53 protein-coding genes and 1 pseudogene are annotated in these 57,671 nt (G+C 38.5%); 22 read left to right on the forward strand and 32 right to left on the reverse strand.

The window, feature by feature from the left end; translation table 11 throughout:
- The 7 genes from B5D46_RS12120 to B5D46_RS04740 all read left to right on the forward strand — a co-directional run.
- Positions 1 to 244: hypothetical protein (locus tag B5D46_RS12120; RefSeq protein WP_159443007.1), on the forward strand; the 244-nt coding region annotated here is incomplete at its 5' end.
- A gap of 349 nt (positions 245 to 593) precedes the next feature.
- Entirely contained in the window at positions 594 to 1,487 is an 894-nt protein-coding gene (gene dapA, locus B5D46_RS04715) for a 4-hydroxy-tetrahydrodipicolinate synthase (protein ID WP_078928465.1), read from the forward strand.
- Positions 1,488 to 1,517: 30 nt separating this feature from the next.
- Positions 1,518 to 2,402: a 2-hydroxy-3-oxopropionate reductase gene (garR, locus tag B5D46_RS04720; protein ID WP_078928466.1), complete on the forward strand. Its 885-nt coding sequence runs from the start codon at positions 1,518 to 1,520 to the stop codon at positions 2,400 to 2,402.
- A gap of 104 nt (positions 2,403 to 2,506) precedes the next feature.
- A complete protein-coding gene (locus B5D46_RS04725) occupies positions 2,507 to 3,832 on the forward strand; it encodes a gluconate:H+ symporter (protein ID WP_078928467.1) in 1,326 nt (441 codons plus the stop codon).
- 50 nt (positions 3,833 to 3,882) lie between these two features.
- Positions 3,883 to 5,214, forward strand: coding sequence for an enolase C-terminal domain-like protein (locus B5D46_RS04730; protein WP_078928468.1), 1,332 nt, complete (start codon positions 3,883 to 3,885; stop codon positions 5,212 to 5,214).
- Positions 5,215 to 5,357: 143 nt separating this feature from the next.
- A complete protein-coding gene (locus B5D46_RS04735; protein ID WP_078928469.1) occupies positions 5,358 to 6,884 on the forward strand; it encodes a UxaA family hydrolase in 1,527 nt (508 codons plus the stop codon).
- A gap of 14 nt (positions 6,885 to 6,898) precedes the next feature.
- The gene (locus tag B5D46_RS04740) at positions 6,899 to 7,753 is read left to right on the forward strand and encodes an aldo/keto reductase (RefSeq protein ID WP_078928470.1); all 855 of its coding nucleotides are present in this window, start codon (positions 6,899 to 6,901) and stop codon (positions 7,751 to 7,753) included.
- Here the strand turns inward: B5D46_RS04740 and B5D46_RS04745 are convergent.
- Positions 7,750 to 8,211, reverse strand: a complete 462-nt coding sequence (locus tag B5D46_RS04745; protein WP_200805016.1) for a MarR family winged helix-turn-helix transcriptional regulator — start codon at positions 8,209 to 8,211, stop codon at positions 7,750 to 7,752. The genes B5D46_RS04740 and B5D46_RS04745 overlap by 4 nt on opposite strands.
- A 306-nt stretch (positions 8,212 to 8,517) precedes the next feature.
- Here B5D46_RS04745 and B5D46_RS04750 point away from each other — a divergent pair, with 306 nt between their 5' ends.
- On the forward strand, positions 8,518 to 8,835 hold the full coding sequence (locus B5D46_RS04750) for a thioredoxin family protein (RefSeq protein ID WP_159443021.1): 318 nt from the start codon (positions 8,518 to 8,520) through the stop codon (positions 8,833 to 8,835).
- 68 nt (positions 8,836 to 8,903) lie between these two features.
- Here B5D46_RS04750 and B5D46_RS04755 read toward each other — a convergent pair whose 3' ends face one another.
- The gene (locus tag B5D46_RS04755) at positions 8,904 to 9,467 is read right to left on the reverse strand and encodes an acyloxyacyl hydrolase (RefSeq protein WP_078928472.1); all 564 of its coding nucleotides are present in this window, start codon (positions 9,465 to 9,467) and stop codon (positions 8,904 to 8,906) included.
- Positions 9,468 to 10,083: 616 nt separating this feature from the next.
- Between B5D46_RS04755 and B5D46_RS04760 the strand changes: the two genes are divergently transcribed.
- Entirely contained in the window at positions 10,084 to 10,734 is a 651-nt protein-coding gene (locus tag B5D46_RS04760; RefSeq protein ID WP_078928473.1) for a hypothetical protein, read from the forward strand.
- A 79-nt stretch (positions 10,735 to 10,813) separates the two neighbouring features.
- Here B5D46_RS04760 and B5D46_RS04765 read toward each other — a convergent pair whose 3' ends face one another.
- Complete coding sequence (locus B5D46_RS04765) at positions 10,814 to 11,743, reverse strand: SufB/SufD family protein (RefSeq protein ID WP_078928474.1); 930 nt, start codon at positions 11,741 to 11,743, stop codon at positions 10,814 to 10,816.
- Positions 11,728 to 12,498, reverse strand: a complete 771-nt coding sequence (locus B5D46_RS04770; RefSeq protein ID WP_078928475.1) for an ABC transporter ATP-binding protein — start codon at positions 12,496 to 12,498, stop codon at positions 11,728 to 11,730. Before B5D46_RS04770 ends, B5D46_RS04765 begins: the two co-directional genes overlap by 16 nt.
- 90 nt (positions 12,499 to 12,588) lie before the next feature.
- On the opposite strand from B5D46_RS04770, the gene B5D46_RS04775 reads away from it, so the two are divergent.
- The gene (locus B5D46_RS04775; protein WP_078928476.1) at positions 12,589 to 13,245 is read left to right on the forward strand and encodes a Crp/Fnr family transcriptional regulator; all 657 of its coding nucleotides are present in this window, start codon (positions 12,589 to 12,591) and stop codon (positions 13,243 to 13,245) included.
- A 306-nt stretch (positions 13,246 to 13,551) separates the two neighbouring features.
- Here the strand turns inward: B5D46_RS04775 and B5D46_RS04780 are convergent, their stop codons facing one another.
- From B5D46_RS04780 to B5D46_RS04805, 6 genes are all read right to left on the reverse strand, one after another.
- On the reverse strand, positions 13,552 to 13,863 hold the full coding sequence (locus tag B5D46_RS04780) for a flagellar basal body protein (protein WP_031491722.1): 312 nt from the start codon (positions 13,861 to 13,863) through the stop codon (positions 13,552 to 13,554).
- 390 nt (positions 13,864 to 14,253) lie between these two features.
- The gene (locus B5D46_RS04785; protein WP_078928477.1) at positions 14,254 to 14,814 is read right to left on the reverse strand and encodes a flavodoxin; all 561 of its coding nucleotides are present in this window, start codon (positions 14,812 to 14,814) and stop codon (positions 14,254 to 14,256) included.
- Positions 14,815 to 14,956: 142 nt separating this feature from the next.
- Positions 14,957 to 16,540 (reverse strand): TraI domain-containing protein, encoded by a 1,584-nt coding sequence (locus B5D46_RS04790; RefSeq protein WP_078928478.1) that lies wholly within the window; start codon positions 16,538 to 16,540, stop codon positions 14,957 to 14,959.
- The gene (locus B5D46_RS04795; protein WP_078928479.1) at positions 16,527 to 18,530 is read right to left on the reverse strand and encodes a hypothetical protein; all 2,004 of its coding nucleotides are present in this window, start codon (positions 18,528 to 18,530) and stop codon (positions 16,527 to 16,529) included. The genes B5D46_RS04790 and B5D46_RS04795 overlap by 14 nt, the downstream gene beginning before the upstream one ends.
- Before the next feature lie 13 nt (positions 18,531 to 18,543).
- Positions 18,544 to 19,074 (reverse strand): hypothetical protein, encoded by a 531-nt coding sequence (locus B5D46_RS04800; protein WP_078928480.1) that lies wholly within the window; start codon positions 19,072 to 19,074, stop codon positions 18,544 to 18,546.
- A 9-nt stretch (positions 19,075 to 19,083) separates the two neighbouring features.
- The gene (locus B5D46_RS04805; RefSeq protein WP_078928481.1) at positions 19,084 to 21,093 is read right to left on the reverse strand and encodes a type IV secretion system DNA-binding domain-containing protein; all 2,010 of its coding nucleotides are present in this window, start codon (positions 21,091 to 21,093) and stop codon (positions 19,084 to 19,086) included.
- A 290-nt stretch (positions 21,094 to 21,383) separates the two neighbouring features.
- Here B5D46_RS04805 and pncB point away from each other — a divergent pair, with 290 nt between their 5' ends.
- Positions 21,384 to 22,601, forward strand: coding sequence for a nicotinate phosphoribosyltransferase (gene pncB / locus B5D46_RS04815; protein WP_078928483.1), 1,218 nt, complete (start codon positions 21,384 to 21,386; stop codon positions 22,599 to 22,601).
- A gap of 92 nt (positions 22,602 to 22,693) precedes the next feature.
- Here pncB and B5D46_RS04820 read toward each other — a convergent pair whose 3' ends face one another.
- The 5 genes from B5D46_RS04820 to pnuC are packed head-to-tail and all read right to left on the reverse strand — an operon-like array spanning position 22,694 to position 25,752.
- Positions 22,694 to 23,620 (reverse strand): metallophosphoesterase, encoded by a 927-nt coding sequence (locus tag B5D46_RS04820; RefSeq protein ID WP_078928484.1) that lies wholly within the window; start codon positions 23,618 to 23,620, stop codon positions 22,694 to 22,696.
- A 56-nt stretch (positions 23,621 to 23,676) separates the two neighbouring features.
- Positions 23,677 to 24,030: an arsenate reductase family protein gene (locus tag B5D46_RS04825; RefSeq protein ID WP_078928485.1), complete on the reverse strand. Its 354-nt coding sequence runs from the start codon at positions 24,028 to 24,030 to the stop codon at positions 23,677 to 23,679.
- A gap of 29 nt (positions 24,031 to 24,059) precedes the next feature.
- On the reverse strand, positions 24,060 to 24,545 hold the full coding sequence (locus tag B5D46_RS04830) for an NUDIX hydrolase (RefSeq protein WP_078928486.1): 486 nt from the start codon (positions 24,543 to 24,545) through the stop codon (positions 24,060 to 24,062).
- 2 nt (positions 24,546 to 24,547) lie between these two features.
- The gene (locus B5D46_RS04835; protein ID WP_078928487.1) at positions 24,548 to 25,204 is read right to left on the reverse strand and encodes a thiamine diphosphokinase; all 657 of its coding nucleotides are present in this window, start codon (positions 25,202 to 25,204) and stop codon (positions 24,548 to 24,550) included.
- Entirely contained in the window at positions 25,174 to 25,752 is a 579-nt protein-coding gene (gene pnuC / locus B5D46_RS04840; RefSeq protein ID WP_078928488.1) for a nicotinamide riboside transporter PnuC, read from the reverse strand. Before pnuC ends, B5D46_RS04835 begins: the two co-directional genes overlap by 31 nt.
- 243 nt (positions 25,753 to 25,995) lie before the next feature.
- Here pnuC and B5D46_RS04845 point away from each other — a divergent pair, with 243 nt between their 5' ends.
- Complete coding sequence (locus B5D46_RS04845) at positions 25,996 to 27,141, forward strand: acyltransferase family protein (RefSeq protein ID WP_078928489.1); 1,146 nt, start codon at positions 25,996 to 25,998, stop codon at positions 27,139 to 27,141.
- Between the two features lie 292 nt (positions 27,142 to 27,433).
- Complete coding sequence (locus B5D46_RS12270) at positions 27,434 to 27,604, forward strand: DUF7230 family protein (protein WP_200805018.1); 171 nt, start codon at positions 27,434 to 27,436, stop codon at positions 27,602 to 27,604.
- A gap of 20 nt (positions 27,605 to 27,624) precedes the next feature.
- On the opposite strand, the gene B5D46_RS04850 is transcribed toward B5D46_RS12270, so the two are convergent.
- The 4 genes from B5D46_RS04850 to B5D46_RS04865 form a co-directional block, all read right to left on the reverse strand.
- Positions 27,625 to 28,194 (reverse strand): hypothetical protein, encoded by a 570-nt coding sequence (locus B5D46_RS04850; protein ID WP_078928490.1) that lies wholly within the window; start codon positions 28,192 to 28,194, stop codon positions 27,625 to 27,627.
- An 85-nt stretch (positions 28,195 to 28,279) separates the two neighbouring features.
- Positions 28,280 to 28,822: a hypothetical protein gene (locus B5D46_RS04855; protein WP_078928491.1), complete on the reverse strand. Its 543-nt coding sequence runs from the start codon at positions 28,820 to 28,822 to the stop codon at positions 28,280 to 28,282.
- Positions 28,823 to 28,838: 16 nt separating this feature from the next.
- Positions 28,839 to 29,519 (reverse strand): DUF6678 family protein, encoded by a 681-nt coding sequence (locus tag B5D46_RS04860; RefSeq protein ID WP_078928492.1) that lies wholly within the window; start codon positions 29,517 to 29,519, stop codon positions 28,839 to 28,841.
- A gap of 19 nt (positions 29,520 to 29,538) precedes the next feature.
- Entirely contained in the window at positions 29,539 to 29,895 is a 357-nt protein-coding gene (locus B5D46_RS04865; RefSeq protein ID WP_078928493.1) for a VOC family protein, read from the reverse strand.
- A 473-nt stretch (positions 29,896 to 30,368) separates the two neighbouring features.
- Between B5D46_RS04865 and B5D46_RS04870 the strand changes: the two genes are divergently transcribed.
- Positions 30,369 to 30,851, forward strand: a complete 483-nt coding sequence (locus B5D46_RS04870; protein ID WP_159443022.1) for an SMI1/KNR4 family protein — start codon at positions 30,369 to 30,371, stop codon at positions 30,849 to 30,851.
- Between the two features lie 151 nt (positions 30,852 to 31,002).
- Here B5D46_RS04870 and B5D46_RS04875 read toward each other — a convergent pair whose 3' ends face one another.
- From B5D46_RS04875 to B5D46_RS04890, 4 genes are read right to left on the reverse strand one after another with little or no spacing between them, the layout of a single operon-like run.
- Positions 31,003 to 32,163: an aminotransferase class V-fold PLP-dependent enzyme gene (locus B5D46_RS04875; RefSeq protein ID WP_078928495.1), complete on the reverse strand. Its 1,161-nt coding sequence runs from the start codon at positions 32,161 to 32,163 to the stop codon at positions 31,003 to 31,005.
- Between the two features lie 9 nt (positions 32,164 to 32,172).
- Positions 32,173 to 35,823: a hypothetical protein gene (locus tag B5D46_RS04880; protein ID WP_078928496.1), complete on the reverse strand. Its 3,651-nt coding sequence runs from the start codon at positions 35,821 to 35,823 to the stop codon at positions 32,173 to 32,175.
- Positions 35,824 to 35,825: 2 nt separating this feature from the next.
- Positions 35,826 to 36,722, reverse strand: coding sequence for a DUF4007 family protein (locus tag B5D46_RS04885; protein WP_078928497.1), 897 nt, complete (start codon positions 36,720 to 36,722; stop codon positions 35,826 to 35,828).
- A gap of 4 nt (positions 36,723 to 36,726) precedes the next feature.
- Positions 36,727 to 38,466, reverse strand: a complete 1,740-nt coding sequence (locus B5D46_RS04890) for a phosphoadenosine phosphosulfate reductase domain-containing protein (protein ID WP_078928498.1) — start codon at positions 38,464 to 38,466, stop codon at positions 36,727 to 36,729.
- 761 nt (positions 38,467 to 39,227) lie between these two features.
- Here B5D46_RS04890 and B5D46_RS04895 point away from each other — a divergent pair.
- Positions 39,228 to 41,663 (forward strand): DUF262 domain-containing protein, encoded by a 2,436-nt coding sequence (locus B5D46_RS04895; RefSeq protein ID WP_078928499.1) that lies wholly within the window; start codon positions 39,228 to 39,230, stop codon positions 41,661 to 41,663.
- A 340-nt stretch (positions 41,664 to 42,003) separates the two neighbouring features.
- Here B5D46_RS04895 and B5D46_RS04900 read toward each other — a convergent pair whose 3' ends face one another.
- The 8 genes and pseudogenes from B5D46_RS04900 to B5D46_RS04930 all read right to left on the reverse strand — a co-directional run bounded on the left by B5D46_RS04900 (position 42,004) and on the right by B5D46_RS04930 (position 47,777).
- The gene (locus B5D46_RS04900; protein ID WP_078928500.1) at positions 42,004 to 42,456 is read right to left on the reverse strand and encodes an acid phosphatase; all 453 of its coding nucleotides are present in this window, start codon (positions 42,454 to 42,456) and stop codon (positions 42,004 to 42,006) included.
- Between the two features lie 101 nt (positions 42,457 to 42,557).
- Positions 42,558 to 43,637, reverse strand: coding sequence for an IS200/IS605 family element RNA-guided endonuclease TnpB (tnpB, locus tag B5D46_RS04905; RefSeq protein WP_078928501.1), 1,080 nt, complete (start codon positions 43,635 to 43,637; stop codon positions 42,558 to 42,560).
- 8 nt (positions 43,638 to 43,645) lie between these two features.
- Positions 43,646 to 43,732 (reverse strand): annotated as a pseudogene (locus B5D46_RS12465) (IS200/IS605 family transposase); the annotation flags it as partial.
- A 177-nt stretch (positions 43,733 to 43,909) separates the two neighbouring features.
- Positions 43,910 to 44,167 (reverse strand): hypothetical protein, encoded by a 258-nt coding sequence (locus tag B5D46_RS04910; protein WP_078928502.1) that lies wholly within the window; start codon positions 44,165 to 44,167, stop codon positions 43,910 to 43,912.
- Positions 44,168 to 44,509: 342 nt separating this feature from the next.
- On the reverse strand, positions 44,510 to 45,649 hold the full coding sequence (locus B5D46_RS04915; RefSeq protein WP_078928503.1) for a cation diffusion facilitator family transporter: 1,140 nt from the start codon (positions 45,647 to 45,649) through the stop codon (positions 44,510 to 44,512).
- A 100-nt stretch (positions 45,650 to 45,749) separates the two neighbouring features.
- Positions 45,750 to 46,433 (reverse strand): D-lyxose/D-mannose family sugar isomerase, encoded by a 684-nt coding sequence (locus tag B5D46_RS04920; RefSeq protein ID WP_078928504.1) that lies wholly within the window; start codon positions 46,431 to 46,433, stop codon positions 45,750 to 45,752.
- Between the two features lie 85 nt (positions 46,434 to 46,518).
- Positions 46,519 to 47,310: an acid phosphatase gene (locus tag B5D46_RS04925; protein ID WP_078928505.1), complete on the reverse strand. Its 792-nt coding sequence runs from the start codon at positions 47,308 to 47,310 to the stop codon at positions 46,519 to 46,521.
- A 161-nt stretch (positions 47,311 to 47,471) separates the two neighbouring features.
- On the reverse strand, positions 47,472 to 47,777 hold the full coding sequence (locus B5D46_RS04930; protein WP_031492598.1) for a TIGR04076 family protein: 306 nt from the start codon (positions 47,775 to 47,777) through the stop codon (positions 47,472 to 47,474).
- A gap of 346 nt (positions 47,778 to 48,123) precedes the next feature.
- Here B5D46_RS04930 and B5D46_RS04935 point away from each other — a divergent pair, with 346 nt between their 5' ends.
- The 4 genes from B5D46_RS04935 to B5D46_RS04950 all read left to right on the forward strand — a co-directional run bounded on the left by B5D46_RS04935 (position 48,124) and on the right by B5D46_RS04950 (position 52,088).
- Positions 48,124 to 49,149 (forward strand): chemotaxis protein, encoded by a 1,026-nt coding sequence (locus B5D46_RS04935; protein ID WP_078928506.1) that lies wholly within the window; start codon positions 48,124 to 48,126, stop codon positions 49,147 to 49,149.
- A 224-nt stretch (positions 49,150 to 49,373) separates the two neighbouring features.
- The gene (locus B5D46_RS04940) at positions 49,374 to 49,913 is read left to right on the forward strand and encodes a BUD32 family EKC/KEOPS complex subunit (RefSeq protein WP_200805019.1); all 540 of its coding nucleotides are present in this window, start codon (positions 49,374 to 49,376) and stop codon (positions 49,911 to 49,913) included.
- A gap of 126 nt (positions 49,914 to 50,039) precedes the next feature.
- Positions 50,040 to 51,119, forward strand: a complete 1,080-nt coding sequence (locus B5D46_RS04945) for an MmcQ/YjbR family DNA-binding protein (RefSeq protein WP_078928507.1) — start codon at positions 50,040 to 50,042, stop codon at positions 51,117 to 51,119.
- 48 nt (positions 51,120 to 51,167) lie between these two features.
- A complete protein-coding gene (locus B5D46_RS04950; protein ID WP_078928508.1) occupies positions 51,168 to 52,088 on the forward strand; it encodes a DMT family transporter in 921 nt (306 codons plus the stop codon).
- A 39-nt stretch (positions 52,089 to 52,127) separates the two neighbouring features.
- On the opposite strand, the gene B5D46_RS04955 is transcribed toward B5D46_RS04950, so the two are convergent.
- A complete protein-coding gene (locus tag B5D46_RS04955; protein ID WP_078928509.1) occupies positions 52,128 to 52,835 on the reverse strand; it encodes a vWA domain-containing protein in 708 nt (235 codons plus the stop codon).
- 266 nt (positions 52,836 to 53,101) lie between these two features.
- Here B5D46_RS04955 and B5D46_RS04960 point away from each other — a divergent pair, with 266 nt between their 5' ends.
- The 3 genes from B5D46_RS04960 to B5D46_RS04975 all read left to right on the forward strand — a co-directional run bounded on the left by B5D46_RS04960 (position 53,102) and on the right by B5D46_RS04975 (position 55,665).
- Complete coding sequence (locus B5D46_RS04960) at positions 53,102 to 53,737, forward strand: IS607 family transposase (RefSeq protein ID WP_078928510.1); 636 nt, start codon at positions 53,102 to 53,104, stop codon at positions 53,735 to 53,737.
- A 9-nt stretch (positions 53,738 to 53,746) separates the two neighbouring features.
- Positions 53,747 to 55,147, forward strand: coding sequence for an RNA-guided endonuclease InsQ/TnpB family protein (locus tag B5D46_RS04965; RefSeq protein ID WP_078928511.1), 1,401 nt, complete (start codon positions 53,747 to 53,749; stop codon positions 55,145 to 55,147).
- Between the two features lie 272 nt (positions 55,148 to 55,419).
- On the forward strand, positions 55,420 to 55,665 hold the full coding sequence (locus tag B5D46_RS04975; protein ID WP_078928513.1) for a hypothetical protein: 246 nt from the start codon (positions 55,420 to 55,422) through the stop codon (positions 55,663 to 55,665).
- Positions 55,666 to 57,671 lie beyond the last annotated feature (2,006 nt).

Genomic DNA, 57,671 nt, shown 5'->3' on the forward strand with positions numbered 1-57,671 from the left:
ACGTTCATTAGGTGCTCTATTCAGATTTACAAAAGAACAGATACAGGATATACCTTATCAGGCAGCAATAGATTCTCTAATGAGATGCTTCATTTATATTCCAAAGATTTTAGAAGAAGCAAGCCTGCTAAAGAAAGGTTGTCTTGTTAAAGCAGAGCAGATCATAAATGATCTGTTAGGCTCATGGTTTAACGGGATCTGTAACTTCCTTAAGCAGGTAATTCCATTGCCTCTAGCAAGATAATAAATCAATACAAGTTTTTAAAGAGCATCAATCCTAGAGTGGATCTGGATTTACTTAAATTTTTTATCTGGGAAACTCGAGTAACTGAATTTATGTCACAAAAGTATCTACTTTTAATCTAAATCTGAGAGGTGTGTTAAAAAGTGTTTCTTTTCTGTTCCTCTGCAACACTATACAACACTTTATGTTGCACAAAATGTTGCGTCATTTCACTATAGTTTTAATTTCTTATATTTTTATCCTATATATCAATAAGTTATTTATTCTGGCACACTCCTTGCTCTCCATATATACATACGTACCATCGTAGTAAACAAAACAATAAATAAACATTCTAAGGAGAATACATATGTTAGAAGTAAAAGGCGTGATACCTCCGCTAATCACACCTCTGACAAAAGACGAACACCTTGATGAGGAAGGATTAAAACGTCTTCTTAATTACGTTATCGACGGCGGAGTTCACGGTGTCTTCGTATTGGGAAGTACCGGTGAATTTTACGGACTTGAGTATTCAGAGAAACAGAAGATAGTAGAAAAGACCATCGACGAGGTTAATGGACGTGTTCCTGTATATGTAGGCGCCAGCGCCATCACCACATCAGAGGCGGTAAAGCTTGCAAGGATGGCAAAGTCATGCGGTGCTCAGGCACTGTCTGTTTTAACCCCAATGTTTGTAAGTCCAACAGAGGAAGAGCTATATCAGCATTTCAAAGCAGTTGCAGATGCAACAGATCTTCCAAATATTCTATACAACAATCCTGACAAGACAGGTATCAACATGTCACCTCGCCTGGTTAAGAGACTGGCTCAGATCGAGAACATAGTCGGTGTTAAGGATACCAGTGGTGATATCACTCTTACCTGCGAATACATCAGACAGAACAATACAGAGAACTCAGAGTTTGCGGTTGTGGCTGGCAAAGACACCATGATCTTCCCCGTTCTGATGTGCGGCGGAAAGGGATGTGTTGCAGGAACCGCAAATGTACTGCCAAAGCTTGTAGTTGATATCTACAACAAGTACATCGCTAAGGATTATGAAGGAGCTCTGAAGGCTCAGTATCGCCTTTCAGTATTCAGAAACGCCTATGCACTGGGAAGTTTCCCTGTGGTACCAAAGGATGCACTGAATATCCTAGGAATCAACGTCGGACACCCTATCAGACCTATTACACATATGACAGAGGAAGCACAGGTCAAGCTAAAAGCAATTTTAGATGAACTTAAAGACTACCTCTAATGACTTAAATATAAAAAGGAGATTATAACAATGAAGATCGGTTTTATTGGTTTGGGAATCATGGGTAAGCCTATGGCACGTAACCTGATGAAAAAGGGACACACCCTGGTTGTATCAGGCCATAACAAGGCTGTAGCAGCAGAGTTTCAAAAAGACGGTGCAGGCGTATTTGAGACACCAAGAGAAATTGCTGCAAACTCAGATATCGTCATAACCATGCTGCCAAATTCCCCTCAGGTGGAAGAAGTCGTCCTAGGTAAAGACGGTGTCATTGAAGGAGCAAAGAAGGGATCATGTGTTATCGACATGAGCTCTATTGCTCCTCTTTCCAGCCGCAAGATTGCAGCAGAACTTGAGAAAGTCGGTGTAGATATGCTTGATGCTCCTGTATCAGGCGGTGAACCAAAGGCTATCGACGGCACCATCTCTGTAATGGTTGGCGGTAAGCAGGAAGTCTTTGACAAGTACAAGGATGTAATCGGCTGTATGGCAGCATCTGTTGTAAGAACCGGTGACATCGGTGCAGGTAATGCCACCAAGCTTGCAAATCAGATTATTGTGGCAATCAATATTGCTGCTGTAAGTGAGGCTTTAACTCTTGCAGCCAAGGTTGGAGTCGAGCCAGAGCTTGTCTATAAGGCAATTCGTGGCGGTCTTGCAGGCAGTACAGTTCTTGATGCCAAGGCACCAATGATGATGGACAGAAACTTCAAGCCAGGCTTCAGAATCAATCTGCATATCAAGGATTTAAAGAATGTTCTGGATACCTCTCATGAGGTTGGTGTAACTCTGCCACTGACTGCAAGCGTAATGGAAATTATGCAGGCGCTGAAGGCTGACGGTCATGAGGCTGAAGATCACAGCAGCATCGTAAGATATTACGAAAAGCTGGATAACATCATCGTTAAACGCTAACTACATAAAAAACAAAACAAACATACAGAAACTAATAAGACTGGATTTACAAATCATAAAAAAAAACATAAATTCAGTCTTCAGAACATAACGGAGTGAGTATTATGAGTCTTGCTATAGTAGCCTTTGGCGTACTACTGCTACTGCTGTTCATGATCAAGTTTAAACTGGACGGCTTTATCTCTCTGATCCTGGTATCTCTGATTGTAGGTCTTCTTGAGGGAATGCCTATTGAAGATATCCCTGCAACCATCTACAAGGGTATTGGCGGTCAGCTAAAGAGTCTGGTTCTAATCTTAGGCTTCGGCGCAATGCTGGGTAAGCTTCTAGGAGATTCAGGCGCAGCACAGAGAATTGCAACCACACTGATTGACAGATTCGGTAAGAAGAATGTTCAGTGGGCTATGATTCTGACAGCACTGATTATCGGTATTACCATGTTCTTTGAGGCTGGTTTTATCGTTATGCTGCCTATCGTATTCGTGATTGTTGTTCAGACAGGCATGCCTCTTTTATATGTAGGTCTGCCAGCTGTTATCGGTCTTTCAACAACCCACAGCTTCCTGCCTCCACATCCTGGTCCAACCGCTGTATGCGGTATGTATGATGCCAGTGTTGGCGGAACCTTACTGTTAGGACTTATTATTGCAATCCCAGCTGCTATTCTGGTTGGAATCTACTACTCACGTTCAAAATGGGTTACAAGCTGTGAATCTTCAATTCCAAACGGTCTTACAACCTCAAAAGTTTTCACTGATGAGGAAATGCCTGGCTTTGGAGTAAGTCTGTTCTGTGCCCTGTTCCCAGTATTTCTGATTGCATCAGCAACACTGTGCGACATGTTCCTGCCAAAGGGAACTTTCGGACTCAAATTCATAGACTTTATCGGTGCAGCTCCACTTGCTCTGCTCTTCTCCGTACTTGTTGCAGTTTATCTTTTAGGTCTAAGACGCGGTTCAACCATGACCGAGCTTTCAGCCTCAATGAAGAATTCAATCAAGTCCATGGCCATGATTATCCTGGTTATCGGTGCCGGCGGTGCTTTCAAGCAGGTTATCGTTGATGCAGGTGTAGGCAGAGATATCGCTGAAATTGCAAAAGGTATCGATGTATCACCTATCATCATGGCATGGGCTGTTGCTGCAATCGTCCGTACAGCAGTAGGTTCAGCAACTGTTGCAATCACCACTGCCGCAGGTATTGTTCTGCCAATCGTTCAGCAGAGCGGAATCAGCCCAGAGCTTATGGTTCTTGCAACCTCATGCGGAAGTATCTTCGCTTCTCATGTTAACGATCCTGGTTTCTGGATGTTTAAGGAATATTTCAACATGCCGGTTTCACAGGCAATCAAGGTACGTACAACCTATACCTGTATCCTGTCAGTACTGGGACTAATCGGTGTACTGGCTATAAATGCGGTAATCGGTTAACAGATATAACAACATAGATTAAAAGAACACATATATAAGGAATAAATAAAATGGCTAAGACCCCTAAAATTACAAAAATGGAAGTGCTTCCTGTTGCAGGCCACGACTCAATGCTGTTAAACCTTTCAGGTGCACACAGCCCATATTTCACCCGTAATGTAGTAATTCTGACAGATGAGACCGGAAATGTCGGTTTGGGCGAGGTTCCTGGCGTAGGTAAGATCACTTCAGCTCTTGAAGACATCAAAAAGATTGTTATCGGTTCAGAGATCGGTGACTACAGAAGAGTATTAAATGAGATTGGCAACGCTCTTAACGCTGACAATGAGGAACGCGGCAATCAGACCTTCGATCTGCGTACCGGTATTCATGTAAAGACTGCTATTGAAGCACCAATGCTTGACCTGTTAGGTCAGTTCATGGGACTTCCTGTCTGCAATCTTTTAGGAGAAGGAAAACAGCGCGACAAGGTAAAAGTCTTAGGCTATCTGTTCTTTATCGGTGACAGAAAGAAGACCGATCTTGATTATCTTTCAAATCCTGACTCAGACTGTGACTGGTACCGTCTGCGCTGTGAAGAGGCTATGACACCAGAATCAATCGTAGCCCTGGCAAAGGCTGCTCACAAAAAGTACGGCTTCAATGACTTCAAGCTCAAGGGCGGTGTGCTGCCAGGTGCAGAGGAAATGAAGGCAATCCGCGCGTTAAAGGAGGCTTTCCCAGAGGCTCGTATTACTCTGGATCCAAACGGTGGCTGGCTGCTTGAGGATGCAGTAAAGCTTGTTGACGGCATGCAGGGTATTCTATCCTACTGCGAAGATCCATGCGGTGCAGAGAAAGGCATGTCAGGCCGAGAGGTTATGTCTGAGTTCCGCCGTCGTACCGGTTTCCCAACCGCAACCAACATGATCGCAACCGACTGGAGACAGATGGCAAACTCTCTAATGCTTCAGTCTGTTGATATTCCTCTGGCTGATCCTCACTTCTGGACCATGGAGGGAAGTGTTCGTGTAGGCCAGCTGTGCCAGGCATTCAACCTGACCTGGGGTTCTCATTCAAACAACCACTTTGATATTTCTCTTGCAATGTTTGTCCACACTGCAGCAGCAGTTCCTGGTCGTGTGACCGCTGTTGATACACACTGGATCTGGCAGGAGGGTACAGAGCATCTTACAAAGGCACCTCTACAGATCAAAGATGGCTTTATCGAGGTTCCAAACAAGCCTGGTCTTGGTATTGAGCCTGATATGGACAGCATCTACAAGGCAAATGAGCTCTTTAAGAAGAAGTGTCTTGGAAACCGTGATGATGCTATGGCAATGCAGTATCTTATCAAGGGCTGGAAGTTCGATCCAAAGAGACCATGTCTTGTAAGAGATTAGTGGTCATATGTGTGTGACGGTACTGAATTCGTCATCAATTTGGTACCGTATTTTTTCCGATGCAAGCAAGAAACATTTAGTTATTTAATCTGACAAAATGGATTAACGGTCTGAATTCAGGCCGTTTTTTTTAGGAAAATCCTATGGAAGAAAATATTAGATTTACAGTCAAAATAAACGATAGGGACAATGTCGCCATAGCTCTTTATGATCTGAAAAAAGGCCAGACTATCGAAGACGGTATTACCGTTCAGACAGATATTCCTCAGGCACACAAGGTTCTGCTCTGCGACCTTAAAAAGGATGATGCGGTAATCCGCTACGGAGTGATGCTCGGAACACTTAAGGAAGATATGAAGGCAGGAAGCTGGATAAACGAGTACTCCCTGAATCTGCCTTTAAGACCATCTCTTGAGAATCTTCCCTATGCCACACATCTTAAGGATGTAAATGAGCTTCCTATGCCAAAGAGAACAACCTGGTTTGGCTACAGAAACAAAACAGGTCCTGCCGGAACCAGAAATCTTCTGGGAATTGTAACAACAGTACAGTGTGCTGCAGGTGTCGTAAAGAAAGCTGTAGAAAGAATAAAAAGAGAGCTTCTGCCTTTATATCCAAACGTCGATGATGTTGTTGCGGTAACTCATCCATACGGATGCGGTGTTGCCATCAATGCTCCTGATGCTGTAATTCCAATCAGAGCCATCAGAAACCTGATAAAACAGCCTAATTTCGGAGGAGAAATTATGGTGGTAGGCTTAGGATGCGAAAAACTCACCTTTGACAGAGTGTTAGATGAGAAGGACAACACTCCTGAAAATACCCTGCTGCTTCAGAGTTTCCCTGGCTATAAGGCTATGATGGACGGTCTTATGGAAATGGCAAAAAAGAAGCTGGAGAAGCTCAATCAGAGAACCAGAGAAGAATTACCTCTCTCTGAACTCTTAATCGGCATGCAGTGTGGCGGTTCAGATGCCTTCAGCGGTGTAACAGCAAATCCGTCTGCAGGCTATGCTGCCGACATGCTGGTCAGAGGAGGAGGAACCGTCATGTTCAGTGAGGTTACAGAATTCCGAGATGGTGTACATATTCTGGCATCACGCTGTGTTGACAGAGAACAGCGCGATAAGCTGGTAGCTGAAGTCGGCTGGTACGATCGCTATCTTGAAATCGGCAGAGTCGACAGAGACGCCAATCCATCTCCTGGTAACAAGGCAGGAGGTTTATCCAATATCGTTGAAAAGGCAATGGGCTCCATTGCAAAATCTGGTACAGCATCCATCAGCGAAGTAATCGGTCCTGGAGAGAAACCTACAAAACACGGTCTAATCTGTGCATGCACACCTGCAAGTGATATTGTCTGTGGACCATCTCAGGTAGCATCAGGTATTGGTCTTCAGGTATTCATGACCGGAAGAGGAACACCTTATGGTCTCGAAATTGCACCAGTTTTAAAAGTGTGCAGTAGAAACGAGATGAAAAGTCACTGGTTTGATATGATAGACATATCGGCCGGAGATGTTGCAACAGGAAAGAAAACCATCAAAGAAGTTGGTGAGGAAATCTTTAACTTCATACTGGATGTTGCCTCCGGCATTAAACAGCCATACAGTGATCAGTATGGTTTCCACAACGATATGTGCATATTCAATCCTGCACCAATAACATAAGGCTCATTTTTTTTATGAAGGAATATGTAACCTTAAAGAATGGACTAAAAATGCCTCGTCTTGGCATGGGAATGTGGTATATCGGAGAAGAATCCACCAAGGCCCGTGGCGAGTATGAGGCTATACGCATGGGTATTGATGCTGGTTTAAAACTTATCGATACGGCAGAAATGTACGGCATGGGAAGATCTGAATCCTTTGTCGGAAGAGCTATCAAAAACTACGACAGAAGTTCTCTCTTTCTGGTATCTAAGGTTCTGCCATCCAACGCCGGACGAAACCACATCAGATCATCTCTTGAGCATTCTCTGAGAAGACTTGAGACTGACTATCTTGATCTGTACCTTTATCACTGGATTGGTGAAACGCCATTCCCTGAGGTTGTCGAAAGCATGGAACGCTTTGTTGAGGAAGGAATCATCAGATCCTGGGGCGTATCCAATTTTGACACAGAGGACATGATTGAACTTGTTGAACACAGCGGAGGCGAGAACTGCGTTGTAAATCAGGTTCTCTATCACCTAGGCTCCCGCGGTATTGAATATGATCTTCTGCCATATCTTAAGGATAAAAACATCTTTCCTATGAGCTACTGCCCTTTAGCTCAGGGCGGTTCTCTTTCTCGAGGAATTCTGCAGGATGAAACTGTTCAGAAGATTGCAAGAAACCATAACCTGAGCCCATCTCAGGTTCTACTGGCATTTGTGCTTGCGAATGAGGATATGATTGCGATCCCAAGAAGTTCAAGTGCCAAGCACATGCTTGAAAACGCAGCTGTCAGAAATACAGCCTTAAGCCAGGAAGAACTTGCTCTTTTAAATAAGGCTTTCCCGGCACCAGATCACAAGGTCCCTCTGGACATGTGCTAATCTACATTGCTTAGCAGCTTTAACAGTAATACCTTAAGCTGCTTTGCATCCTCCATGCTGAAGCCCTGCTTGTTCTCACTGATGCGACAGCAGATCTTCTGAGGAATATCTTTTACTTTTTCCTTAAGCTGACGTCCCTGTGGAGTTATCTCGACGATAACAACGCGTTCATCAGACTCATCACGATATTTTTTTATATGTCCCAGAGAACATAGTTTCTTTATAACAGGAGTGAGAGTACCAGAATCCAGGTATAGTTTTGCACCAAGATCCTTGACTGTAATTTTCTCATGTTCCCACATAACCATCATGGTTACATACTGAGTGTAGGTAAGACCTGAATCCTTAAGAAGTCCGGCATAGTTGTTAACAACCCTTCTGGCACAGGCATATAGAGGGAAACAGACCTGATTCTCAAGTAAAAGTGGGTCGTTTTTATCTTTTTTTTGCATATTCATTAAATGTTTTCCAAGGTGAAATGTTTTACTTTCAGGCAATCTGTCTTTTAAAGACAGAGTAAATTCACTCTTATGTAAGCTTTATTTTATCAGTTTTATTTAATTTTTTTCTATATTCATGCGCTTATGTGAATTCAGCATATTTTTATAAAATTTCCTTAAATTTAATTTGACACAATTAAATTTTACTATATAATGATAATAAATTAAACAAGCGGAGCTGATAAATATGATCATCTCCGATTTATGAAGAGATATCTAAATACCTTTAAAGCAAAAATTTTAAAAGCACCAGGAGAAAATATTATGTCAATGATGCCAGTAAATACTGATAGTTTTGAAAAGGAAGTTTTAGGTGATGACAGCTTCAAGATGATGTTTGTCGGCGCTGAGTGGTGTGGCCACTGCAAGGCAATGAGACCGGGAGTAATGGAGTTTTCAGCAGAAAATCCTGATATCAAGCTCTGTTACGCAGATGCAGATGAGTCAGCAGAGCTTGCTGAGAGATTCGGAATCACAAGTATACCTGTTACCCTTGTATTCAAGGATAAAAAAGAAGTTTTAAGAAAGGTCGGAGCTCTATCTAAGCAGGATTTAGGTGAGATTGTAAAAAATTACCGCTAAATAACAAGACGCTATATAACCAACAAAAAACTGTTGTTTAAGCCTGAAGATCCCTTCAGGCATTTTTTTTAGAACTTGTACTCTACATCTAGAGCCAGGCCCTTCATTTCGTAACCTGGGTTATGAGAGTTCATGCCGTTTGAGGCATGAGCATAGTAGGCACTTATACCCACAGCAGTATAGTTACCAAACTTGTAACTCAGACGTGGACCAACCTGCCATAGAAAATCATAGCATCTTCCTCCTGCAGGATGAGCCTTTGTGAAGAATCGCATTGAACCTGCAGCCTCAAGACCTGCATAGAAATTTCCAAACGGATTGAATTCAAGACGGGCCATAACTGAAGGACCAATACCTACGGCATCAGAATTGTTCCTCTCTTCCCTGTCCATATAGCCTTCAGCAATAGTGGCAATACCACCACCGTAAAGAGAAAGATAGTCATTGTTCCAGAGGTGGGTATAGACATGCAGATTGTAGTTATCAACGTGCTTGTCAGATTTATTATGTCTTAGATATTCTGTCTGAAAATCCCATCCTTCAACAGTTGAGGTCTGAGCCTGTACCAGACTGCAGGCACACATCATAGAAGCAAACACACATGCCTTTGTATATTTCTTTAGGTTAATCATTCTTGAGATCCTTAGTTTGTTATACTTTTTTGATAATTTTTCAGAAGGTTAGTTTCGATTCTATCAAAAATAATATTCACTATTAGTTTTAATAGGTCAAATAGTGACGAAGGCATAAGAAACATTTCAAAAATCTATATCACATAGATTTTTTAACTTTAATGAACAGACCAGGAAATAAAAAAAAATACTTAGGGAAATGAATTTTGTCGTGATAAAAGTCACAATGAAAACTTAGTTTTCTGAATTTTTTCTATATCAAAATTTATTTATTCAGGATTATATTCCCCACCATGATCCATGAAAAATACAGATAGAATCAGATAATGACACGAAAACTTAGCGTAAAATTATAAAAAAATACAGATCTTCATATAAAAGACTTAGATGAATTTTCTTTTTATAGGCAACTAAAATTACACTTTTTTTAGATCCTAAAACCAAAAATCCTTAAATTACCTCCTTGATAAACAACAGATTTTTTTATTTTTAGTAAAAAACCTAATTGTAAAATATAAAACAAAATGCTAGTATTAGGCACTTTTTTGATTTCCATATCAGAAAAGACTTAGATAAAAATTATAAAGAAAACGTTCGAACTTCAAGGAATCAGTCAATGTTCAAACTCATGATACCAATAGGAGTTGCTCTCGCGCTCATTGCAGGCTGCAAGAACACTTCCTCTCAGGACAACAACATCGACGCCGCACACATCAATAGTGTTCTGCAAAGAAACATAACCACTCTCAGCGACGCTACGCTCCTACTCGGCACTCCTGCCTTTATCTCTGTTACAGAAGACGGAAAGAAGATTGCAGGATTCAATCTTGTAAACAAAGCCTTTACAGATGATTTCAGCAATAACCTCATCAAGGGAACCATGTCTTTCGGCAGGAAGACATCTCTTATCCCTAAGGTTACCAAGAATGTCTTTTTAGAGCTTGATGAGAACAATGTCGTAACTGACTATAAGTTTGCCGGCACTGCATGGATTGAAAAGCAGAATTTCTTTGTAAGAAATGAGGCTAACATTACTCTTTCTCAGCAGGAAATCTTTGAAAAGCAGGACTTTACCGCTGAATACATCTACGGCAGATACCAGCAGGTACTATTACAGAACATACAAGACAACTATAAAATGCTGAGTGAAAACGACAGCTCTGACTGCGAATACAAATGCCAGCTATATAAGAATGCAAATGACCTTTATGGAACACTATACAAATTACAATCCGATAACTCAAAGAAGATCCCCGAACAAATCTGACAAAACAAAGGCACAGTATTTACAGAGCATCTGCCTATAAAAATACTGTGCCTTTTTCAACACACTGCAAATTAAATTCTCAACCTAAAAATCCGCTTATAATCTGATCTTCAGCCTCATGTTCATCAAGACCTAGGGTCATCAGCTTAATCAGCTGCTCACCTGCAATCTTTCCAATGGCAGCCTCATGTATCAGTGCCGCATCCACATGATTAGCCTCTAAAGAAGGCACCGCAAGAATAGTACCGTGATCCATGATGATAGAATCACACTCTGTATGGCCGTTACAGCGGGCATTACCGCTGATGCAGGCATCAAGCTTCTGATAGGAGTAATCTTTAGCAATAGATCGGGATACCACATCAGCACTTGAACCATCTCCGTCCAGTGAAATCTTATACACACTCAGAGCCTTCTGACGGTCGTGAGTTAAAAGACGTTCCTTAACCACAAACTTGGCATTGGCCTTAAGATTGGCAATGGTTCGTCTGTAGGTACTGTCAACGCCCCTTATCTGTACCATCTCCATTTCCATAACACTGTTTTCATCCTGAAAAACCTCAGTTACAGGATTCAGAATCTTCTCGCCGGTGCCCTCACCAGAGCCGAAGTGTTTCTCCACATAACGGACTTTTGAGTTCTTTCCCACATGAAAGGTATGGATACCATCGTGCTCTGTTTTCTGATCACCGCAGTTGTCTATGCCGCAGCCAGCCACAATCAGAACATCACAGTTCTCTCCGATATAGAAATCATTATGAACAACCTCCATATGACCGGTCTGAGTCAGTATCACCGGAATATGTACACTCTCGTTTTTTGTATTGTCCTTAATATGTATTTCAATACCGTTATTCTGACTGTTGGTCTTTATATCTATATTGGCAGTAGAACTTCTGGATAATACCTTGCCATCCGCCCTGAGATTATAGGCTCCGCTTGGAGTTCCATGCAGATCTGCAACCTCACCGAAGAGTTTCTGCTGTAAATCACTTAACGCATTTTCCATGATATTGCTCCAAGTTCACCTGACATGATTTCCTGATTTGGGCAGGCCTCAGCCTGTGAAGTTCCAATGATTCCAGGCAGAATCTCCTTTCTGCTGCCATAATTTTCAATAACACCGTTTGAAAGAATCGCAATGTTATCAGCGATATTCATGATGCGCTCCTGATGGGAGATAATCAGCATGGCTCCACCTTTAAGATTGTTTCTCATGGTGCTGAAAAGACCTGTAAGCTTCTGAAAGCTCCATAAATCTATACCGGCCTCAGGCTCATCAAACAGAGCAAGTTTAGGAGCCTTGGCAAGAATAGAGGCAATTTCTATACGCTTTAGTTCACCGCCTGAAAGAGATGAATCCAGTTCTCTGTCAAGATAGGAATCAACACAAAGACCTACCTCGCATAGGTATCCGCAGGCCTGTTCACGGGTAAGACCTTTTCTTCCGGCAGCAATATTAAGTAAACCGTATACAGTCATGCCTTTGATTTTCACAGGCTGCTGAAATGAAAAACCTATACCGAGTCTGGCACGTTCGGTAATACTCATAGAGGTTATATCCTGACCTTTATATATAATCTGTCCGCTGCATGGATTTTCTATTCCCATGATGATTTTGGCCAGAGTTGACTTACCGCTGCCGTTAGGTCCGGTAATAACTGTCAGTTTGTCAGGCTCCACTGTGAAATTGAGATTTCTGAGAATCTGCTTCTCTCCGTTCTCATCGTTTACCTTAAAGGATATATCCCTAAGTTCGAGCATTTATTTCTCCATAATTTCTTGATTCAGGCGTCACTTTAGTTTAGATTGGCAAGTAAGTATGTTGGAAAAACAACAAAATATGTAATTAAAATGAAAGATTATCTCGATAAAGTAAAATTCTCATTTCTCTTCAATGGCATCAGCTCACGCGAGCTTGAGCTGGCCTTGGACTGTCTTAGGGCAGAGGATATGCATTTTCCCAAAGGAATGGTCATAGTGAAGGAAGGTGAACTCTGTGAAAGATTCGGTCTTCTGATCTCTGGTCAGCTTCAGTCAACTCAGTATGACTATCAGGGAAACCGCTCGATTATCCAGACCATTGAACCGCTTCAGATCTTCAATGAGAACTACTGCTTTGTACATGAGAAATCACCTGTGAATATCGAGACAGTGGAAGACAGTCATGTACTGTTTCTAAAATCAGATATTCAGGGAAGCACCTTTCCTCCTGCCTGTTCCTTCCATAGAAGGCTCCTGAATAATCTATTTATAATTCAGACACATAAAAACGTTGAGCTGACTCAGAAACTTGAGTGCATGTCCAAAAGAACAACACGCGAAAAGCTTATGACGTTTCTGAAACTGGAAAGCTTAAAACAGGGTGCAAAAGAGTTTGATATCAGGCTGGACCGTCAGCAGCTTGCTGATTATCTGGGAATTGAAAGAAGCGCCATGTCGGCAGAACTCTCACGCATGGTAAAAGAAGGACTAATCCGTACGCGAAAGTTTCACTTTGAAATAATTTAACTTTAATCTAGCAAGAATACCCCCCCGCCTCTATGTGGTGGGAGCATGTCACGCAATTCTGAATTTCAACAGAAAGCAAAAATAAGGCAAAACCTTAATCTGCTATTTACGGTTGTGAGCGACAGCCTTCAAAGCAACAGGTGAGATGACGGTGAAAGATAAGGTGAATAATAACATTAAAGACATAAACAGCATTTCTATAAAGCCTCAAAAAGAACCTAAAAAATACGTGACCTAAAGTTTCCTCTAGGTCAAAGTATTATTTTTTTGCCATTGTTATTATTAGTTTTGGATAATAAGAATAGATTAGGCTACGGTATCCAGAAGAGAGCCCATAGTCTTGTTCTGAACCTGAACTGCTTTTGCATTTGCCTTGTAGACAACTTCATCTTTCTTCATATCGGTCAGTTCAGATGAAAGGTTAACGCCAGTCTGTGAAGATTTCTTAACTTCATTTACAGAAGTGCCGCTAGCTGTATTTTTTTCAGAAACACTTTCTGATGAAACTACCTGCTGTGAATGAAAATTCTCAGTATTTGCATTGGCAATATTGTGAGCAGTACTGTTCATTCTAAACTGATTAACATCAAGACCAGAAGTAGAAATTGCTAAACTCATATAATCTCCAGAAGGATTGAAAATAGACAAAGGTTCAAAACCTTTTGGAGCAATTATAAGTGATCTTTATCAAATTTTCCTGTTTAATATATTATAAAAATCAAAAAAAATCGGATATTGTTGAAATATAAAAATATATTCTTTGAAAAAAATTATTATCTGTCAGAACAGTATCAATAATTTCACCTCTCAACTTCAGGAATCAAGTACTCATCATTCAGAAAAATTTGACTAAACTTAAAATATGTCCTCTAAACAAGGAGCAAATATGCAGTTATCATCCTTAAAAAAAATATTCATCATGGTCATTACAGCAGCACTCATGACCTGCTCCTTATCCTGCTATGCACAGAAAACATGAATACAGCAGTTCAAACTTTTTCTATTTTTCTAAAGTGAATCGTACCAGCTCTTAAACTCATCAGCTGTTACGTGGCTACTGAATCGATTTCCATCCTTAAAGGAAGGCTTGCCTCTGATATTCTTTTTAATGTTCTCAATGCTTTTTTCAATACCACTACCGCCTGAGGTACATACAGGAACCACCGTTTTTCCTGAAAAATCATAGGATTCAACAAAAGTATCAATAATTCTTGGCTCCTCAGCCCACCACAGTGGATATGCCAGAATCACAGTCTTGTATCGAGTAAGATCAGCATCGAGAGCCTTAAGCTTAGGACGAAGTGCAGGATCCTTCTGTTCGGAATTGGCTCTGCAGGACTCGTTATGATAATTCAGATCCTCCTCCGAGTATGGTTCCAGAGGGACAATCTCATACCTGTCTGCACCGAGAGCAGAGGAAATGGTTGTGGCCATGGCTCGGGTGTTTCCTGTAGCAGAGAAATAGACCACAAGTGTATCGCTGGTGGCTGCACTTGCAACCGAAGAACCTGACATAATCAGGGAGAAGGCAAACATGGAAGAGAGCAGTCTGACAAAGAAATTACTCATAATTTGATCCTCACACTGTAGTATATACACACCAGTCTACAATACACTTTAAACCTGTTTTTTAAGCCAGAAATTTTTGTTTTTTTGATCATTACGTAAAAACAGAATTTCTATGTGTGAACTCTATAGTGTTATTGAATAGTTAATTTCTTATCCTCTCTGAAGATCTGATTTTTGAGTAAAAATTAAAGCCAAGAGAGCTTTTGTCTATGGCACTGTCAAGAAAGTCAGGATCATGCATATGCAGCAGTACTTTATTAAGATTAACCTCACTTTTAAATGAGAACGAGGTAATATTCTCCGCATCATCCACTCGTATACTCTTTTTTATAATTTTTATAAGCCTGTCATACTCCAGATCAACAATCCTGTAGCAGTCATCTCCATGATTTTCACCAGTATTGATACAAAAACCGTAGACATAGCGGAACTTCCCGCGGCGACGCACCTCATTCCAGTTAAAACAGGATATATAGCCCTTTTTAACCAGAAATCCTGATGAAGCCAGTCGTTTAAAGAAGGACTCTCTTTTAAAAAGCAGTACATCTGACGATATCTGAGTGTAGGCTTCATAATCACAGCCTAAAAGCTGCTTTTTATATGCAGGACTTATTTCATAGGCCTGCTGACGGTGATTTCTTAAGATATAAGGCTCATCTGATGGAATATGCTCCTCATATAATTCAAGAGAACTCTGACACTTCTGCTCAATCTCAGAGTACAGGTCAAGGGCCACCGCCAGTGCTCTGTAGGCAGGAGATCCATGCTCTACAAGATAGCCATTTTCAAGACGGTAAAAGCCTTCAAGCTCAGGGTCGATTCTTCCAGAATAAAATAGAGAGAGCAGATACTGCCCTGCCTCATACATGGAGGAAAACCTGCAGATACTGGCACAGCAGGCTCTTGAGTCAGCGGATTTTAATACATCAAAGTAAATTGAGTCTCTCCCAAAATCCACTAGCTCCCTATATAGATTCATGGAGGCTCCATCTTTTCTTTTTACACAGGAAAGATATGTGCGCAGGTCCGGATTCTGATTTAGATACTGCAGCATAATCCTTGAGAAAATACCGTCATGAACCTTGCTTCGGCTCTGATAAAAGAAATAACGAAGATAGGTAGCCTTATGTTTTTTTGCAAAATCCATAAGATTATCACTGAGGATATCATCTGTTTTAAAGACATACCTCCCTCCAGGAGTCGTAATCTTATAGTCAGAGACAATCTTGCCTACATCGTGCATCAGAGCTAGCACCAGAAAAAACACCTCAAGGCGTTCATAATCCTCAGCCATGATTTCATCGTAGCAGCCGAATTTACGTACTGAATCTAAAATCATTACTGCAGTTAAAAGAGAATGGGTTAACAGGCCGCCAGTGTCAGAATCATGCAGTACATGTGATGCAGGCGCATTGAATACGGTCTTTACAAGAGTAGAAATTACAGGTTTTACATAACGGCAGTAGATTCTCTCATCCAGAAGAGTTCTCTCGTGAAGAGAAGCGATAAGAGCCCTATTTAAGATAATAAGTCCATCTGTGGATTTCACTTCAAATAATTCACTGCCGTCACGCAACAGGAGTTTATAGTCAGATAAACGGTTATCCTCAGGTCCTTCCGTACAATGAGAGGAAGTTTTGAACAGCTCATCTCCTCGCTCACTATTCTTAAAAACAGAACTGCCAGCCTTAGAGAATCTTTTAAAAAATCCTTTAAGCATCAGCATCTATAGAGTTTTCCTGATTGAAGTTTGAGATTAGCGCCTTTTCAAGATCGCAAAGTTCCTCAGCAGAAAGATCAGATGAAGATGAAGTAACATCAGGATCTGGATCTTCAGATATGACCTCAGAATCTTCAGACTTACTGCAGTTAGAATCAGCAGCATCAATCAGAGCCTTAAAGGTATCAACCTCGGACACGCCTTCTTTCAGAGCTTTTTTTGAGGATTTAGATGCAGCACTCTTTCGTCTGGTATTTCTTTTAGAACTATCTGTTTTTGCAGACGTTGTATCAGCTAATTCCGTATTTAGTGAAGAATCATCATTTTCAGTAGTTTTGAGTGTTTTTCTGGTAGTTTTTGAAGTTTTTTCTGTGGTTTTAGTTGAATTTTCTCTATTTTCACTGTTTTTATCATCTGAATTATCCGGAACAGAATTCTCATCCAGCATAGATTCCGTAATTACGGTATTTTTCTCGTTTTCTACGTCATTTCTTATGTTTTTCTGCAGATTTTCATGTGGAATAACTCCAAAACGTATCTTATCAGCCTCAATCAAGGTATCCAGAGGCTCACCTAAAAAACAGTAATGAAGAGGCCCCTTTAATGGCTTAAACTCGATATAGGTCGGATCATATGGTCTTATGGTAATACAGCGGAGTGTTCTTAACATCGGCTCAGGATCGCTCATACTGCGAAGCTCAACCACATTATAAGGTTCTGCGGTTAACGCTCTGAAATTATGCGGAAAATAGATTTCAAAGCCTTTCACAAGATAGGTCTTACGGTTTTTTAGAAGAGAAATCCATCTGGATTTTCTTTTATAAAGACAGGAGAAAAGATACTCTGAATTTAACACCAGATTGTAAAAATCCTTCTTTCTTCCATCTGTATCATCCAGAGTAAAATCTGTCGTTTTCTGCTCAGAAAATTCAGTTTTAAGGTCAATTTTCTTTAAATTTTCATTAAAATCTACATAAAAGTTAAGATCAGTATAATAACGTTCGATTGCTCTGTAGATAAGATTATGAGCAATAGAACCTTCCTCTATGACAAAGCCGTTAGGAAGTATAAAGGCACCTTCGGTTTTCTCAGAGATGATTCCGCTTCCTAAAAAACGTCTCAGATATACTCCAAGATCAATAAGAAAACCGCCCTCATGAGTACACAGATAGGAGCTTATTTCATCTGCTTTGAGCATCATGTTCTTAAGATTATTCTCAAGTAAAAAGAAACTGTCTATCTCAGGCTTTTTCTCCAGGGAATTGAATCTCAGCTCTTCTTTAGTAAAGCCAAGCTCTAAAGTCAGATTTCTAAGCTTAAGGTACTGAGGACTCTTTCTTAGACACTCAAAAGACTGCGGACACTTTGAGATAAGATGCATAAAGCTCTCATCAAAGCTGATCTCTGTATTATCCTCTCGTTTAAGGAAGAACCTCAGATGTGTGGCTCTGTGGATTTTTATGAATTCCTCGAGATTGTCATGCTTTAAAAGCTTAAACTCATAGTTTCTGCCGGGAGTTGTGATTTTAAAGCGCTGATAGAACCTGTAGATACTCAGTGAGAGCATCAGATAGAAGCATTCAAAGAAGTTCTGAGGACCTGTGGCCTGAGCAAGTGATGATTTACTGTAAATCTCAGAGAACGTTATAATGCCCATCAGAGCCTGCTTTATAAGCTGGGTAGAGAAGACACTGCTTAAGGTATGATCTGCTGGAGATACACTAACAATACTGATAAAGCGTCTTAGTACCGGAAGAATCTCAACCTCATAATCAATAAAGCAGTCTGAGCTTAAAGCTCTGTTCTTTATAAGCTCAATTAAAAAGGAGTGTTCCTCCATAAGTTCATCAGTAGTTCTTACTCTTCTGACACAGTCCCCCTCCCCTGAATAAAAGACAGTATCAGAGCCAAAATCATTATCTTCAAGGGAAATCACCTGTCTTGAGATAAGTACACTCTCAGAACTGTCACCAAAGATATTTCTTAAAAAGCCCATATTAACCTTCCTTTTAGCCAACCAGAACAATTACCGCAAGACGGGTTCCCAGAAGAAACACACTTAAAAGCAGCATTACACATGTCAGATAAATCAGATCACAGAAAGACTGGAACATCAGAAAGATGGTCAGATAACGGAGCATGGTGGTAAATACTGATACCAGATTAAAGGAACTCTTAAAGGAGACCATGGATGATCTGAACATGCAGATAAAGACATAGCCAAAACAGAAACCAGCAGATAGGATCTGAAATAGCACACCGAAATGGCCGTAGATTAGAAAAAGAATACGGATTACAAAAAGACGCAGACTGTCATAGACAAAGGTGTTCTTAAGAAAGTCAAAGGATTCCATAATCCTGTGTACATACTTCAGTCGTTCAAAGAATGTCTCGGAAAAACAGTTAAACAGTGTATCCATCTCAGGATAGATAAAGGTCATGGATGCCGGCTCAGTAATATCCAATAGATACAGAATCACTGAGAACACAATCATTGCTGTCAAAAAGAGAAAGTATTTTTCAAGAAAATAAAAAAGCATGAGAACACCTTAATCAGTTAGAACCGGAATCACGCCCTTGATGAGTCTGCCGTCATTAAGCTTTGCAACATACTCAAAGTTAGGCAGCATCATTAGGGCTGAATCAGGGAACAGACACTCATCAGCACCTGCAAGTCCATAGTTGTAGGACTCGGAAACACCTCTGGTATAAACCTCGTATCTTGAGGCAATGGAGGTTGAACGGCGATAAATAGTGGTCTTTGCAAGAGTTGAGGTAAAGGCCTTGGCTGTATCGGCATCCTTGATACGCAGAGCAATCATGTTGTTGCAGTTACCTATAAACTGTGTTGCAGCATAGTCAGAGCCGAATTTCTTTTTAAAATCACTAAGTGTCTGAGTTGCAAGAGTAACCGAGGCCTTAGCACCACGGCCCTTGTTTAAAAGCTGAACCAGATACTCATTACAGACCTCGGCAGCCTCATCCACAAAGATGCTGATATGAGGACCACTGTAGTTTCTGGCATAGATATCTCCACAGAAGGAACACAGATCAGCAAGAATCAGTCTTCCCACATAGGAGCATAAAAGAGAGTTCTTAAGAGCATTTAAAGATACATACAGTACCGAACCGCTCATATAGATATCCCTGATGCTGATGGCTCCGCTGTCCTTTGAAAAATAGCGGCTAAGATCGGACATGGAGAGAGAACTCATAATCGGATTTACTGATGATGAAACCTTGATAAAGTAGGTATCATCCTTACAGCACATGGAGTAAAGATGCTCAAACTCCTCCTCGGCAGGAGTGCTGTCGCGATTAAGAGAGCGGATAAAAAGATAGATCTCATAAAGCACACGTGCCTTCTCCTTAAGGTTACGATAGGGATCGAAGGTCTTTGAGGAAGAGCTTTTCTTTTCCTTTGAAGTACTCTTTGAAGATCTGCTGCTCCTCTTTGTCCTTCTGCCAGATGCAGAATCCTCACTCTCTTTATCATCAGAGGTCTCTTCATCTGTAATACTTTCATCTGTCTTCGTCTTTACCTCAAAACCGCTTATTTCCATGTAGCCAGCCAGCTTAGGATAGCTCTCAATATCCAGACCGTTTTTTGTACAGAATGCCGCAATCTGATCGAGGGCTTCTTTAGAGCTGTTCTCAAAGGCATAGCTTATAAGACGGGTTAAGAAAGCCTTAAAGTAGAATTTAAGATTCATGGAATTCTTAATGGACGAGATGGTTATGGGGCGTCTTAAATAGTTAAGGGAAATCACTGCCGCACAGATAGCCTCTGAGGCATAGTTGGTAAAATCACTCTTACTCTCCAGCAGAGAGGTAAGTCTGTCTGCAATTTCTGTAGGTTTGTTGGAAGAGCCTAAAAGATTAAAAGCCGAGGTATTATTCTCAAGCTCATAGGTATCTAAAACCTCAAAGCGTTTATTACAGTTTTGAGCCATGACTCTGGCTTTTTCCTTAAGCTCACTGTCGCCTTTAGGGTCGATGACAACCACCACGTCATCTCTTGATATGGCCTGAGAAATCAGAAGATCAAAAAAACGGGTCTTGCCTGAACCTGGGGTTCCGAATATCAGAGTATGACCTTCAAGATCTTTGACATGAGTAAAGATATCTCTGCCTTTACCCAGATTCTGAATCTGAAAGCTGCCCTGATTAGGACCAGTAGCTCCTGAAAGACCGTTTTCAAGGAGAGCATGAAGTTCACGGCTGTGTTTCGGTTTAAACTCGTAACCTACCCCAAGATATACAGGTTTTGAGGTATATTTTCTGTTTTTTAGCGAATTCTGTTCATTTTTTAGCTTTTTCTGGAGTTTTTTAAGAGAAATTTCAAAAAATGAGGAAATATTCTTTGATGAATAATAATAGTCCTCATAACCGAGCATTGCGGCACAGACAATTATGGTGATACCTACAAAACAGGCATCTAAAAACACAAAAAAGCTGTCTGTATAGATACAGGATACAAGCAGCCAGGACAGATTCACTGCCAGCATTAACAGATAGATATTCTTTGAATCGGCTGTGGCTGAATTTTTCTGACGCATTTTTCTCCTCCGGAAGAGGAAAAGCTTAAAGCATGAAAAAATGACATGAAAAATAAAGCCCTATTTTTTGTGAAGAAACAAAATAACGAACTGAAATATAAGAAAAATGTAAGTTTTACTGAACAGAGTTTTTTTCAAAAGAAAATCAGATCTGAAAAAAAATTTCCTAACTGTGATTACAGGCGGATTTTAACGCAAAAAATTATCACAAAATCGCACTGCAAAGCCATTTTTGTATTAAGATGAGTAAACAAATTCACTTTCATATATAAAAAATATAATTAAGACTTATGCTAGAAAACAGACTTCCTCCAATTATTTCAAGCCTGCTTGAGAACGACATGTACAAGTTTTCAATGGGACAGGCTATCTACCACCAGTTCAGCGATTACAAGACCACCTGGACATTCAAATGCCGCAATAAGGAAGTTTTCTTCACACCGGAGATGGTTGAGGAAATCAAGGCCCAGATCATGCTGTACTGTTCTTTAAGATTTACAGAGGAGGAACTGGACTATCTGCATAAAATCCGCTGGATAAAAGGTTCATATGTAGATTTTCTACGTCTGTGGTCTCCTCGCTATGAGGACTTCACCATCACCAATGATGGCGACTGCGGACTTTCAATCGAGACCAAGGGAACCTGGCTTAACACCAGTATGTATGAGATCCCAACCCTTGCCATCATCAATGAGGTTTATTTCAGATATCAGTACGATTATGATGATCTGCTAAAGAGCTTTGAGGATAAGCTGGATGAAAAGATTGGCTGGCTTACAGGCGGAAAATACCAGATTTCAAGCTTCAGTGAATTCGGTCTGAGACGTCGTCTTTCTGCAGAAGCTCAGGCAATGGTGGTTAAGAAATTCAAAGAGGCAGATCTTAAGGACAGCTTCTTTGCAGGAACTTCAAACGTTTATCTGGCAAAACAGTTCAATGTAGCCCCTATCGGCACCATGGCCCATGAGTGGATTATGTGTGTAGGTCAGGGTAACCACAAGCACAATCCAGCCTACTCAAACTGGTTTGCACTTGAAGCATGGGTTAAGGAATACGGTGTTCTAAACGGAACCTGTCTGACCGATACCATTACAACAGACTGTTTCTTAAGAGATTTCCAGCTGACCTACGCTACCCTTTTCTCAGGAGCCCGTCATGATTCAGGTGATCCTTTCGTATGGGGAGACAAGATGCTTGCCCACTACAACAGACTGGGAATTGATGCTAGAAACAAGACGCTGCTCTTTAGTGACAACCTAGATTTCAAGAGAGCAAATGATCTGTATCATTACTTCAAGTCAAAGGCCAAGGTTGCATTTGGAATCGGCACCTACCTTTCAAACGATACCAAGGTGGAGCCTCTTAACATCGTTATGAAGACCACTGCCTGCAACGGTATGGATGTCGCCAAGATTTCCGATGTTAAAGGTAAGGAAATGTGCAAGAACCCTGACTACGTCAAGTATCTGCAGAGATGTATCGCCTGGCGTATGAATAACGATCGCTAGTTCTGTTTTTTTAGATAAGATAGATTTTTCTGAAAGATATTCAAAGGCTCTACTGACGGTTTCCACGTATTATCTGGGACTGAAATAGAGCCTTAAATGTTTTTTGAAGGCACACTTTCCACAGATATTCCTTTTACTGAATCATCGGCATTCAGATCAAATCTCACAGCCGCTAATCTTCCCTTTCTGACACATGAGAAATCAGTACAGAATACCTTATCAGAAAAGCTTACATCCTCAAGTGTGACCGTATCAGGAGAACGGCTGCGCAGCCAGTAATGTCCGACAACAATATTCTTTGGCGGCTCTTTTCCTATCCAGCCTTTAAGCTGCTCAAGCTTTCTGTCTGTGATTTTTGAATCACCCACACTTAAGGCCACATCACTGTATCGGGTATTCTCATCTACCTTCATCCACCACTTGTATCTAATCTCGGTACGGACCTTGCCGTCCTTATCCACAAAAAACTCTCCATAAGGCAGAGTTAATTCTGTACCTTTGAGAATGATTTCTGCCGCATCGGCAATTTTAGTAATACAGCCTGCGGCATCCTTACAGGAATCCTTGAAAAAGGAGTCATCCTTTATGCGGTGTTCAGAATCAAGGTATGGAGATAGAAGTCTCATCAGACGTGAATTCCAGCAGGCATGAACTACCCCCAGAGATGGAAAATCCAGCCAGAGAGGCAGAGTTTTCATCCATTCTATGGTATCAAAGTAAAAATCAGGATCAGATATGGCAAAATCGCAGAAAGCATCGCCGAAGAGGTCTTTCTTTAATCGAAGATTAAGGCTTTTGAGAATGGCGTTATATTCATGATTACCCATGACAGACAGAGCCTTACCGTTCTCAATCAGAGTTCTTACAAGAGCAATACACTCCTTCTGCTGAGAACCTCTGTCCACAAGATCGCCTACAAAGACAAGCCTGCGCTCTGAATCCTCACCGAGTTTATCCAGAAGCTCGCACAGCTCATCATAGCAGCCATGAACATCGCCGATAACATCAAAACCTTTCACCTATGACTCCACGACACATAACTTAAAGCTAAGATTAAGTATGTATTAACTTAATGTTATTTCGTAAGAATCTGCCATTCAGGCTCTTTAAAACCAACCAGCACAAAATCTTTGCCTACGACCAGAGGACGTTTCACCAGCATGCCATCTGATGCAAGCAGACTGTACTGCTCATCCTCAGGCATGGAAGGAAGCTTTTTAGAAAGCTCTAAAGACTTGTAGAGAAGACCGCTAGTATTGAAAAAGCGCTTTAGAGGTAGACCGCTTTTAGAGTGAAGCTCACGGATGGTCTTCTCATCAGGATGCTCAGATTTAATATCCAGAAGCTGATACTTAACTCCCTGATCATCTAGCCATTTTAGGGCTTTTTTGCAGGTTGTGCATCTTTCATAGCAGTAGACTTTTATCATCAAAAACTCCTTACCTGTATATGCAGTACTTAAAGCTCAAGCTTTTCTCCATCCAGAGCAGCGTATATGAGATTATCGCCTTCATAGCAGAGTTTTAGGGAGAAAAAAGGATGATTTTCAGACATAAGTCGTAAAAAAATCTTATCTCCCTCCCATATTGGCAGAGATGAAATCCTGTCTTTTCTAACCCACTCAAGATCGCCTTCAGAGCAGTCAGATAGAAGCTTTCCTCTGTACTCTCTGGCTGAATACAGAAACATATACTCCGTTCCGTATTTGTCTGAGACAAAGGTGATGATGCCATGAAGCTTAGGAGCTACCGGAGTAACACCGGTCTCCTCCTGCATCTCACGTACAAGACACTCCTCAGGAGACTCTCCCTCCTCAAGATGTCCGCCGATACCAATCCATTTGTCCTTGTTGATATCCTTTTCCTTCTTGGTGCGATGGAGCATCAGATAGCAGTCATCCTGCTCAAGATAACAAAGTGTTGTCAGATTGTTTCTGTAATCCATAATCAGTAGTTAATAAATACCAGATAGTAGCCTTCAGCCTTAATTGAGAAGGAATCAGAGGTTACCTCATTCAAGGTCCCCTGCCAGAGCTCATCAAAATCATAGATATCCCACTTAAGATTGGTACTCTTAAGATTACGGGCACCAAAATTAAAGATACTTACCTGAGTTCCCTTCTCTGCCTTAAACTCTGCATCCCCGCAGCATGGAATGAAGACACCATGATCGGTATAGGCTCTTACCTTTATTTTAAAGGTCTTAAGATACCAGATAAGCAGGGAGACATTTGCCATGGCATGATCATCCCTCTTGCCGCTGATTCCAAGATAGTTAATCTCGGTAAATCCCTTTTCAATACAGAATCTGGTAGCCTTGGTCAGATCGTTGAAATCCTGCTCCTCGTATTCAACATAGATATCACGATACTTTTCCTTAAGATCCTCTGAGAGTGAATCTCCATCGCCAACAATAGCAGAAGGTCTGATATCTTTTACTGTAATATCAGAGTGATGCTCCTTCTGAAAACGCAGAAGAGAATGGATTGAACCATCGGTACATACCAGAAAATCTGTATCCTTCAGAATCTTAAGAGGGATCTGATGTAAAGGAAAATCCCCGTTTGCCAGGATTACTGGAATGTTTTTGCCATTGATTTCCATTTACGATAACCTGCAACTGCAATTAGTACATACAAAGCATAAAGTCCTGCGCGGAATGGCAGTCCCTGCTGAATAAACATGATAACTGAAATAATATCCACAACTATCCAGACAATCCACTGCTCCACATATTTATAGGCAAGAGCAAATACACCCACAAATGAGGCTGCGGTTGTAAAGCTGTCCAATACGGGTATTTCACTGTCGGTAAAGGTTACCAGAATCTCGTAGGTGATACCGAAAATAATCAGCATAGCAATCATGTAGCGGCAGATCTTTTTAAAGGTCATACAGGTTATCTGTCGCTCGGTGTGATTCTTACCGCCGTATTTCCAGTTTAGGACACCATAGACGGCTACCAGTGCAAAGACCAGTGAAATAAACGCATAAGCATACATACCGTTGGTTGAGAACAGATAAATATCAATCAGAGGCATTAGAATGCCAAGCAGCCATACCCAGATTGACGCCCTGTATTCATAGTAGATATATAAAAGTCCCAGTATGGTAGTAAAAATATCCAGCCCGTGTTCAGTTAAAAATTCCATAAAAATATTCTGCAAAAAATGTACATATGTTATTTGAATTTTAAGAAAAATTACCGAAAGACATTGTAGCCCAATTAGAGAAAATATGGCTTTCCAGTCGTATTTTCAAATGAGCATTTTTTTCGTCTTCGTCTGAATGTGTGATCGTGATAACACTGAATGTAAACGCTTTCATATACAATTTTACAACTTTTTCTTAAAAAGAATTCTCAAAACAATAAACAAATAATAAGAGATAAAAAAATGCGAAAGTATAGTGAAAGAGGATTTAAGAACCTCGAATTCTTACGATTTCTTTTAATCTGGGCCGTGGTAGGTGTGCACATTGCATATCTGAATCTTTCAGGAGCTGAGCAGTTCTCATGGCTGGTAAAATGGACCTCAGGCTGGCAGGCTGTTGAGATGTTCTTCATCATGTCAGGCTTCTTCCTGTTCTACAAAATCAGAACAGAGGAGACCGTACTTCACTTTGCGTTAAGAAAGTGGTTAAGACTTGCTCCATTCATCATTGCCCTGACTCTTGTTGGCTATATCGCAGCTGGCTTTGATATCATGCAGTACCCACTGTCAGTTAACATTTTCAACTCTGTACTGCTTTTAGACTGGAACACTCATCACTTCGGTCCTGATGCAACCATTCTGTATGTAGCATGGTTTGCCAATGCCCTGTTCTTTGTGTCAGTTATTTATTTCTGTATTTTCAAGGCATTAGGTCATGAGAAGGCAACCTTACTGATTGGCGCAATCTCTTTCATCTGTTTCTACATGTACTCAAGACATGTGTATATCGTTGTACCATTCATCTTCCCTATGGTAAGAGGCTTTGCCTACATCGGATTCGGCTTCCTGCTATGCGAGGTATGGAAGTCATACACTGCAACAAGAAAGCAGGAGAATGACTCATCAGTTCATATCGGTGTAAGTATTCTTGAGGCAGTTCTGTTACTTGCTATCGTAATCAGTCTGTTTGGCGGTTCAACCGGTATCCCAACACCTGATGGACTTACCGTTCCACCTGATCAGATTGCAACACTGACTGCTCAGACCTGGTTTCCTGAGCTTACCCGCTGGGCACTTGACGGTGTATGGCTTCAGCTCTGCTTCGTAGCACTGTTCTGGCTGTTCCTGTGCAACAGAGGAATCATCTCAAGAGGACTTAACAATTCTGTTTCAGTAACTCTGGGCAAGTACTCATACGCAATCTTCCTGGTTCACACCATTGTGATCAGAGCATTAAGAGATTACGTAAATCTGCCTAAGCTAGAGTGGAGCTATGAGAATCCTGTACTTCTGATTTCACTTATCTGTATTGGTATTTTCGCAGCAGCAGTTGCCGCTCACCATCTTTTAGAGCAGCCGCTTACCAAGTGGGCTAACTCAAAACTATAAACATATCCTCTTGTATCGCTCACCGGTGAAAGCTGGTGGGCAACCTTCCATATCTATTCTTATTTAAATCTAATAAGCGCAGACAGACGTTTCCCTTTTTATAATTATGTGTAAAAAATCACACAATTATAGGGATGGATTGAAAATAGGACGATTCACACTCTTAAAAATATTATTCATAATCAAAATCTGGAACGATGCTGTACTATACTTAGTCCATCAAAGAGACGCTGTGATAGAATCTCCGTGCCATTAGGTAAACAGTTTTTAACACTTTTAACGAGGTAATAATATGACCAAAAAGAAAATTAAACAGAGGAATTTCGTGCAGATGCACGTTCAGGATTTCTGCGTACCAAAGGTCTTTGAGGACCGTAAGGTTAAGGCTAAAAAAGGCTATCTGAAACATAAGAAGAACTTTGCTCTGAGTGAGCAGGAATTTATGTTACCAATTGCAGCTTAAATTCCTGCTCTCTTGGAGAGTTATTCTTTATCCTTTCCAATCTCTGATTCTGCGCGTTCAGACCTTATCTTTCTGATATCAGCGCGAAATTCTAAGATGAGAACTATCAGCCAGAACAGAAAAATTGCAGTCACGATATCATCACACATCGGACTTTCTACGATATCCACAAGATCAAAAACATAGCCCTGCTCTGTTGTTACAAATAGCATTGAAAGTTCCCAGGAAAACAGAGAGAAGCGCTTATTCACAAGTGGAATCAGTTTGTTTTCGCTGTCATACAGAAGATTACGGACTTGCTTAAGTTTGCAGACAATAGGTTTTAGAACAAACAGCAGAACACAGATTATGATCTGAAACAGCAGGTTGTACCAGATCATATCCTTCTCGCAGATATCATTAGGAGTTCCGCTGAAATCATAATCAAACTGAATCATATCAGGGATCTCGTCCCAGCATATGGTATATACGACAACCTCAAATATGAGTACAGAAACAGTCACAAGAACAGACAGTATGGTTCTTGCCTTTATTCCCTGTAAGGTATTTCCGCTTATTAGAAGTTTTATAAACTGAATTATTGAGGCCATGATGTTTTCTTTTTAATGGGTATACATAGAGTATTGTGTTACCCTTATGAAAACTCAAGGAATTGCTATCTTTCAAATCAGAATATTAAGAATAATATCTCATTACACAAATCAGACCAGCAGTCAGAAATATAATCCCGCACCACTCAAGGATAGCAACCACAAGATAATGTATGAATGATCTTTGCTCAAGAACATTCTCTAAAGAGAGTCTGTGTATAAGCTTCGAAAGCCATATAGTGGAGCCGACTGAGCCGATAAAATTAAAGGTTGCCAGAGGAAGAACAACAAAGACAATGAAGTTCTCCCAGGTCTCAGATCCTAGCAGAAAAATTGAACAGTCAAAGAATCTAGACAGTATCGAATTTACTGTGAAAGAAGCTGGCTGATAGACAAGGATACCGGCAAGTGCCAGTAGCAGAAGCAGTAAGGAAATCTTCTGCTGAGTTTTATTTAGAATTGTACGTTGAAAATAAACTGGCTGGAGTTTCTGTTTCTGGCTAAGCTCTTCGAGTTTTAAAAGCCTAATTACTGAACAGGCTGATAATGCAGCCAAAAGAGTATACCCACAAAACAAGGCATTCTCCAGAAAAAACGCACTGAATGGACCAATATTATGCCAGTTCATAGTAATATCTTTATTATTATCTGTAACCGTAAACTACGAGAGAATTATCCATTTCATCGTACTCGTAGTTAATTGAGTACCGCTTCAGAATAGACTCAATCTCTGCTCTTACGTTAACTTCACTTATCTTAGGTGGTATTAACTGCCCCTGATATTCACTCTTTCCAATTACACAGGAAATTTTCAACCATTCTATAAGAGCAAACTCCATGGAACCGAAAAATTCATCCCCATCGACAGTCCAGAAATTGGAAGCTGCAGTATCATCAGCAAGCCTTTTGTACTTAATTGGAAGAGCTTCTATTTTTGAGATTTCGCCTATAAGCTCTGTCCACTTTGTATTATTCATACAGGGAGCAAGCTGTCGAGCTTGAATAATATCTCGGATTTTATCTTTTGGTGTCTTCTTATGGTTATATTTGCCAGCCTCAATCTCACCAATCATATGCTGCATAACTGATAATGTTCTCTCTTCTATTTTCCTGTAATCAAATGCTGAAGATACAATCTGTTTGTCTTTTTCCACATAAAACCAGCCAAAATGTGGCCAGCCTTTAACTGTAAAGGCAATGCCGCTTTTCCATACAAGCTGAAACTGAATTGAGCTCTGATCGCCCTGTTGAGATGATACAGGTTGAGGCTGTCCGCTCTGGTGATTAAGACTGGTAAATAGTATTTTCTGTAAGTTCTGTTCCATAGAGTTCAGAGTCTGTTCTTTATTGTTTTGAAACCTCTATAGGAAACAGCTCTATAAGTAGTCCATCTGGTAACTGTACCCATTTTTCAGGCTTTCCTTCAACGGAATGAACTCCTTCATATGACAACATTTTTGACAGAGTTCCCTTGAAGTCATGGACTCTTATTCCCAGATGATCAGGCTGACCAATTTCTGCATTATCAGAAGAAGCTACTAGCTGAATGCCTCCATCAAGCCATACCTGCAAAAGTCTGCCATCAGCTTCTTTTCGACGTGTAACTGACATTCCAAAGACATCCATGAAAAAAGCCAGAGTCCACTCAATGTCAGCCACTGTAACCGCTGCATGATCAAGATATGCATGTTCTTTTACCATATCCATACTCCATCATCAGAAACCGATTCAAATCACAGGCACTTTGCTATAATGCCTACAATTACAATTATAATCCGCCAATATAATAATTTAAAAAATGACATCTTCCATATTACCTGACCATTCTCGTCTGAGATTTTTTTAGCAAGTGCAGGTCTTGATAAATCCAGAATATCACAGCAGGACACTTCGTCTTTTCCTTGACGAACCACTCGCCTCTGCCAGCCAGTAGTTTATCAAGACACTTTTCTTTTCAGGCCTTCTGCACCAGAGGAAGAAATATATGTGAATTCTTGTATGCCATTTTTTATTCTATTTTGTTATTTTTCAGTTTAGCGCTTATATTACCACTGCCAGATTGAAAAAGACTTAGCGTCAATAATGTTAAAAAGCACACCTATATATGCAAAAACTATCTTTGAAGCTTTATCATTTACACTGGCATCATGCTCATTCACAGACGAGAAGAGAAAATGTTTGAAGAATACTACAAATACATACGCAAGGAACACGAAGTCAAAAGCGTAGAGGATATCTGGAAGACTGGAATGGTCTTCTTTAAGAATGACAACATAGAAGAAAAAATCGCCAAAGCAGAAAAAGAGTTAAACTTCACTTTTCCTCAAGAGCTAAAAGCCTTTTATAAAGAACTCGGCTACGGTTTTCTAAGACAGAATGAGGATAGAACATACAATAACATGTTTTTTCCTCCTGAAGAAATCTACGATTTTTATACAGGCGCTGATTTCTATGCTACCGATGAGAGGCAGGAGTATTATCCTTTTGATGGAGAGAATCTGATTTTCTTTGAAGTAGACTGTGATGTTTTTCTGACCATGAAGTTGAAAGGGCCTGATGCTGGCAGCATATTCTACTTTGATGACAAAGTGGCATCGTCAATTAAAGAATTTATAGAGAGAATGAAGACGGACTACAACTATTACATGAATATGTGAACTCGACAATACACAATATTTTCTCTCAAAAAAAATCGATTATTATATTTCTCTCATTGTTCCTAAAAAGATAACGAAATTAACATATGGGAATCTAATGTTGTTATATAAATGATACAGTGACTTTCATGTAGCCCCATCTCTAATTTAATTAATAAATGATGCTTTCTGTATCCATCAATGCTTTTTTTAGCAAAATATAATCTTGTTCAGTGTTGAAATAACTAACACTATATCTTATTGTTCCTGAAGGGAAAGTCCCTAAAAATCTATGCGCAGTTGGTGCACATTGGAGTCCAGTTCTACAAGCAATACTCTTATCTGAAAAGAGAGCAGATAAGCTATCACTGCTATACCCTTGAATTGTTGTAGATACGATTCCGATACAATCATCTTTAGGCTTAATGATGTTTATAAAATCAAATAATTCAAGAGTACTTAGTAAAATCTCTTTGTTTTCCTGATCCTTTTTTAACAGTTCATCAATTCCTGTTTCAAAAATCCATTTTAAAGATGCGTTTAAACCAGAAATAGCCATAATATTCTGGCTTCCTGCTTCAAACTTAATTGGAACTTGCTCTGGCATATAAGGATTTGCACTTTCAATTCCTGTACCACCGTATATTAGAGGCTTTAATGGTATTTCTGAAGTTGCAACAAAACCTGCGATACCAAATGGTCCGTACAAAGTTTTATGTCCAGCGAATATAGAAAAATCAGCCTGAGCATCGTTTATATTTGTATCAATAAGACCTGCAGTTTGCGACATATCAGCAATAGTAATTGCTTTATATTTTTTTGCTAAATGAAAGATTCTTTCAATAGGAGCAATAACTCCACAGACGTTACTTGCATGAGTAGCAATAACCACTTTTGGAGCATTTTCTTGAAATTGATATTTTATCTTTTCGAGGTTATATGAAATTGTATCTTTATCAACGGATAGTTCTATAACCCTTAGATTATATTTATCTTTTAAATAAGTTAGAGGTCTTAATACTGCGTTATGCTCGAAGGGCGTTATATAAACAGTATCCCCTTCGTGCCACTCAAGTCCTCTAATAACCTGATTTAAAGCGATAGTCGCCGATGGCTCGAAAATTATTTGTTTACCGGGACAGTGAAATAAATCCAAAAGAAGATCTCTAGTTTCCTTTTGAAGCCTATATGCAGATTTTCCTGAAGATGAACTTCCTCTTCCTATGTTTACGCCATTACTTCTATAAAATTCATTCATAAAGGAATAAACAATTTCTGGTTTTGGAAATGTTGTTGCTGCATTATCAAAATAAGCAATGTTATTCTCTGACATTGTCTTTCCTTAACATAGAGATTCTAAAGCTTCGATAAGAACTTGTCTTTTTTCTGCATCAGAAATAGATTCTCCCATTTCATCGATACTGTTTAAAATTTCTCTCTTTAACATTTTCCCAAATTCAGAATACTCTATCTTACTGAAGTTTCGTATCTGCTTATTACCATTATTATCCACAGTTACAAGTGAGTAAGTATTTAATTCATAAAGGTGTTCTGATTCTTTTGTGTTATTAAAGTTATCAATTGATTCCTTTATATCTGAGACTGTTTTCAAAAAACTACTAATAGTATGATTAGACCAATCTTCTAGTCTTAAACCAGAAATTGGTTTAGCAATTTCTTCGAGAAAAGCGAGATCATTATTTTCAATCGACAGACATTTATCTAAAAATATCTTCAAAGATGAATCAAAAACATGATTTTTTGTGTTACTGCTAAGACTGTCAGTCCAGTCCTTTATTACAGAGCATAAAGATGCTTGAGGATGAGCATTAGAATCAAAGCACTTTATCAAATCATTGATTAGAGAATTTTTTAGAGTATTAAGGCTATTCTCATACCTAACTTTTGTACGTGCAATTGTTTCGATTAGGCCTTTTCCAAAATCATCACATTCATATATTACTGGAGTCTTTACAAAAAGGAGGTCGTATGGATTTATAGAGAAATCCTTAAGTAAAGAAATAAACTGCAGAGAACACTTTGAAATTAAAGTATATTTCATGTTTCCTTCATAATATTCTTTTGTTTCCCTGCTGTATTTTGGTAGAGATATAAACCATCGTTGCATAGCCTTTGCTAATGAACTATAGCTATTTCCTTCACGGTCATTAAAAAATTCTTTAAACAATGATGATAACTCATCAATATACTTAATTTTTTCATTAGACCATTTTTCAACTCTTACAGAAAAGTGTTCAGGTTTCTCATTTAGAGCAGATAAAGCTAATTCATTTATTTCAATCTCTTTATCCCCCTCGAACAAGGTTACTTCACCTTGCATTTCGTGCATAACAACCGCGATAAATATAGGAATAACGCCTTTTTTTAAGCCAATCTCTTCATTAGGATTTGTTAATTCATCATAAAGTTCAGAGAAACATTTAGACTTTTTTGAACTATCTTTAAAGAACCTGCGAATTACAGTAAGTACATTAAAGACATTCTCATTGACGTCCTTATTTTTCTCCTGAATATCTGTATCTGATGCGATTCTTGGCGATTCACTGAAATTCTCCAAAATATGAGTTTCACAAAGAACACTTCTTGCAATAGCTCCGTCCTGACTTGAACTATTCAATCCTAACATTGGATTAAAATTAGTAGCTAAAATGCCTTTTACAACACGATTTCTGCTATTTATAGTTGTCGTAGGAAGAATGTTTTTGTTAATAGTCTCGTTATTTATGCGAGGAGTTTTTTTAAATACATTTCTGCATATATCTGAAAGAAGATTTGCTAGATGAGATTTTCTTAGAACTTTCTTTTTAGTGCCACATAAATAGAATGATGATAATCCATTTTCTGGCCTTAAATATGATTCTAGGTATGTATTTAGAACTTCATCTAAATCGTCAAAGATGATTTCAAGCTCAGTTACCATTGCTTCATCATCCTTATATTCTGTTAATAGCTCTGAAATTGCCTTGTATTTATATGCAATATCTTCTATATAGAAATGCTTCTTAGGGGTAATAAACACAGCTCTTTGAACCGCAGAAGTATGTTCTGTAATATATTGCTTAGCTTGCTTAATTTCATCTGGTTTTTGAGCAATAACTGCATAAACAACGCCATCAGCATTTGATAAAGATAGCTTGCTTTCCCAGTTTGTCACATCAGTTAAATCTGACGCAGAAATAAATCTAAAATCAAAATATCTGATTATTTCCTGCTCTTCATTATATGCTGTTGGATAAAGATAAAGATCACTGGCATATTCCTGAAGAATCCCCTGGCAAAGTGAATGAGTCTTTACTTTAGCAATTGCCTTTTCAATACTTAATTGAACGTTGCTCGTGGATGGTGATTTCAGTCTTAAATAGCCATTGCTTTTTCTTGCATATATTACAAATTTCTTATTTTCAAGTGTCTCAACGGCATTTGTAATAGTTTTAGAAGAGTATTTATAGTTAAATGTTTCAATTATTGTATGTAAAAGAGGCTCAATAACTTCAAAACGACCAATCAAATAAATAAGAGCAAGGGTCTTTACAATCTTACACTGTAGTTCGTCTTCTTTAACCTTAACAAGAATTGAATTCACAAGAGAATAGTACTTGTAAATCTCTGATGTATATACTTCTTTTTTAAATAATGGTTCAAAGTAATCATACAGAGCATCAGGAGAAACTAAGAAAGACTCTTGTCCTGTTTCTACAGCCTGTTTTATCAAGAAGGATAATGTATTTTTTCCGCTGTCAGATATGAATGTAAATAATGTTCTTTCATTCTGAGCAACCAATTCTGAAAGTCTAGGTAAAATATATGCAGTTAGAGGATGCAAAGGGTAGCATGAAAGAAGAATATGATCCTGCTGCTCTTCAGACAAATCAGAGAATAGATGTTGTTCTTTTACTATTTTTGAAAGAGCATTAAACAGCTCTTCATTTTTGTCACAATATTTCTTATATCCATCTGGAACTTTATATATTGCCTGTCCAATAACATCATATATCTGATCATAATTACTCTGCATTTCAATGTGAGTAAATCTCTCAGATACACCTCTCCATCCGTCCACCTTATTTTTAGGTAAACGATCTATATAGTTCTCAATGTCCTTATGGGCAATTAGTAAAAGATGCAGCTGAGTCTTTCCAGAGCGATTACATTTTTCAGCAAAATCCTGAAGCATTTTTATATCTGAAACAGACGTATCGCCAATGTTAGATTCAAGATATTTACTAAATTCATCGTAAACAAGAAATATTCCGTTATATCCCTTTATTGCGATGGAAGATGCCACATTTTCGTATAGTTCAACAACATCAACCCCGCCAAAAGGATTAAAAACTCCTCCTGAAGACAGTATTGGATAAAGCTTTACGAAGGTTTCATATGCTTCATTATCAAATTGTTTCAGTCTTAATACAAAACTATCTAAACTTTCAGGTTCAATCTGTTCTTCAAATTTCTTTGCTGTTTCAGGGAATTTTTCCTGCCAGTTTTTGATATGTTTTACCGCAGACTCAAAATGAGTGTCAGGCATTAATTCTTGAAATTCAGCATCTCTTAGAGCTATTTGAATAGCATTTAAAAATGATTGAGCAAGGCTATTATTGCTTCCTTGAACTACTACAGGGAGAAGCTTTTGTTCTGAATTCAGATAAACATTAACGTAATTAAATAATTCAGGATTATAGCTTTTAATAAAGGCTAGTAATTTATTGAATTGACTCTGGTCTTTTTCTCGCAACAGCGATAAAAGCACTAATATAACGTGCGATTTTCCTTTTCCATAAGGCCCAATAAGAATATGAGCTCTTTGAGTTGAGGTTGGATGTGTACTTAATACTAATTTTTCTATGACATCAACAGCTGCTTTTGAAGGGATAAAATCAGATACTTTTGAGTCATCAGAAAGATCATATGCAAGATTAACTGATTTTTGAAAACCAGGCTCTATCTTTATAAAATCAAATGTATTACTCATTATTATTTCCCGTTCAATGATGCATAATAATCTCTGACTAAACCATAAAAATCTTTGTCTGTTTTTATTTTTATAAGATCTAGACCTGCTGTTCTTATTATGTCAATAAGCTCTTTTTTAGAAAGAATTTCTAGTTCCCTATACAGAGAAACGACGTCTAAATTAAAAATTTTGCCAATATTTCCAGAACCATTTAATAGATCGGATATTCTAATTTCATTTTTATCTCTGTTTATTTCTCGAAGAACCGCTAGCAGAATTAGAGGAGGGATCACCCCCTTCTTTGGAGGAACTTTTTTAAAAACCCTGTCTTTTCCTTTACTTCCTGTAACGAGTTCTACGAGCCCTAATTCATCTAAAGGACATTCGATGTTACTCTCAGGATTCACTCTTGTAGGATTCAGCTTTTTTCTTAAGACATACGAATTAATAATGCAATTGAAATCATCATCCAAAGAAGATTGAGCAACTTGAGATGAATCATTCATTTGCACATAATTCTGTATAGCTAAGGAAAAATCTTCTTTTTGAAATTCAGTTAATCTAAATTCATTAAAAAAATAAAACCAAGACGTTGCTGAATCTTTGTTGGAAGCTAACTTGTAGTGAATCAAGCAAAGTGTTCCTATTTCTTCAAAGTAACGATCGTTTTCAAAAATAATCTTGCCAAGCTCAGTAGGATGCTGATCTTTTATTCTTTTCTTTGAATCTTCTTCTGTAAGTCCTGTCGCTTGAAGCCAATATCTTAAGGACTTAACCATATTAGAGCCTAAACCTAATGTATCAACTGGATTTTTATCTTTTCTAATAAAAAGACTTGAATCAGCAACAACATTTTTTAGACCTTTAAAAAGCCAACCTTTTCTTATAAAGAACGTCTCGTGAGCTCTGAACTTCATATTATTACCTTTGCTCAAATTTAATTGTTCTAAGATACTTGTCCATTAAGCAACCACCACTCAGATATTTTTGTGAAACACAAGCTTTACAATGACGACATTTCTCTTCGTTAATGTGATAAGAACCTGCTTTAATTGTGATTGCTCCATACTTACAAATAGATTCACATTTCAAGCAACGTCGGCAAGCATTATATTTTCTTATCTGATAAGAAACCATTCTTTGAAGAGATTCATGATCCTTCAAATTCATGGTTTTAATTTTTACTGCATACTCTGATTCTTGACTACTAAATGGTTGGATAGAAATAATAGGCATATTCGTCTTAACATCTAAAACAATTACCTCTTTAATGAGTTTCCTTCCTAGCTCCTTTGAAATCTTCCCCAAAGGAACAAAAAGATTTAGCAAAGAATCATCAAAAGGCTTGTTTAATTGGTAAATCTTTGCATTTTCTTCTGTTGTGCAGTTTGTATACTTAATCTTTACATCTTCAGCAGAAGCTAAACCACTTCCGCCTTGCCTTGCTTTCCATTTACCAGAATCGACATATACCTCAGGATCTGGTTTGCCTATTTTTTTGGAGAAATCTATTAAGAAATCTCTCCATTTCTTTGAAAGCTCAGGCATATATATTCTTGATAAAAACTGAGATCTTGCTCCATTGTTAGGACAACACCAACAGCCGACTCTGTCATATCCTAATCTGTAGGCGTCATTAAAATCTAGATCATTACCCAGGATATATAGCCACACGTCAAAATCAGACCAATAGAAAATGGGAGATGCAACAGATTGCTTCTGAATCTTCATTGACTCTGAGTGTTCTTCAAGTCGATTGTATTTACTACGGCTTGCTGATTCGCATTTTCTAACACCATAAAACGTTAGTATTTTTCCCTGACCATATACATTGTTAATTACTCTAGTAATAGGTCCAGTTTTAAACATAGTGCAACACCACCTCATAACACGAGAAGGTGGCCCTATATCCTCGCAAACATCAAGAAAATCCTTTTCTTTGTTTTTAGCTACTTTAAAAATTGACTTAGGGTTATTCTTTCTAAATCTATCAACATATTGATATGTATAAGGAAATTCCAAAGTAGTATTTCCAAACACATGAACAATACTAGGATTACTTAAAGCTCTGACGGCAAGATCTTCTACACAGGTTGAATCCTTTCCGCCTGAAAAAGAAATCATAAGTTGTTCAATAGTGTATTTCTGAGAAACATTCTGAATAAACGAAAAAGCTTCATTCTCTATGTAATGAAGTCTATCAGAATTGATTTCTAGATAGTTTTTTATGTGATCCTCAAAAATTGGATAATACTTTTCTTCATTCTCCCGTTTATTCTGATTTATAGCTTCAATGATGAAGTCAACATCTTTTATATTGAAATGTTTTGCGGTTAAGACTTTTGATTTGCCATCAACGTAGTACCTGTTTGAGTTTGCCCATACTGAACATTTTGCATAAGCAAAAGGCTCTGCAAGAAGAATCTCGATAAGAAGTCTTTCCTCAGGGAAAACAGGTCTTAGATCAGAAGATAAGTATTTGATTTTAGATGAACATTTTGGACATTTACAATTGTTCTTGTCCAAATTTACAGGAACAATTATAGGAGCACAACAATGCTCACACCAAAATATTTCCTGAGGAACTTCTTGTTCCGTTTCCTTTCCACATATCTCGCACTTATCTAAAGGAGTCTCTCTTTTACAGTTATCGCACCACATTCTGTTTCACTTAGCATCAAATCTTTATTTCATTATATAACATATAGATCCAGTATTGGATCTATAACTTAGTTTTTAACGAATCTATAATTTACTTAAAAATAAAACAAATTTCCCAAACAATCCTGATTATTTTTATCTGATAGCTCTACTTTGTTTCTTCATTATTACTTACAAAAGTTATTGTTAAACAGTAAATAACAGATTTCTGAATTATCGTAAAAATTTCAATACATCAAATTACATTGTTTTTGAATAGATAAAAAACAACAAGAGAAAACAATATATTAACTAGAAGTAAGTTGTGGATGTCTCATGGTATATTCATGAGTCACAATAAAATTGATAAATTTTTTCTGCTGAATAATACATTTCTAATTAGTCTTATACAGGAACTTTATTTAGAAATAATAAAAAATCGATCATATGTAGACTCAAATATAGAAACTCAATAACAAAGAAAAACAGGATTTGTCAAAAGGAAGCCTTTCCAATAAAGACGCTATAAACAAATGCAGATAACAACATACCAACATCATTTCAAGTGAACAATCGAATCTTAATAAAAAAAGTTCAAGAATAAAGGAATTGCTTCTATTTTTCTAACAAAACAATCAGACAAAAAAACTTTTTAAGATTAACATCTTGATTTTGTACTAATATCATAAAATAATTAGTACCATTAATGGATATTCCATCAATTCTTAAACCAACTATTTGAAAATAGACAATATTAATCACTAATGAGGTAATTCTTTCCTATGAAACAACTGCTAGAAATTAAGGATATTTTCAGCGCTGAATCAAAGAGTATTTCGCAATTTCTAGGCGAAAGAGGGCAAGGACTATATATTCCATCATATCAACGCCCTTACACATGGGGGAAACAAGAATTAACAAAGCTGATAACAGATACTATTCATGGCTTTAAATTGTTCTCTGAAAGCAATAGTGAATCGGAAGCTACTGCAACATTTATAGGATCAATTATCGCTATTCATGACACAACAAATGCAACGGTTATCCCTGCAAATAAAAGTGGGCTTCCAAATAAAGTGATGACCATTATTGATGGACAACAACGATTAACATCATTAATCATGTTAATTATTTGTTTATATATAAAAATTGAAAAAGGTTTTATATCAAAATTCTCAGATAAAAATAACTCAATTAAAACTCCAGAATATTCTGAAGAAAATAGTCACCTATCTTGGCTGTATAAAAACTGCATAGACGTAATGGATAGACTATCTCAATGTGTATCTGAAAAGCAAAGTTTTGGAGTTGGACTGTTTAAGTGGTATCCGAGAATGACAAGGTCTTACGAAGATACCTGGCATAGGGAAAGGGGTGAATATACATCTCCTATTGCAGAATTTATTTATAATTTTACCGCAAAAACAATAAATCCAGAAAATTCAGATCCACTTTTTGAGCTAAAAGGAATTGAGGATTTTGAAAAAACATTTAATACACAAAAAGGAAAACCCAAGAATAATAAAGAAACATTTTTAAATGGAGCTTTAATACTCAAAAAGCTTATAAACACATTTTATGAGTCCGCATCCGAAGATAATGATAATTCAGAAATTGATGAAGTTCCATCCTTCGAAGCAATTTCAAGAGCCTTAGCAGCAGATGCATCTCTTTCATCGCTTTTAAGTGATAAGGATGTACCAAATCAAGTTATTGAACTATTAAAGGATAACTCTAAAGAAAATAGGGACTTTAACTCATTAGTTAGACTTATTGTTTTTTCCTACTTTGTTCTGAACAGAATTAGTTTAACTGTTATAACCGCTAAAAACGAAGAATATGCATTCGATATTTTTGAATCGCTTAATACAACAGGCGCCCCTCTAACAGCATTAGAAACATTTAAACCAAAAATTATCTCATGGAAAGGCCAAGAGAATTACAATGGCTCTGAGGCTCAAAAACTATTTGATTCCGTTACAGAATATATTGAGAGCCTTCCTAAGAAAGATAAGAATACATCTGAGTTTCTAATTTCCTTCGCATTAGCTTTTTCTGGAAAAAAACTCACAAGCAGGATTAATGAGCAACGACTTTACCTAAAAGGAGAATTTGATAATAGTCCAGACGAAATTAAAATCGACTTTTTAACAGTAATGGCAGATACAGCTAACTTTTACAGTTCTGTATGGAAGCAAAATACATTCTTCAATAGTTTAGAAAATATCAGTATTAGTAAAACAGAATTAGATGAGGTTAAACTCTGTTTAAATGTCCTATCTGATTTGAATCATACAATTGTGTTGCCATTATTATCTAGATATTATGGAAGATTCGTTCACTCTGAAAATGATCAACAAAAACTAAAGGATTTTCTTGATCTAATCAAGGTTGTCACTGCCTTTTTCTTCTTCTGGAGGACTTCTAGGACAACAACCGACAGCATCGATGCAAAACACAGAAATCTAATGAAAAATGGATTTGTAGATGCGGGTAGTTCACTTGTCTTATTTAACGGATTGGCAGCAAAATGCACAAAAGAAAATGGATGTAATGAATTACCAAGTATTAAGACTCTAAAAGAAGCCTTTAAGGAAATATTGAATATAGACGGAAAAATTAAGTCAAAGAGTGACTGGATAGCAAAAGCATCGAGCTTACCGCTATATTCTATTAGCAAGCAATTTACAAGATTTATGCTGCTAGCAGCTGAGGATAAAACAGTTATCGATGAAAATATTCCATACTTAAGAAAAAAGGGTAAGGAAGGTTTAGATTCGTATTTAACATTAGATTCTTGGAACAATGATTTATATAAAACAATTGAACATATAGCGCCAGAAAGTCCTGTTCATTGGGCAGAAAATAATATATATACCGAAAACCAAGATGTTGTTGACTCTATCGGAAATTTAACATTACTCCCAATGATTGAAAATGCTGTTATATCAAATGCAAATTGGGAAACAAAACGACTTTGCTACAAAATATTAGCTTCAAAAACACAAGAAGAATCTGAAAAATTAGCGCAATCGCTTGATGAGAAATTTAAGGGAGAAGTTAAAAAAATTCAGAAAGCTGCACAGTCAACGAAATATCTAGTCTTTGCTGAAGCTATTTCTAATTTTGAAGAAAACTGGAATAAGGACTCAGTAAAAAATAGAGGAGAAAGAATCTGTGAGTTAGCTTGGGATAGAATTCATTCATGGCTTGAATAATCCCATAATATTTTTTAGGCACATTAGAAAAGCTTATGTATAACTAATATTATGTTTTTAATGAACGTTATACATAATGACTAAGCAACAAAGATATCCTCTAACAAGAAAACAAGAGAAATTGTATGGGGGCGATTTTCTGTGTTTAGTGGTATGATGCACTAAAAACGAGATAGTACTATTGTATCTAGCCCTGCAATTTAGCGGGGCTTATTTTTCTTTGTAGCCAAACTAATTTCATTTTTTTTGGGGTAACAGATGTCAAGAATAAAGTCTACTTTACAATCCAGACTACCTACTAGATAATCTGGATCACTCACGTACTTCTCTTATTTGAATACTACTTCTTTGCCGCAGAAAACTCTGCCTTTGCATTAGCTAAAGCAGTCATGAAATCCTTATCTGCATGAAGTCTTGCATTTACATAGGCCGCAATACGTCTTCCCATCTCCACATCAGACTGCCAGTGGAAACCGCAGACTACACGGTTATAGCCGTACTTAATGCCTAACTTATAGATCTCATCCTGATTTGCAGGATTGATTTCAGACAGGATCAGAGCCAGAAGATAACCGTAGGAACTGTGTCCAGATGGATATGAACCTGAGTTTACATGCTTATCATCATCTTCCTGAGTAGAATAGGTTCTTTCACCAAAGTACACATAAGGTCTAACTCTCTGGTAGACCTTCTTAGGAGTACGGGTACCGCCATCGATAGCATCACCGATTACTCTCTTAATCAGTTGACACTCCCACGACTGAAGTCGTGGGATTCCTGTTTCATAGACCACAGCATAGCGAACTACGTCTTACACGATCTCTTGGAGAATTGCTCCTCCAGCTTTTCAGCACAGACTTAAAATTCCGTATGCCCTACGGTATTGTCAGTATTTCAGGCTACTGACAAGCCTTTATTCAGGATGGCCTTGTAGCCGTGGCAGCATGGGCATTCCCATTCTCTAACTGAGAGATTCTTTACCAGAGTATTCTTATATCCGCACTTTGAGCACGTCTGAGAGCTAGGATACATGGTAGGTACTTTGATTACCTTTCTACCGTACCACTCAGCTTTATATTCAAGAGTCTCAAAGAATTTTGACCAGGCTACACTTGAAATAGATTTTGCAAGCTTATGGTTCTTCAGCATTCCCTTTATATTCAAATCCTCTACCGCTATCACTTGGTTTTCGCTGACTAGCTTTGTAGTGATTTTATGAATAAAGTCATTACGCTGATTTGCTATCTTCTCATGAACTCGTGCTACCTTTAATCTCTGTTTCTGTCTATTCTTAGAATTCTTTTTATTGCGTGAGAGCTTTCTCTGTTCACGTTTGAGTTTCTGTTGTGACTTTTCCAGATATTTAGGATTGTTCACCACATTACCATTGCTGTCTGTATAAAAGCTCTTGATACCTACGTCAATTCCTGTGAAATTGGAACTTGACTCAAGCTTCTCTGGCTCAAAATCAACATTCAGTATTACAAAATACTTTCCTGCAGCTGTTCTGCGGACTGTAACATTGTTGATATGTCCGACTTCCACTGACTGCCTGATTTTCAGGAAGCCAAGCTTTGGAAGTCTGATTCTGTTTCCTTCGATGCGGATTGAATCTTTATTATTACCTTTCTGATTTACTGTTCTGTAGCTTAACTGATAGTGGTGCTTACTTTTGAATACTGGATGGTTGGCTTTCTTCTCAAAAAAACGTACAAATGCTTTCTCTAAATCTCTAAGAGACTGTTGCAGTGCTATAGAATCTACCTCATTTAGAAAAGAGTATTTTTCCTCTTTCTTCATTGCTGTAAGCATGGCTGAAGTCTGGTTATAGCCGACTTTTTCTCCCTTTGCATACTTCTCGTTTCTGAAAGCTAGCCCTTTGTTATATACAAGGCGTGAACAGCCTAGAGTTTTATTGATTAACTCCTGCTGAACTTTATTTGGATATGCTCTAAATATTACGCCTTTATTCATACTCTTTGCTAAGGTCTTGTTTTTTGGGTATCAACGTACCATTTAATTGTTTCAGAACTGACTTTTCCTGCTGTACTTACAAAGTAACTGCGTGATTAAATATCTATCTGCGAAATCCTGGACAAAACACAAAATGATAGTTTAACAATGATACCGTTCTCTTTGTATGCTTATACATGTTATTCATGTATACATATTATCATACTTTTTGTATATGTCTATAGTTTTTATCTACACATACTTAAAGATAATGCGGGCTATCATCCACACGGCTAAAACCGTGGTTTTTCACGCCCGCATAATTTATAATAGGTCCAAGGAGTCTTTTCCTTTGAGATTTCAATACCAAAGGCAGGAGAATAGAACTCACTCATGTAATCAGCACTCAGACTTGCACCAGCGGCTGCATCTGTCCAGGCCTGAGTTCCCTTAAGTTTTCTTGTTTCCTTGTAGATCTTCACATCATTCTTAAACAGAGCTGAGCCTTTAGCAGGAGGCGCAACAACTACAGTTCTGTAGTCTGGATACATACTCTTGTCCAGAAAATGAGGGAATACCGCATGAGAACCGCCTGTTCCCGCACCTTATGCATCAACTTCAGGAGGAAGCTGTTTTGATGAGGAACATGCTGAGAGCATGAAACATGCAGCAGCAACAGCAGTGAGTTTTACAAGTTTTGAGAGATTTACAGAATTCATAGAAAAGACATCTCCAATCCGAAATATTTCCATACATTTCTGAGCATAAAAATGATTCTGATATCCTCAAGCCTGTAACTGGTTCTATTGAATTCTTATGTGAAGATTGTAACTATTTTTTATATTCTCTGACAGTAATTCAAATAATCATCTTCAAATCAAGGGCGTTGCTATCTAGTCAGAAACATCCACATCAGGGGTAATCTCAATGTGATAGTCAGGATACTTTTTAAGAATTTCTCCATAGATTATGGAAACACCTTTCTTAGGTTCAATATCAAAGCTTAGAACCACATCAAAGGACATTTCCTTCTCTTCAGGATCAACATAAAAACCATGCATCTGCACACACCAGTCATGTGCGGTTACAAGAGAGAGAACCTCCTTCTGGATAACTGAGGCTGAATCATCAGTGGTGTTGTAGGAGTAAAGACCTACTCCAGCTAATATAACACCGGTCTTACGATAGATTTTTCTCTCAAGTCTGCGGGTTAGCCTGTCGATTTCTCTTGCGGTCATGTAATCAGGAAGCTCAATATGAACAGAGGCAAAATCCTTCTCTGGTCCATAGTTATACATGATGAGATCATAAGCGCCTCTGACCTCTGGCTCCTCTTTAAGGAGATTCTTGATTCTGGCGGTTTTCTCCTTATCTGCTCTGATTCCAAGAATCTCATTGACCATCTCTATCATCATCTCAATACCGGCCTTGATGATAAATACGGAGATTAAGGCACCGACATAGGCTTCTAATGAATATCCTGTAAAGATAAAGATAAGTGCACAGGCAAGAACAGATGCAGATAGAACCGCATCAAAAAGAGCATCGGCACCTGATGCAACCAACGCACCTGAGTTTACCTTCTCGCCCTGCCCTTTTACGTACTTTCCAAGACCAATTTTAACGATAACAGCAACCGCAATGATGACGATGGAGGTTACACTGTACTCAGGAGTCTGAGGCTCAATGATCTTTTTGACTGATTCAACAGCTGCCGTGATACCTGCATAGAGAACAATACCTGACACAATCATCGCGCTCAGATACTCAATACGTCCGTAGCCTAAAGGGTGTTTTCTGTCAGGAAGCTTTCCAGCAAGCTTGGTTCCAACAATGGTAATAATAGAGGATAAGGCATCAGAAAGATTGTTTACAGCATCAAGGATAACCGCGATGGAATTGGACATGATACCTATGACAGCCTTAAAAGCTGCCAGAAGGACATTAACAATAATTCCGACCACACTTGTTCTAACTATTACCCTATCTCGGCTGCTCTCGGAGATTAACTCGTTCTCTGTCTGCTCTTTCATGGATTGACCATTCCTCAAAAAAATCCTTTGATAAGAGATGAGCCTGATACAGACATACAGTTGCACAGGCTCTCCAATTATCACACTTAAAGATTTCTATTTACCTGATTTTTGGATACTCAAAGCACAGAAGTCTGTATGGTTCCTCATCCTCTTCAATCTCAGGGAAGCGACCAATCTTGTCATAGAAGTTATTGTCGTTCTCATCATCATTGCACATTGAGACCTCCCCCAGAAGAACAGGTCCACCTGAGGTGTTGGTAATGAAGTTGTGGTACAGATATGGGGTAATGGTGATACTCTCGCCAGGATGCAGAAGAATCTTTCCTCCGGCCTGTACAGTCTTAAGAACTCCGTCGCAGGATACGGTCACATCAGTATCAAGCTTCTGATTCTCATCATTGCCGTTCCAGACTGTAATATAGATATCGTTACCGCCACGGTTGATGATATCCTCCATCTTGTTCCAGTGATAATGGGTAGGTGCGAACTGACCAGGATAAAGCATCAGTACCTTCTCCGCATAAGGCTTTGGATATCTTTGAGGATCTTTGACATTTCCATTTCTGATGGTGAACAAAGAGAATCCATACTCCCTGAATTTACCGGTACCATAGTCGGTAATATCCCATCCCAGACGGTTATCCACAATTTCCCTGGCATCAGATTTAAGGTTCTTCCACTTGTCAGGGCTCCAGGAAGCAAACTCAGGCAGATAGAAATGACACTCCCTAAGAAGCTTTTCCATATCCTTAATGACTTTATTGATTTCAGAGCGTTTCATAAGCAGTCCTTATGTAGTTAAAAAAGGATCTTATCCTCACAAAGCCAAAGAATAAGATCCTGTAAAGTCAGATGAAGTAATAGTTTTATCTTGTCTGGTGACCAAATTCAGCCTTGGCATTCTTTAAGGCTTCGATAAATTCCATATTGGTATGTAGTCTTGCCACCACATGACTTGCTACCAGTCGACCAAGATTTACATCAGAATCCCAGTGGAATCCGCAGACTACACGGAACTGACCATACTCAATACCCTTTTTAGCAATCTTAGCCTGATTGGCTGGATCGATTTCGGTCAGGATCAGAGCTAAAGCCTGCCCGTATGCGGCATGAGATGAAGGATAGGAGTAGGACTTTCTGTGAGCCTCTTCATCCTCTTTAGTTGAGCAGGTGCCGGTATTGAAGTAAACGAAAGGACGTACACGCTTGTAGTGGTGCTTGATATCTCGGGTACCGGAGCCGGCCACATCAGCGATAATACGGGCAATGATGTAATAGGTCCATGGAGTTTCCTCCTTTGTGATCTTACGGCTCATCACTGGAGAGAAATACTCAATCAGGACTTCAGGGTCAATCCTGGCGAATTTTGCAGCATCATACCAGACCTGAGTTCCCTTGAGTTTTCTTGTGTCCTTGAATACCTTCTTGTCATTTGCAAAGATAGGAGAATTCTCTGCAGGAGGAGCAGGGAACAGCTCAACAAAATCCGGATACTGAGCCTTATCCTCAAACTGAGGGTACCAGCCTGGTCTGTCAGGTTTTAGATCTTCTAATGATGGAGGCAGTTTGGCGGTATGTGTTGCGCAGGCTGAAAGAATTAAACCAGCGGCAAGAGGAATACTGATTCTTATAAATTTTCTGAACGACTCGACAAGCATAAACACCTCTTTAAACCTGAATAACCAATAGAAATTAGAGAGGACAGGACATCTACTTCTATCATTAATGATTTTTTCTGAATTTTCAGAGGCATATTTCAAAAATCAGAAAAAACCGGGTGACAGAAGTAGCAATATGGAAAAAATTAAAGCGGAGATTGTTAATCTACCGCTTCGAGTAGAAAGCTTACCGGTCTGAAACCGTCATTGCATGAAATCATGGCTGACTTTGGATTCTTCATCCAGTTGCCGTAGATTTTCTTTCCCCCGCTGACTAAAGTCATAATGAAAGGAGTCAGTGTCTGCCAGGCACTTTCACAGATCTCACGAGGCTTTGCTGTGAAATCATCCACAGTGAACATCATTCCTTCACTCATAGGACATGGCTCATCCTGAGGAAGCTCGTACTTTTCAGACAAATCTTCATGATTTGCGATTTTCACAACAGTGATACGTACTTTACACATATTGCTATCTCCGTATGTATGTTTGCTGTTTTTTTTATTTTTTTCTTTAATAAAAGCTGTTTTTTGTTTTTTTCGCAAGAAATGGAATTCGTTTTTTGGAGACGACGCACAGCATATTAGGCAATTTTCAGTAAAAATCTTAAAAAACATAAAGATACACATCAAAACTGCCGTTAACACTCTAACTTCAAGGTTTCAAAACGATTTTAAGCATAAGCATTAAGTTTTTCTGAGCAATTTCAAATAACCTGAAAAAAATAGGGGCAAACTTCCGCTCTATATCTATAATTTGATAGATCCAGATGATTTTTTCAGGTTTTTTCAATAGATAGTTTGGTGAAAGAACATGGCAGGACTGATAGACAGTATCGAACAAAAAACAGGTATCGTGGGACAGAACCGCATGGAGATGCTTCTGTTCAGACTACCAAATAATCCTCAGCTTTACGGCCTGAATGTATTCAAGATTCTGGAGATCGTCCACTGCCCACCTATAACAGTTCTGCCAAAGCTTCATAAGTCGGTTATCGGTGTAATCGACGCACGAGGCATTACCTCTTCTGTTATTGATTTAAGCTTTGCCATGGGCGGACCTGTAACCAGAAATCTGGATAAGCAGCTGCTTTTAATGACCGAATACAACAAGTCAATTCAGGGCTTCGTGGTAAACAGAGTTGAAAGAATTGTCGATATCAGCTGGGATAAAATCAAACCGGCACCTCAGGGTGTAGGTCAGAAGTCCTATCTTGTGGCGGTAACCGAATTTGACAAGGAGCTTGTTGAAATCATCGACGTTGAGAAAATCCTTTCTGAAATTTCTCCAGACAAGAAGGTTATTGCCGATCATCCTGATGATGTTAAGGCTCATCTGCAGGAAATCATCAGACCTAACGCCAAGATTCTGGTAGCTGATGACTCTAAGATTGCGTTAAAGCAGACTGTAAATACCGTTAAGAGTCTTGGTCTTGAAGCAATTGAAGCTCATGACGGCAAACAGGCTCTTGATATTATCAACAAATACCAGGCAGAAGGAAAACTCAGTGAAATTGAGCTTCTGATTTCCGATGTTGAGATGCCTGAGCTTGATGGATACTCTTTATCATCAGCAATCAGACATAATCCTCTTTTAAAGGAAATCTATGTAATTCTGCATACTTCCATTTCCGGTGTATTCAACGAAAGTATGCTTAAACGAGCAGGCGCCAACGGCTTTATTGCGAAGTTTGATCCTGATATTCTGTCAACAACCATCATCAATGCTATTGAGTCACTTCACAACGGCTTCAATCCTGCAGAGGGTGTTCTTGAGAACATTGACAAGGCTAAAGAAGCAAGTGACAGCTTCAAGTATGACAAGAGTAAGGGAAGCTAACAGATTCTAATCTTCTCTCTTACAAATCCTGAGGTAATTAATGAAGGGCCTCAGGATTTTTATTTTCAGAGTCTGGAAGAACAGAGGTTCACAGCGAAAATTAGACTCTCGAAACTGATAAAAAAGCGAATTCCGTACACTTTATTCTGTAAGATTTAATTGTATTTCCATCCTAAAATAACTCTATAAATTCCTGAAGAGATATTCCAAGAGATGATCTGATTATGGAAAAAATTAGTGTAAACGGGAAAGACTACTCTATCTTAAAACTCCTTGGTCATGGCAAAGGCGGCTACTCCTACCTTGCAGAGGACAGCGAGCACAGACAGTTTGTTCTAAAGCAGATTCACCATGAGCCATGCGACTACTACACCTTCGGCAACAAGATTGAAGCCGAGAAAAATGATTATGAGCGTCTTACCAGTGCCGGTATCAGAATCCCCCGCATGGTCGACATCGATGTTGCAAACGAGAGAATCGTAAAGGAGTACATTGAGGGTGAGACTATTTTTGATCTGGTAAAAAATGATATCAGTGTAGAGGAATATCTGCCTCAGGTACGTGAAATGGCTGATAATGCCAGAAACAGCGGACTGAATATCGATTATTTTCCGACCAACTTTGTAATCAGAGAGCATCAGATTTACTACGTTGACTACGAATGCAACTCCTACATGGAGGAGTGGAATTTTGAGAACTGGGGGATTAAATACTGGTCCAGATCACCTGAATTTGAGGATTATTTAACAAAACATCCTGAATAATCTCTACTCCAAGCAAATTCTGCTGGTTTTCAAACCAGCATTTTTTTTGCTTCCATCAATATCCACTGCAACATTCCTCATCTTATCTGATAGGATTATTAAAAGATCATCCTCCTAAGGTGCCATATGGATATTGAAGCAAAAATATTTGAAAGAAAGACAGTAATAGAGTCAGAGCTCATTTCTTACGGCTTTATGAAAACTGAACAGGGCTATCTTTATTCCAAAGACTTTCTTAATAGCGCCTTTAAGGCACAAATTTTAATTTCCTCTGACGGAAAAGTTAGAGGAAAGGTTATCGATAATGCCACAGATGAGGAATACATTCTGATTCATGTAGAGAATCAGACCGGAGCATATGTAGCAAAAGTCAGAACAGCCTATACTGCGATTCTTAAGAACATTGCATCAAAATGCTTTCGCTCCAATCCATTTTTAAAGCCTCAGTCCAACCGTCTAACCTACAGTATTGAGCGTAAATATCAGGAAAAACCTGACTATCCATTTGCAAAACTGCCTACATATGGAGTCTTCAGATATCCTGCAAACAGGAAATGGTACGCTCTCATCATGAATCTTAAGCGCTCTCTTGTAGATAAGGAATGCACCGGTAGACAGAAAGATGAAATAGTTGAAGTCATTAATCTTAAGATCGATGAGAACTCAGAGCAGGAACTGCTGAAAGTAAGAGGAGTATATCCTGGCTATCACATGAACCGTGCCCACTGGATCAGTATAATTCTTGATGAATCTCTTGATGATGAGTTCATCCTTTCGCTCATCGACAAAAGCCGTTCCTTTGCGGTAGGAGGAGGGAAAACCAGAATTGAAGGACAGAAAGAACACTGGATTATTCCTGCAAATCCAGACTTCTTTGATGTCATCGATTATTTCTCTTCCCAAAAGGAGGTACTCTGGAAGCAGAGCTCCAGACTCACTGTGGGAGATACAGCCTTTATTTACGTAACCAGTCCTCTATCTGAAATCAGGTTTGTCTGCGAGGTGCTTGAGACTGATATTCCATATGAGTATCAGGATCGGAATCTTAAGATGAAAAAGGCAGTGAAACTCAAAGTTCTTAAGGAAATTCCTCAAGGAGTCTGTCCTATCAGAAAAATGCGAGAGCTTGGTGTAAAAGCGGTTCGCGGACAGAGAATTGCCACAGCAGAACTCGTCGATTATTTTAAACACTCCGTTTCTGATTAAGGCGTTTCTGCATCAAAAAAAGCCCAAATGTCATAAGAGCCGAGCATCATGTTACAATTACAGCTCAGAAAACAGGTTGGACTTATGACATCTAAAATAATAATCGGGCATCTGTATGCTATTTTCATCATAGTGGTATGGGGACTTACCTTTGTCAGCAGCAAGATTCTGCTCAGAGACTTTACTCCGGTTGAAATCCTATTTGACAGATTCTTACTTGCAACCCTGGCACTGTTTGTGGTGTGTCCTAAGTCACTGAAGTTCATTTCCTGGAAGGTGGAGCTTTATTCTGCTCTGGTAGGTTTCTTTGGCATCACCCTTTATTTTGTCTTTGAGAACAACGCGCTCATATATTCAAATGCCGCCAATGTCAGTCTGATTGTTTCTACTGCACCCTTTTTCGTGGGGCTTCTGAACTATTTCCTGGATAAAGATAAGCCTACCTTGAACTTCTTCATAGGCTTCGTAGTGGCAATAATCGGAATATTCTTCCTCTCATTCGGTTCGATGTCCATGAACATCAACCCAATAGGTGATCTTATGGCCATCGGCAGTGCTGTGGTCTGGGGCTTTTACAGTCTGTATGTTGTTAAACTGCAGAGACTGCATGTATCCAGCTTTACCATCACAACAAAATCTTTCTTCTACTCGGTTGTACTGACCTTACCTTTAATGGTGGAAGATTACAGCATCAAGGCAGACCGACTTATAGAGCCGATTAATCTTATAAATTACGCTTTTCTGGCACTTCTGGCCTCATCTTTAAGCTTCTTTCTGTGGTCAAAATCCATTGAATACATCGGTTCGATGAAAACCAACGTTTATATCTACGGCATTCCTGTGGTAACAGCTATTGGTGCAGTATTTATTCTTGACGAGAAGTTCAACATATACAGTGCCATTGGAATGACACTGGCTATTGGCGGTCTGGTTATATCCCAGCTTAAGAAGAAGCAGAGAGAGTCTTAGAGCAGAGTCCTGCCAAAACGGCAGGATCTTCGTTAAAAACTAGTTCTCTGGCGTATCCTGTTCAGCCTTCTCCTTCCAGTTATCAGAGACTGAATTTCCTGCTACAGCCTCCTCAGCAAAAGATGCAACAGCATCAAAGTTTTTTCTGACGCCCATTTTTGTTGCCTTGTACTGAACAACACGATCAGAAGTAATACCGATTGAACCTGCTTCTGATACAGCATCAATATTGGCACCAAGGAATATAAATTCCCATCCTGCTTCTTTCTTATCCTCAATCAGTTTTTTTACAATCTTCTTTGTATACTCATGACTTGAGTTTTCCTTGCCGTCGGTAATAATGGCAAAAATTACTTTATTTTTCTTATCGTTAACTGCGTAATAACCAGAAACCTTATCAATAGTCTCTCCGACACAGTCCAGCAAGGCAGTAGTTCCCTGAGGAAGGTAATCATCACCTGTAATATTCTTTATATCGCTTAAAGGCTTTCTCTCGTGGATATAGTCGGATTTGTTGTTGAACAGCACCGTGGTCACATCGGTTTTAACATCCAGCTTTCGCTGTTTATCCAGCATCGAGTTGAAGCCACCAATGGTATCGCTCTCCATTCCATGCATAGAGCCTGATTTATCCAGAATCATGACCAAATCAACATGATCAAATTTCTTATCGTTTTCTACTGCTGAAAATACAGAGGTAGAAAAAACAGATAGAGCTATTCCAATCAGAACAAAGAGTTTCTTCATATGATTTTCCTTCTAAATTTTATTAATTGATACTTCGATTATAGGTAAAGACAAATTAGAAATGTCTTAGTTTTTTGAGAGAGGTTGAACTTAATAATTATTTGTATTCAAATAATAAAATAATTTATTGAAATTACAAAAAAACGAGGAGTAGATAAAGATGTATCTTAATCACGGTAAATATAGACTTTCTAGGGTAATTAACTGTTTTATTAAATCTATAAATAGTTTATAATAGCTAATAAATTTTATAGGTTTATTATTACATGAACAAAATTATTCCAATCGGACAAGCTGCAAAAATATTAGGAGTTCATGTTCAGACATTAAGAAACTGGGAAAAGTCAGGGAAATTAAAACCTGACAGTATATCGCCCGGCGGTACCAGAAGATACAGTCTTGAACATATTCTTTCTCTTTCAGGTAAGACATTACCTGTTCAGACAGATAACAGATACACCGTTGCATATGCAAGAGTAAGTAGTCACGATCAGAAAGAAGACTTAAAAAGACAGTCGCAGGTGCTTGAATTATACTGTGCTGAACATGGATATGAGTATGAGCTGATTACTGATTTAGGTTCTGGCATGAATTACTACAAAAAGGGCCTGACCTCTTTAATCAACAAAATCCTCAGTAATGAAGTTAAAAGATTGGTTCTTACTCACAAAGACAGATTATTACGATTCGGAGCGGAACTTATATTTTCAATCTGTGAAGCTAAAGGCGTTGAAGTGGTTATTATAAACAGCGGAGAAGATAAGCCTAGTTTTGAGGAAGATTTAGCTAAGGATGTTCTGGAAATAATAACTGTCTTTTCTGCCAGACTGTATGGAAGCAGAAGTAAAAAGAATAAGAAACTATTAGAGAAGATTAAAGAAGCAGCAGAAGCTGACAGGTAACATAAAAGAATGATTGTAGGACAGGTTATTGAGCTTAAGGCAAACAATAAGTTTTTCACTTATTGCAGAAAAGCCTTTGGAGTAAGACGATTTGCCTACAACTGGTGTGTTGCGAAGTTTAAAAAAGACTATGTTGCACACTTGGCTGCTATGGACAGATATACCAGAGAGCTGGCAGAGTATCAAAAATCACCACTCCAGTCTACAGTAGCACCTGTCAAACCTAAACTGCCAACATGGCAGGATTATAAAAAAGAATTCAATGCAATCCGTCTGGAAAAATATCCCTTCACTTATGAAGTAACAAAATATGCGTCACAGCAGACCTTCGTCAATTTCGGAACGTCCGTAAAAAGTTACTTTGAAAATGTAAAAAAGAGAAAGAAGACCAAGGTAAAGAAGAATAGTAAAAAACGAAAAGCATTCTTTCCAAAATTCAAAAAGAAGAGTTACCAGCATGGCTCCTTCTATATAGGCGGTGACCAGGTAAAACTTGTAACAGGAAAATCCTGTTCAAAGAAATTAGAAAATCAAAGTTCCAAACAATATATGAACATTCCAAATTTTGGCTATGTTCAGCTCAAAGAAAAACTAAGATTCAACGGTCATATCAACGGAGTAACCATCTCACAGAGAGCTGACCGCATCTATGCCTCATTCAGTATAGAAATAACTGAAGAGGAATACTGTAGAACACATAAGGCAGCAGTGCAGAATAATACTGCAGCAGGAATTGATTTAGGACTGAAATCAGCTCTGATGCTATCAGACGGAATCAGTATAGAATCACCTAAACCATTAAAAGCAAAACTTAGAAGACTTGCAAGATTACAGAGACAGCTGAACCGTAAGCAGCATCCAAGAGCCAAGGGTGATAAGACGAAACTGTCTCGCAATTACATAAAACACTCCAGAAAGGTAAGTAAACTCTATCTTTCCATCTCCAATATCCGAAAAGATTTTTCTCAAAAGATTACATCGATTCTAGCCAATCACTATGAATACCTCTGTATGGAGGATTTGAATGTGAAAGGCATGATGTCAAACCATAAACTGGCCAGAGCAATCAGCGATGTTGGCTTTTACAATATAAAGAATAACCTTATATACAAGATGGAATATAAACATAGAAAACTTCAGGAAGTGGATAGATTTTACGCAAGCTCTAAGACCTGCAGTAAGTGTGGTGCACTGAAAAAAGATTTAACGCTCAGAGACCGAATCTATGAATGTCCAGAATGCGGCTTAACAATAGATCGCGACCTGAACGCGGCAATTAACCTGAGACAACAGATAAAAAACGTAGGAGAAGCTATCTCCGAACTAATGCCTGTAGAGCTGACGGCTCTGTTATCTGATTTAGCAATAAATGGGATAGCAACCAGCAGTGTTGAAGCAGGAATTTGGTAGAAAACCTATAAATTTATAGCTTTTTGTATATTTTTATAGGTTTTTATAGATCCAAACTAGCGGTTGAGTGTTGGAATTTAGATCATACATTGGCAAAAGTTATTTTTGACTCCTTGTGTCAGTTTAAAGTTCTCGAGAGATACGGATATCCTAATAAAATATTCGATATTGTTAAGGCAAAGCATAACAATATAGACAATACTGAGAATAATGGTGAATATGATAAAGAATGTATTGAATTATGGGAAATTTAGAAAAAAAAGGAGTAGCTTTTGAAAGTTCTGAAGATCACCGGCACCTCATCGGAAATGCTGGTATATTTAAAGGACGGCTCGGTGCTGGAGCTGGAGGGGGAGTTTACCCAGGGCGGGTTTGCCGCTTACATAAGCACCATGCGGCTGAAGGGAAGCGACAGGGCATTATCGGAGGCAGAGAAGGAGGATTACTCTCGTGAAATCCTTGAGTATAACCGTAATCGTGGAAATAAGGATTTCAGAATAGAGCTCTACCAGGATTAAATGATCTGCGGGTGATCTGAGAATTTTCTGAGGGGCAGAAATCCTTGATCTGCTTCACAGGCGGTTTTTAGAATATAGATCTCAGAACGTATGAAAACGCTCTTTCTGTGACAGAGCTTTCTCTCCATGTTCGCATAACTTTAGATTAGGACATATCTCTCTTGAAAAACTGTTAAAAATATTAGTTTCTCCAGAATCCACCTATAGCAATGGCGATTATGTCAGGTTCAACCCCTTTATATAATCAAAGACATTATTTCTGTGCTGCAGTCTGTTCAATCAGTTTTTTAAATCATTGACGATATGATTTTTTCTTTTAAGGAAATCAGTCTCAACTATAAAAACAGCCTTATTATTTATATTATGAAAAAAAAATACGGAAAGATTCCTCCAAAACAATCAGATAAAACTAAAGAAGAAATACTTAAACAGGAAAAAGAATAAAGAGATAGAGTTAGTCATGGACTGCAATTGTTCTCTGAGTATTTTCAGGCACTATGGGACTAACTTGCTTTTTTAACTCATTATTTGTATGGACATTTGTCTGGACACTAGAAACTTTTTCTTGGGAATTATTTGTATTTTCAACAAGTTGTTTTTCTAAATCATTCTTTGTCTAGCCAACTGTCTGGCCATTTGTCTAGCCATTTGTCTGGACACTAGAAACTTTTTCTTGATAATTGTACGTATTATCAACAAGTTGCTTTTCTAAATCATTCTTTGTCTGACCAACTGTCTGGCCATTTGTCCGGACAAACTTTATGAGAATGAACATAAGATTATATGTCCTTTATGAAAACATTCCTTGTCAACACTTTATTAGTCACATCTATAGGGGTGAGGGACACTCTGAGGGACACTTAGTCTAAAAAATTCGATAAAGAAACCATAAGCTTCTTTTCTGAAAGACCATTTTATGTTCTGTTGATTACAATATTCATTGATTCTTTGAAATCCAGTTCCTGATTTTTCGTAGACTATAATGATAAGATTAAGACGTGGCTATGTTTTATTAACTTGCCAAACCCAAAATATCCTCCACCCACTTTCTTTCAATTATCCCCTATTCAATCAATTTCTTGGTAATACTACTGATTGATCTTTTCGATGCATCTGTAACATCTACTAGTCTATCAAGGATAGCAACTCAGAATCCCATTTTTTTCTCGTATAGAGGAATAATTAAAATTTCTCATAACCTTAACCTTTATTGCTTTCCCTTATATTTTAGCTATAAATAAGGGAATAGAGATATAATTAAGGGTATATTATTTGCCTACCTCATTCACCAATTGCTAACCAAAAATTTCTTTGGTTTTTATAGACAATTCTGAAAAAAGCCCAAAAGCTTACTAATTGATTTTGTAGAGATTTTTGGATTTTCAATAACTAATTTTAGAATAGAAGATTTAATGTCCTCTGAGGAATATCTATTCCCCTTCCCTTTATTAATGCCATTAATAGAGTTCTGAAGGATATTCTGAGGGACACTCTGAGGGACATCCTGAGGGACACTCTGAGGGACATTTAGTCTAAAAAATTCGAAAAAGAAACCATAAGCTTCTTTTCTGAAAGACCATTTTATGTTCTGTTGATTACAATATTCATTGACTCTTTGAAATCCGGTTCCCGACTTTTCAACATCACGACTTCTAAATATCACGTCAAGAATCAATCTGTTTCGTTTATTTGATGAAGCATCAAGAGGAAAAAGAAAGGGAAAAGGAGAAACAGAAAAGCTATGACATCGAAAGATAACGTGTCTTTAAAGACCATTAAATCCCCATCGATAAAATCAAGGAGTAAAAATGGATAAATCACTAGAACCCAGAAAAGGAGTCTCGTAACTACGCTCTTCATCTGAAGACTCTAAATGAGCATTGTCCTATTTTGTATGTAATAAGAAAAAGAATAAAACAGTACTATTCCTTAATTTCCCAATGTCCGCTGTATCCACTGCCTGCGAACGATAACTTTGATATTTTACTAATTTCTCTCTCAACTGT

This window comes from Succinivibrio dextrinosolvens DSM 3072, from assembly GCF_900167015.1.
Classification (GTDB): domain Bacteria; phylum Pseudomonadota; class Gammaproteobacteria; order Enterobacterales; family Succinivibrionaceae; genus Succinivibrio; species Succinivibrio dextrinosolvens.

Excerpts from the sequence above, each read along its gene's own strand:
- dapA (WP_078928465.1), top strand. The coding sequence starts at position 594 with ATGTTAGAAGTAAAAGGCGTGATACCTCCGCTAATCACACCTCTGACA.
- garR (WP_078928466.1), top strand. The coding sequence starts at position 1,518 with ATGAAGATCGGTTTTATTGGTTTGGGAATCATGGGTAAGCCTATGGCA.
- B5D46_RS04725 (WP_078928467.1), top strand. The coding sequence starts at position 2,507 with ATGAGTCTTGCTATAGTAGCCTTTGGCGTACTACTGCTACTGCTGTTC.
- B5D46_RS04730 (WP_078928468.1), top strand. The coding sequence starts at position 3,883 with ATGGCTAAGACCCCTAAAATTACAAAAATGGAAGTGCTTCCTGTTGCA.
- B5D46_RS04735 (WP_078928469.1), top strand. The coding sequence starts at position 5,358 with ATGGAAGAAAATATTAGATTTACAGTCAAAATAAACGATAGGGACAAT.
- B5D46_RS04740 (WP_078928470.1), top strand. The coding sequence starts at position 6,899 with ATGAAGGAATATGTAACCTTAAAGAATGGACTAAAAATGCCTCGTCTT.
- B5D46_RS04745 (WP_200805016.1), bottom strand. The coding sequence starts at position 8,211 with ATGAATATGCAAAAAAAAGATAAAAACGACCCACTTTTACTTGAGAAT.
- B5D46_RS04750 (WP_159443021.1), top strand. The coding sequence starts at position 8,518 with ATGTCAATGATGCCAGTAAATACTGATAGTTTTGAAAAGGAAGTTTTA.
- B5D46_RS04755 (WP_078928472.1), bottom strand. The coding sequence starts at position 9,467 with ATGATTAACCTAAAGAAATATACAAAGGCATGTGTGTTTGCTTCTATG.
- B5D46_RS04760 (WP_078928473.1), top strand. The coding sequence starts at position 10,084 with ATGTTCAAACTCATGATACCAATAGGAGTTGCTCTCGCGCTCATTGCA.
- B5D46_RS04765 (WP_078928474.1), bottom strand. The coding sequence starts at position 11,743 with ATGGAAAATGCGTTAAGTGATTTACAGCAGAAACTCTTCGGTGAGGTT.
- B5D46_RS04770 (WP_078928475.1), bottom strand. The coding sequence starts at position 12,498 with ATGCTCGAACTTAGGGATATATCCTTTAAGGTAAACGATGAGAACGGA.
- B5D46_RS04775 (WP_078928476.1), top strand. The coding sequence starts at position 12,589 with ATGAAAGATTATCTCGATAAAGTAAAATTCTCATTTCTCTTCAATGGC.
- B5D46_RS04780 (WP_031491722.1), bottom strand. The coding sequence starts at position 13,863 with ATGAGTTTAGCAATTTCTACTTCTGGTCTTGATGTTAATCAGTTTAGA.
- B5D46_RS04785 (WP_078928477.1), bottom strand. The coding sequence starts at position 14,814 with ATGAGTAATTTCTTTGTCAGACTGCTCTCTTCCATGTTTGCCTTCTCC.
- B5D46_RS04790 (WP_078928478.1), bottom strand. The coding sequence starts at position 16,540 with ATGCTGATGCTTAAAGGATTTTTTAAAAGATTCTCTAAGGCTGGCAGT.
- B5D46_RS04795 (WP_078928479.1), bottom strand. The coding sequence starts at position 18,530 with ATGGGCTTTTTAAGAAATATCTTTGGTGACAGTTCTGAGAGTGTACTT.
- B5D46_RS04800 (WP_078928480.1), bottom strand. The coding sequence starts at position 19,074 with ATGCTTTTTTATTTTCTTGAAAAATACTTTCTCTTTTTGACAGCAATG.
- B5D46_RS04805 (WP_078928481.1), bottom strand. The coding sequence starts at position 21,093 with ATGCGTCAGAAAAATTCAGCCACAGCCGATTCAAAGAATATCTATCTG.
- pncB (WP_078928483.1), top strand. The coding sequence starts at position 21,384 with ATGCTAGAAAACAGACTTCCTCCAATTATTTCAAGCCTGCTTGAGAAC.
- B5D46_RS04825 (WP_078928485.1), bottom strand. The coding sequence starts at position 24,030 with ATGATAAAAGTCTACTGCTATGAAAGATGCACAACCTGCAAAAAAGCC.
- B5D46_RS04830 (WP_078928486.1), bottom strand. The coding sequence starts at position 24,545 with ATGGATTACAGAAACAATCTGACAACACTTTGTTATCTTGAGCAGGAT.
- B5D46_RS04835 (WP_078928487.1), bottom strand. The coding sequence starts at position 25,204 with ATGGAAATCAATGGCAAAAACATTCCAGTAATCCTGGCAAACGGGGAT.
- pnuC (WP_078928488.1), bottom strand. The coding sequence starts at position 25,752 with ATGGAATTTTTAACTGAACACGGGCTGGATATTTTTACTACCATACTG.
- B5D46_RS04845 (WP_078928489.1), top strand. The coding sequence starts at position 25,996 with ATGCGAAAGTATAGTGAAAGAGGATTTAAGAACCTCGAATTCTTACGA.
- B5D46_RS12270 (WP_200805018.1), top strand. The coding sequence starts at position 27,434 with ATGACCAAAAAGAAAATTAAACAGAGGAATTTCGTGCAGATGCACGTT.
- B5D46_RS04850 (WP_078928490.1), bottom strand. The coding sequence starts at position 28,194 with ATGGCCTCAATAATTCAGTTTATAAAACTTCTAATAAGCGGAAATACC.
- B5D46_RS04855 (WP_078928491.1), bottom strand. The coding sequence starts at position 28,822 with ATGAACTGGCATAATATTGGTCCATTCAGTGCGTTTTTTCTGGAGAAT.
- B5D46_RS04860 (WP_078928492.1), bottom strand. The coding sequence starts at position 29,519 with ATGGAACAGAACTTACAGAAAATACTATTTACCAGTCTTAATCACCAG.
- B5D46_RS04865 (WP_078928493.1), bottom strand. The coding sequence starts at position 29,895 with ATGGTAAAAGAACATGCATATCTTGATCATGCAGCGGTTACAGTGGCT.
- B5D46_RS04870 (WP_159443022.1), top strand. The coding sequence starts at position 30,369 with ATGTTTGAAGAATACTACAAATACATACGCAAGGAACACGAAGTCAAA.
- B5D46_RS04875 (WP_078928495.1), bottom strand. The coding sequence starts at position 32,163 with ATGTCAGAGAATAACATTGCTTATTTTGATAATGCAGCAACAACATTT.
- B5D46_RS04880 (WP_078928496.1), bottom strand. The coding sequence starts at position 35,823 with ATGAGTAATACATTTGATTTTATAAAGATAGAGCCTGGTTTTCAAAAA.
- B5D46_RS04885 (WP_078928497.1), bottom strand. The coding sequence starts at position 36,722 with ATGAAGTTCAGAGCTCACGAGACGTTCTTTATAAGAAAAGGTTGGCTT.
- B5D46_RS04890 (WP_078928498.1), bottom strand. The coding sequence starts at position 38,466 with ATGTGGTGCGATAACTGTAAAAGAGAGACTCCTTTAGATAAGTGCGAG.
- B5D46_RS04895 (WP_078928499.1), top strand. The coding sequence starts at position 39,228 with ATGAAACAACTGCTAGAAATTAAGGATATTTTCAGCGCTGAATCAAAG.
- tnpB (WP_078928501.1), bottom strand. The coding sequence starts at position 43,637 with ATGAATAAAGGCGTAATATTTAGAGCATATCCAAATAAAGTTCAGCAG.
- B5D46_RS04910 (WP_078928502.1), bottom strand. The coding sequence starts at position 44,167 with ATGTATCCAGACTACAGAACTGTAGTTGTTGCGCCTCCTGCTAAAGGC.
- B5D46_RS04915 (WP_078928503.1), bottom strand. The coding sequence starts at position 45,649 with ATGAAAGAGCAGACAGAGAACGAGTTAATCTCCGAGAGCAGCCGAGAT.
- B5D46_RS04920 (WP_078928504.1), bottom strand. The coding sequence starts at position 46,433 with ATGAAACGCTCTGAAATCAATAAAGTCATTAAGGATATGGAAAAGCTT.
- B5D46_RS04925 (WP_078928505.1), bottom strand. The coding sequence starts at position 47,310 with ATGCTTGTCGAGTCGTTCAGAAAATTTATAAGAATCAGTATTCCTCTT.
- B5D46_RS04930 (WP_031492598.1), bottom strand. The coding sequence starts at position 47,777 with ATGTGTAAAGTACGTATCACTGTTGTGAAAATCGCAAATCATGAAGAT.
- B5D46_RS04935 (WP_078928506.1), top strand. The coding sequence starts at position 48,124 with ATGGCAGGACTGATAGACAGTATCGAACAAAAAACAGGTATCGTGGGA.
- B5D46_RS04940 (WP_200805019.1), top strand. The coding sequence starts at position 49,374 with ATGGAAAAAATTAGTGTAAACGGGAAAGACTACTCTATCTTAAAACTC.
- B5D46_RS04945 (WP_078928507.1), top strand. The coding sequence starts at position 50,040 with ATGGATATTGAAGCAAAAATATTTGAAAGAAAGACAGTAATAGAGTCA.
- B5D46_RS04950 (WP_078928508.1), top strand. The coding sequence starts at position 51,168 with ATGTTACAATTACAGCTCAGAAAACAGGTTGGACTTATGACATCTAAA.
- B5D46_RS04955 (WP_078928509.1), bottom strand. The coding sequence starts at position 52,835 with ATGAAGAAACTCTTTGTTCTGATTGGAATAGCTCTATCTGTTTTTTCT.
- B5D46_RS04960 (WP_078928510.1), top strand. The coding sequence starts at position 53,102 with ATGAACAAAATTATTCCAATCGGACAAGCTGCAAAAATATTAGGAGTT.
- B5D46_RS04965 (WP_078928511.1), top strand. The coding sequence starts at position 53,747 with ATGATTGTAGGACAGGTTATTGAGCTTAAGGCAAACAATAAGTTTTTC.